Source organism: Maribacter aquimaris (genome assembly GCF_014596745.1).
GTDB lineage: Bacteria > Bacteroidota > Bacteroidia > Flavobacteriales > Flavobacteriaceae > Maribacter_A > Maribacter_A aquimaris.
Window position 1 is genome coordinate 692,058 of sequence record NZ_JABTCF010000001.1, and the last position, 57,671, is coordinate 749,728.

General features: G+C 42.1%; 42 protein-coding genes (2 of these 42 cut by a window edge). 14 read left to right on the plus strand and 28 right to left on the minus strand.

What is annotated here, in order from left to right; all coding sequences use genetic code 11:
• The 5 genes from HPE56_RS03055 to HPE56_RS03075 form a co-directional block, all read right to left on the minus strand.
• Window positions 1–23 carry the start of a ligand-binding sensor domain-containing protein gene (locus HPE56_RS03055; RefSeq protein ID WP_188242284.1) on the minus strand. 2,230 nt of this gene lie to the left of the window's left edge, so the window shows 23 of its 2,253 coding nt (coding positions 1–23); its start codon is at window positions 21–23; its stop codon lies beyond the left edge, outside the window.
• Between the two features lie 178 nt (window positions 24–201).
• Complete coding sequence (locus HPE56_RS03060) at window positions 202–1,602, minus strand: purple acid phosphatase family protein (protein WP_188242285.1); 1,401 nt, start codon at window positions 1,600–1,602, stop codon at window positions 202–204.
• A gap of 82 nt (window positions 1,603–1,684) precedes the next feature.
• Window positions 1,685–2,674, minus strand: a complete 990-nt coding sequence (locus HPE56_RS03065; RefSeq protein WP_188242286.1) for a Gfo/Idh/MocA family protein — start codon at window positions 2,672–2,674, stop codon at window positions 1,685–1,687.
• A 47-nt stretch (window positions 2,675–2,721) separates the two neighbouring features.
• A complete protein-coding gene (locus tag HPE56_RS03070; RefSeq protein ID WP_188242287.1) occupies window positions 2,722–4,200 on the minus strand; it encodes a sodium:solute symporter family transporter in 1,479 nt (492 codons plus the stop codon).
• A gap of 27 nt (window positions 4,201–4,227) precedes the next feature.
• Window positions 4,228–5,121 carry a dihydrodipicolinate synthase family protein gene (locus HPE56_RS03075; RefSeq protein ID WP_188242288.1) on the minus strand — a complete coding sequence of 298 codons (894 nt, stop codon included), beginning with the start codon at window positions 5,119–5,121 and terminating at the stop codon, window positions 4,228–4,230.
• Between the two features lie 139 nt (window positions 5,122–5,260).
• On the opposite strand from HPE56_RS03075, the gene HPE56_RS03080 reads away from it, so the two are divergent.
• On the plus strand, window positions 5,261–6,109 hold the full coding sequence (locus HPE56_RS03080) for an AraC family transcriptional regulator (protein WP_188242289.1): 849 nt from the start codon (window positions 5,261–5,263) through the stop codon (window positions 6,107–6,109).
• A 31-nt stretch (window positions 6,110–6,140) separates the two neighbouring features.
• Here HPE56_RS03080 and HPE56_RS03085 read toward each other — a convergent pair whose 3' ends face one another.
• From HPE56_RS03085 to HPE56_RS03115, 7 genes are all read right to left on the minus strand, one after another.
• Window positions 6,141–6,791, minus strand: coding sequence for a hypothetical protein (locus HPE56_RS03085; protein ID WP_188242290.1), 651 nt, complete (start codon window positions 6,789–6,791; stop codon window positions 6,141–6,143).
• A 58-nt stretch (window positions 6,792–6,849) separates the two neighbouring features.
• On the minus strand, window positions 6,850–8,118 hold the full coding sequence (locus HPE56_RS03090) for a hypothetical protein (RefSeq protein WP_188242291.1): 1,269 nt from the start codon (window positions 8,116–8,118) through the stop codon (window positions 6,850–6,852).
• 11 nt (window positions 8,119–8,129) lie between these two features.
• Window positions 8,130–9,896 carry a TIM-barrel domain-containing protein gene (locus HPE56_RS03095; protein ID WP_223170152.1) on the minus strand — a complete coding sequence of 589 codons (1,767 nt, stop codon included), beginning with the start codon at window positions 9,894–9,896 and terminating at the stop codon, window positions 8,130–8,132.
• A gap of 8 nt (window positions 9,897–9,904) precedes the next feature.
• On the minus strand, window positions 9,905–11,338 hold the full coding sequence (locus tag HPE56_RS03100; protein ID WP_188242293.1) for a PHP domain-containing protein: 1,434 nt from the start codon (window positions 11,336–11,338) through the stop codon (window positions 9,905–9,907).
• Between the two features lie 479 nt (window positions 11,339–11,817).
• Complete coding sequence (locus tag HPE56_RS03105; RefSeq protein WP_223170153.1) at window positions 11,818–13,476, minus strand: SusD/RagB family nutrient-binding outer membrane lipoprotein; 1,659 nt, start codon at window positions 13,474–13,476, stop codon at window positions 11,818–11,820.
• Window positions 13,477–13,495: 19 nt separating this feature from the next.
• Window positions 13,496–16,909: a SusC/RagA family TonB-linked outer membrane protein gene (locus tag HPE56_RS03110; protein WP_223170154.1), complete on the minus strand. Its 3,414-nt coding sequence runs from the start codon at window positions 16,907–16,909 to the stop codon at window positions 13,496–13,498.
• Window positions 16,910–16,963: 54 nt separating this feature from the next.
• The gene (locus HPE56_RS03115) at window positions 16,964–17,914 is read right to left on the minus strand and encodes a PKD domain-containing protein (RefSeq protein WP_188242294.1); all 951 of its coding nucleotides are present in this window, start codon (window positions 17,912–17,914) and stop codon (window positions 16,964–16,966) included.
• 323 nt (window positions 17,915–18,237) lie between these two features.
• On the opposite strand from HPE56_RS03115, the gene HPE56_RS03120 reads away from it, so the two are divergent.
• From HPE56_RS03120 to HPE56_RS03150, 7 genes are all read left to right on the plus strand, one after another.
• The gene (locus HPE56_RS03120) at window positions 18,238–19,476 is read left to right on the plus strand and encodes a hypothetical protein (protein ID WP_223170155.1); all 1,239 of its coding nucleotides are present in this window, start codon (window positions 18,238–18,240) and stop codon (window positions 19,474–19,476) included.
• A 3-nt stretch (window positions 19,477–19,479) separates the two neighbouring features.
• A complete protein-coding gene (locus tag HPE56_RS03125; protein WP_223170156.1) occupies window positions 19,480–20,901 on the plus strand; it encodes a PhoPQ-activated pathogenicity-related family protein in 1,422 nt (473 codons plus the stop codon).
• Complete coding sequence (locus tag HPE56_RS03130; protein ID WP_188242295.1) at window positions 20,885–21,802, plus strand: alpha/beta hydrolase; 918 nt, start codon at window positions 20,885–20,887, stop codon at window positions 21,800–21,802. The genes HPE56_RS03125 and HPE56_RS03130 overlap by 17 nt, the downstream gene beginning before the upstream one ends.
• A 4-nt stretch (window positions 21,803–21,806) precedes the next feature.
• On the plus strand, window positions 21,807–22,826 hold the full coding sequence (locus HPE56_RS03135; RefSeq protein WP_223170157.1) for a polysaccharide deacetylase family protein: 1,020 nt from the start codon (window positions 21,807–21,809) through the stop codon (window positions 22,824–22,826).
• A 147-nt stretch (window positions 22,827–22,973) separates the two neighbouring features.
• On the plus strand, window positions 22,974–24,053 hold the full coding sequence (locus tag HPE56_RS03140) for a sialidase family protein (RefSeq protein WP_223170158.1): 1,080 nt from the start codon (window positions 22,974–22,976) through the stop codon (window positions 24,051–24,053).
• Window positions 24,054–25,460, plus strand: coding sequence for a neutral/alkaline non-lysosomal ceramidase N-terminal domain-containing protein (locus HPE56_RS03145; protein WP_188242296.1), 1,407 nt, complete (start codon window positions 24,054–24,056; stop codon window positions 25,458–25,460).
• 10 nt (window positions 25,461–25,470) lie between these two features.
• Window positions 25,471–27,027 (plus strand): hypothetical protein, encoded by a 1,557-nt coding sequence (locus HPE56_RS03150; protein WP_188242297.1) that lies wholly within the window; start codon window positions 25,471–25,473, stop codon window positions 27,025–27,027.
• An 11-nt stretch (window positions 27,028–27,038) separates the two neighbouring features.
• Here HPE56_RS03150 and HPE56_RS03155 read toward each other — a convergent pair whose 3' ends face one another.
• The 4 genes from HPE56_RS03155 to HPE56_RS03170 form a co-directional block, all read right to left on the minus strand.
• Window positions 27,039–27,692 (minus strand): HAD family hydrolase, encoded by a 654-nt coding sequence (locus tag HPE56_RS03155; RefSeq protein WP_188242298.1) that lies wholly within the window; start codon window positions 27,690–27,692, stop codon window positions 27,039–27,041.
• On the minus strand, window positions 27,670–28,602 hold the full coding sequence (locus HPE56_RS03160; protein ID WP_188242299.1) for a dihydrodipicolinate synthase family protein: 933 nt from the start codon (window positions 28,600–28,602) through the stop codon (window positions 27,670–27,672). Before HPE56_RS03160 ends, HPE56_RS03155 begins: the two co-directional genes overlap by 23 nt.
• A gap of 44 nt (window positions 28,603–28,646) precedes the next feature.
• Window positions 28,647–30,953: a purple acid phosphatase family protein gene (locus tag HPE56_RS03165; protein WP_188242300.1), complete on the minus strand. Its 2,307-nt coding sequence runs from the start codon at window positions 30,951–30,953 to the stop codon at window positions 28,647–28,649.
• Window positions 30,954–31,025: 72 nt separating this feature from the next.
• A complete protein-coding gene (locus tag HPE56_RS03170; protein WP_188242301.1) occupies window positions 31,026–32,159 on the minus strand; it encodes a metallophosphoesterase family protein in 1,134 nt (377 codons plus the stop codon).
• 332 nt (window positions 32,160–32,491) lie between these two features.
• Here HPE56_RS03170 and HPE56_RS03175 point away from each other — a divergent pair, with 332 nt between their 5' ends.
• Entirely contained in the window at window positions 32,492–34,069 is a 1,578-nt protein-coding gene (locus tag HPE56_RS03175) for an FG-GAP repeat domain-containing protein (protein WP_188242302.1), read from the plus strand.
• A gap of 136 nt (window positions 34,070–34,205) precedes the next feature.
• Here HPE56_RS03175 and HPE56_RS03180 read toward each other — a convergent pair whose 3' ends face one another.
• Window positions 34,206–35,291, minus strand: coding sequence for a DUF6807 domain-containing protein (locus tag HPE56_RS03180; RefSeq protein WP_188242303.1), 1,086 nt, complete (start codon window positions 35,289–35,291; stop codon window positions 34,206–34,208).
• 170 nt (window positions 35,292–35,461) lie between these two features.
• Window positions 35,462–36,946: a Gfo/Idh/MocA family protein gene (locus tag HPE56_RS03185; protein ID WP_188242304.1), complete on the minus strand. Its 1,485-nt coding sequence runs from the start codon at window positions 36,944–36,946 to the stop codon at window positions 35,462–35,464.
• A 383-nt stretch (window positions 36,947–37,329) separates the two neighbouring features.
• Between HPE56_RS03185 and HPE56_RS20235 the strand changes: the two genes are divergently transcribed.
• Together HPE56_RS20235 and HPE56_RS20240 are read left to right on the plus strand one after the other, a co-directional pair.
• Window positions 37,330–37,731: a hypothetical protein gene (locus HPE56_RS20235; RefSeq protein ID WP_223170159.1), complete on the plus strand. Its 402-nt coding sequence runs from the start codon at window positions 37,330–37,332 to the stop codon at window positions 37,729–37,731.
• A 38-nt stretch (window positions 37,732–37,769) separates the two neighbouring features.
• Window positions 37,770–38,480: an acetylxylan esterase gene (locus HPE56_RS20240; protein WP_223170160.1), complete on the plus strand. Its 711-nt coding sequence runs from the start codon at window positions 37,770–37,772 to the stop codon at window positions 38,478–38,480.
• Window positions 38,481–38,657: 177 nt separating this feature from the next.
• Here HPE56_RS20240 and HPE56_RS03195 read toward each other — a convergent pair whose 3' ends face one another.
• Window positions 38,658–39,635, minus strand: a complete 978-nt coding sequence (locus HPE56_RS03195; protein ID WP_188242305.1) for a metallophosphoesterase family protein — start codon at window positions 39,633–39,635, stop codon at window positions 38,658–38,660.
• 57 nt (window positions 39,636–39,692) lie between these two features.
• Window positions 39,693–40,655, minus strand: coding sequence for a D-2-hydroxyacid dehydrogenase (locus tag HPE56_RS03200; protein ID WP_188242306.1), 963 nt, complete (start codon window positions 40,653–40,655; stop codon window positions 39,693–39,695).
• A gap of 234 nt (window positions 40,656–40,889) precedes the next feature.
• On the opposite strand from HPE56_RS03200, the gene HPE56_RS03205 reads away from it, so the two are divergent.
• From HPE56_RS03205 to HPE56_RS03215, 3 genes are all read left to right on the plus strand, one after another.
• Window positions 40,890–43,262, plus strand: coding sequence for a GH92 family glycosyl hydrolase (locus HPE56_RS03205; RefSeq protein WP_188242307.1), 2,373 nt, complete (start codon window positions 40,890–40,892; stop codon window positions 43,260–43,262).
• Window positions 43,263–43,462: 200 nt separating this feature from the next.
• Complete coding sequence (locus HPE56_RS03210) at window positions 43,463–45,694, plus strand: ligand-binding sensor domain-containing protein (protein WP_188242308.1); 2,232 nt, start codon at window positions 43,463–43,465, stop codon at window positions 45,692–45,694.
• A 53-nt stretch (window positions 45,695–45,747) separates the two neighbouring features.
• The gene (locus HPE56_RS03215; protein ID WP_188242309.1) at window positions 45,748–47,877 is read left to right on the plus strand and encodes a two-component regulator propeller domain-containing protein; all 2,130 of its coding nucleotides are present in this window, start codon (window positions 45,748–45,750) and stop codon (window positions 47,875–47,877) included.
• A 51-nt stretch (window positions 47,878–47,928) separates the two neighbouring features.
• Here the strand turns inward: HPE56_RS03215 and HPE56_RS03220 are convergent, their stop codons facing one another.
• The 8 genes from HPE56_RS03220 to HPE56_RS03255 all read right to left on the minus strand — a co-directional run.
• Complete coding sequence (locus HPE56_RS03220) at window positions 47,929–49,161, minus strand: sugar MFS transporter (RefSeq protein WP_223170161.1); 1,233 nt, start codon at window positions 49,159–49,161, stop codon at window positions 47,929–47,931.
• A 42-nt stretch (window positions 49,162–49,203) separates the two neighbouring features.
• The gene (locus tag HPE56_RS03225; protein ID WP_188242310.1) at window positions 49,204–50,583 is read right to left on the minus strand and encodes a DUF3748 domain-containing protein; all 1,380 of its coding nucleotides are present in this window, start codon (window positions 50,581–50,583) and stop codon (window positions 49,204–49,206) included.
• Between the two features lie 53 nt (window positions 50,584–50,636).
• Window positions 50,637–51,272 carry a D-sedoheptulose-7-phosphate isomerase gene (locus HPE56_RS03230; RefSeq protein WP_188242311.1) on the minus strand — a complete coding sequence of 212 codons (636 nt, stop codon included), beginning with the start codon at window positions 51,270–51,272 and terminating at the stop codon, window positions 50,637–50,639.
• 65 nt (window positions 51,273–51,337) lie between these two features.
• Window positions 51,338–52,321, minus strand: coding sequence for an ROK family protein (locus HPE56_RS03235; RefSeq protein ID WP_223170162.1), 984 nt, complete (start codon window positions 52,319–52,321; stop codon window positions 51,338–51,340).
• Between the two features lie 65 nt (window positions 52,322–52,386).
• The gene (locus HPE56_RS03240; RefSeq protein WP_188242312.1) at window positions 52,387–54,717 is read right to left on the minus strand and encodes a hypothetical protein; all 2,331 of its coding nucleotides are present in this window, start codon (window positions 54,715–54,717) and stop codon (window positions 52,387–52,389) included.
• 21 nt (window positions 54,718–54,738) lie between these two features.
• Window positions 54,739–55,443 (minus strand): formylglycine-generating enzyme family protein, encoded by a 705-nt coding sequence (locus tag HPE56_RS03245; RefSeq protein ID WP_188242313.1) that lies wholly within the window; start codon window positions 55,441–55,443, stop codon window positions 54,739–54,741.
• Window positions 55,444–55,458: 15 nt separating this feature from the next.
• Window positions 55,459–56,682: a hypothetical protein gene (locus HPE56_RS03250; protein WP_188242314.1), complete on the minus strand. Its 1,224-nt coding sequence runs from the start codon at window positions 56,680–56,682 to the stop codon at window positions 55,459–55,461.
• A gap of 178 nt (window positions 56,683–56,860) precedes the next feature.
• Window positions 56,861–57,671, minus strand: the final stretch of a protein-coding gene (locus HPE56_RS03255) for a SusD/RagB family nutrient-binding outer membrane lipoprotein (protein ID WP_188242315.1). Its footprint extends 881 nt past the window's final position; only the last 811 of its 1,692 coding nucleotides appear in the window; its start codon lies beyond the right edge, outside the window; the stop codon is at window positions 56,861–56,863.

Genomic DNA, 57,671 nt, shown 5'->3' on the forward strand with positions numbered 1-57,671 from the left:
ATAAGTAAAATCGATTTTCTCATGGTTGATGTGGTATTTATGACTTTTGGGAACTCTTCTAATCCAACATGCAAGAATTAGGACAAACCGGAAAACCGGATTTATTTTGGGTGTGAAAAAGGTTATTTTTATTATTCCAAAATGGGTAGAAAAAATGCAATAGGGGTTTCCGTAAAGGCTTCCCTAATCCGGAATCTAGAATTACTTTGGCGCTACAAAATCACTTTTCAACCGTATTGGACTATCCGGTACCTTGTTTATCAATTTCTTTTTACCTCTCTTTTTTATGATCTCAAAGGCATCGTATAGCGTACCTATTGGGGTGTAGGCCCCATAGGTTATCTTGTCTTCCGACACAGTAATAATCTGGAACAGTTGGGTATACTCCCCCCTCCTGATCATCCATTCCTGGTCTTCAGATTCATACATTTTTGGCCCACTTACCGATACGGCATAAACCGTACCTGCATCTTTCACTACCGTTAATCCTTTACCTTTATTTTCCGGAAAACCTCTTGCATAGGTATGGTCATGTCCTTGTAAGACTAAATCAACCCCATATTTATCGATCAAAGGCTTTATAGCTTCCCTCAACTCCCAATTATCCCTACCCTCTTTTGTAGAATACACAGGGTAATGCGTCGTTATGGTTATCCATTTTTTGGTGTTTGATTGCAATACGGAATCGAGCCATTTCACTTGGGATTCCCGTGCCTCCATACTTTCATCAAAACCTTCGCTATCTATGGAAATCAGTTTCATATCTTGATAATCAATAACAAAACACGTTTCTTTCAATGCTTCAATCGGCCCATTTTCCGGCAAGGTAAACTGTGGTCTCCATAAAGAAGTCAATATGCCATCCCTGTATTCATGGTTGCCTGGTGTCATTACACTTGGTACCGTGGCGTGAATAAAACTACCCGCATAAAACCATTCACCCCATTCCAAATTGGAGTCCCTATCGCTTATCAAGTCACCGGCATGTAACATAAAATCCACTTGTGGAAATCGACGGTACGAACTGCGAATCACCCTTGACCATAATGATTTTACATCGTTTTGCGCATCGCCAAAATAGATAAAACTAAAAGGTTCCTTCATATCTGTTTGGGCAGTTGTAATTTGGAACCATTCACTCCAGTAGCCATCATCTTTGTTCCCGTTACCCACTCTATACACATACGTCGTATTGGGTTGTAAATTTTCGATCAAGGCCGAATGGTAGGTGGCCTTAACCAGAGGTTCATTCCTATTTTGGTTTTCAAATTTTTGGGAAACCGCCTTTATTCTTCGAACATTTCCCAATAAAAACTCTGGGCCATCAGTGGCCAAAGCCACCTCTACCACTCCATTAGGCACTTGTTGATCGGTACGCCAATTAACGGCAAAAGTATGCGCGGCATCCACAGTAAGATTCGAAATAATACGATCTGGAGTATTTGACGGATATATCAATTTATGCGCTGGGGTCGCCATGTGTTCCATATAATGGGAATGGCTGTGCACCACTCCGTTTGCATGCTCATGTTGGGCATGTAATGTCACATTCAACATAAACATTATCACAAAAACTGAAAGACTCCTTAATGTTCCAATCATTAATTTTATTCTTTTTTTAAACTATTTTAATCTTGGTTAAAACCAATATCCATAGAGCAACTTATTGTTAACGCTACACTCCTTAAATAGTAACTCGACTACCTAATCTATGGCTTTCGTGTAATTTTCCAATGACCATCAGGTTAGCAATAGCATCATCCAGGGGTACCGGTGTTGCCTTATCTTCCAATATAGCCAATGAGAAAGCATCGGCCTGCAGTGTATATTGATCACAAATTTCAAATTCAATTTCCGTTATCACCTCATCCTTTGTCAACCACATTTTAGAAGGTCTATTGTTGGGCGGATTAAAAGGAATCTCAAATCGGATACTTCCTTTTGTGCCGAAAATTTGGGCTTGTTGCGTATAATCCAATTGGGTTGCACAAAAGAAGGTGGCATTCCCATGTTCAAATTCAAGGATTCCCGAGGCCAAAATATCCACTTCATATTCCGGATGGTATTCAATGGAAGCGATTACACTTTTTGGTTCTTCGCCAAACAACCATCGTGAAATGGAAATGGAATAGCAACCAATATCCATCAAACTACCGCCACCAAACGATTTCCTATTGGTAATGCTTGTAGCGTCGTCATCAAAAAATGAAAACGAGGATTGTATCGTCTTTAAGGTGCCAATTTCCCCGGAATCAATCAGCTCCTTGGCTTTAACCCATTGTGGATGAAACTTGTACATAAAGGCCTCCATCACCTTAAGCCCTGGATTCTTTTGGACTTCATCCTGTAATCCCAGAACCTCTTTGGCGTTCATTCCCGCCGGTTTTTCAACAAGAACATGTTTTCCTGCCCGTAAGGCCTTGATGGCCCACTCCACATGTAAATGGTTTGGCAGGGGAATATAAACAGCCTCAATTTCGGTGTCATTCAGGAGTTCTTGATATCCCTCATAACATTTTGAAATACCGAATTTTTCTACAATTTTTTGCGCCTTGGCCTTATTTCTTGAAGCTATGGCCAATACATTACAATACTTGCTTTTAAGCATTGCCGGAATAACCTGCTCCACTGCTATGGTCGCTGCTCCCAACACCCCCCATTGTACTTTTTCCATTCTAAAGTATATTATTATTAGCTGTCATACGATATACCCCTATACTCTTATTTACCCCTTTTATTGGTTACCGCAAATAAAAGCGACAATACAATAAGTCCGGCTGTAGCGACCGCACCGATTATTATGGGATCAAGTGTACATTCGAGCCAATCCAATTGGGGTGACAGATCTCTTAAGAAAGTACCCCATATGATAATCAAGATACTAAAAACAACAGCGGTAATGCCCTGCCAAGGTTTGATCTTTACATTAAAGATGGCCAAAAGGAACAGTCCAAGGATTCCCCCTCCGAAGATACCTGAAATCTGCCACCAAATATCAAGTGCACTCTTTGCGTTGATTAACAACAAACTGAAGATTATCCCGAGTAAGCCCCAAATTACGGTTGTCCATCTTAAAAATCCGATACTACTCTTTTCAGAGGCATTGGGTCTAAAATACTTTTTATAATAGTCCAAATAAAGAACCGTTGCCGAAGAATTCAAAGCTGAATCAACTGTACTCATCGATGCGGCAAGAATGGCCGCGATGATAAGTCCCTTTAGCCCTACCGGTAATTCGGTGGCAATAAAATATGGAAAAACCTCGTCACCCTTTATGATTGATGGGTCAAGAACATGCCCCCCTCCTGCATAAAAAGCGAACATTGCGGTTCCTATATAAAGGAATATGGCGGTTAGGGGCAAATAGATGAGCATTGCAATCCATACCGATCTTTTAGCTTTTTTCTCGGTGGCCACCGAACTATATTTTTGCGTATAGTTTTGGTCGGCCATTAGATTTCTGATGTTCTCGGTAACCCCGTATATCACCATCACCAAAATAGTACGGCTACTCAATGACATGGAAGTATCACCTAAACTAAATTTATTCGCATCAAAGGCTTTTTGAATCAGGAAATCGGGTTTTGAAAATACTTCGGTCGTTAATATGTAGGCGCTAAAAAGCAACCCTCCGATCATAATAATCGACTGTAGTACATCGGTCCAAATTACAGCTTCCATGCCCCCCATTAAAGTATAGGCAATGGTCAGCACCCCAATAATCAAAATCAAGGTACGGATATCAATATCAATAAAGGAAGTCAGTAACAGCGAGGACAAATATAGGATTACCGCCGTTCTACCCACCATAAAAAGCACAAAGGAAAAAGAGGCATATATACGCCCCCAATCCCCTATTTTATCCTCAAGGTATTTATAAACTGAAATAATCTTATTCTTTCGATAATGAGGAATAACATATTTGGTCACAAACCAAGCTACAGGTAAGGCCGTTAGGGCAAAAATTAAAGGATGCCAGTTATCGTCAAAGGCCTTACCGGGCACGGCAATATATGAGATACTACTCGTGTAGGCACTCATTACGGCTATACCGGCTGCCCATGCAGGAATACCCCTACCAGCCACCATAAACTCCTCAGAGGTTTTGGTCTTCCTTAAAAAATAAATTCCCATTGCCACCATTATCAATCCATACAAGATCAATATTACCGTGTCAATCGTACCAAGTTGATAATTCATAAGCTTCACTAATTAAACAACAATCTTTTATATTTCGCGCATATATGATTTGATTTTCTCTCGATCCCCATTTTCAAACCTTCGCAATGGTAATGCCATATAATCCTCACAGATGTCCATTGCCGACAATGCACTCTTAATTCCTTTGGTTACCCGCGATTCGTATTTACCCACACTATAAATAGTATCGTAAATATACTTTACCTTTTCATTAAGTTCATCAATAACCAAATTGTTATTTTGAACCGAGGCGTTATAGAGATCCACAAAAAGTCCAGGAACAAAATTGGCCCCACCGGCTACGGCACCATGCCCTCCTTTTCTAATCGTTTCTGACAGAAAAGATTCGGTACCCACGATAATGGGGAAGTCGGGCGAGCCTTTGAATTCCTCAATCAAGGAATTTAAATAATCCATATCGCCAGAGCTATCCTTTATACCAATGGCTCCAAGTTCCTTCGCTCTCTTGACCGTTTTTATCGTTAAGTGTATTTTGGTACAGCTGGGCATATTATACATCATAAAGGGCAATGGCAGTTTAGGGGCCAAACACTCTAAATATTCGATCATTTCATTCTCCGATATGGGAAAATAATAGGGTGGCGCCACCACTACGGCATCCGCCCCGGCATTTTTGGCATGTTCGGCAATGTCAAGTGACCCCAAAAATGACGTATCTGTAATACCTACCAGGACAGGAATCCTACCGGCCACGAATTTACAGGAATATGAAATTAATTCCTTGCGCAATTCATAGGTCAAGCTTGGTCCTTCCCCATTGGTGCCGAGTAAAAAAATACCATGCACCCCTCCAGAAATCAAATGTTCTATAAGTCGTTGCACACCTTCTATATCCAAATTACCATCTGCCGTCAATGGTGTAATCATTGGTGGAATAATACCCTTTAATACTAATTTCATAGTCCTGTTTTTATCTCTTACAAAGAAAATCGAAACATGGCTGGATAAGCGCAATTATTTTATGCAAATCATATAGTATCTTAACTTAGATATCATTTTTTTTATGTAATATTGAAAATAAGAGTTAAAATAGTAAGATATGGAGTTTATTTTTGAGAAAATTTATGTCCCTAACAACCACTCTTTCATTTCTAGGAAATTACCGCTATCATCTGATGCCCGGATTCATTCCCACAAGAATTTCGAACTTAATTATATTACTTCGGGTACGGGTAGAAGAATTGTTGGCGATAACATTTCGGGATTTGAAAAGGGTGACCTTGTATTATTGGGTCCTGAGCTACCACATTGTTGGGAATTATTGGATGCTGAAAAAGATGAGGATCCATCCTGCATTGTGACGCATTTTTCAGAAAATATCATAGACAATGAGTTCTTTAAAATGCCAGAACTCCAAAATGTAGTGGTATTATTGAAACAAGCCAACCGTGGTATTCGATTCAGAACCGAAAACGACAGCGAAATCAGTGAAATTTTAACTGAGCTGTCGCAAAGTGTAGGTCTCGAATATTATATAGGTTTACTTAGGATTTTCAACCTATTGATAAAAATCGAGGATAGGGAAAGACTCTCCAACCCAATGAATCGATCTTCCGTTTTCACCAAAAACATTGAAAAGATCAATAAGGTCTATGAGTATGTCTTCCTAAATATTCAAGAAGGTATTAATCTTGAAGAAGCTTCATCGGTATTGAATATGGCCCCGAGTTCCTTTTGCAGGTTTTTCAAAAAGAAGACCGGTCTTACGTTTATGGAGTATGTAAAAAATGTAAGGGTCGGAATGGCTGCCAAACTGTTAGCCGAAACAGATAAGCAAATCACCCAAATTTGCTATGAAAGTGGTTATAATAATTTAGCTAATTTCAACCACTACTTTAAAGCGAGTATGGGCAAAACCCCATCGGAATATCGCAAAAACTTCAGGTAAGGCCATTTGCAATAAACAAAGTCACTAAAAACTACTTGCGGCCCAAAAGGTTAACCATAAAGCCCATCAAAAACAAAGAAAACGAGAGTAGGCTTATTGGAGGCAATCCTCCGTGCCATTGATCGATCCCCAACCATCCTTTGAAGCCCATAAAAAAAACATGGCAGCCAAAGAAAAGCATGGTACACACCACAATTTTTTTGGATTTCACGGCCACAATAATAGGATATGCCCGTTTAGCCCCTTCCTTAAAACTAAAATGATGGATACCTGCAAGCGTAAACCCCAAGATACCCGCCAGAATAACAATACTCCCCTGTAAGGACAGGGTATAATCCGAAGCAAAGAATTTAGGATAATACCTAGGATTTAAAATTGACATGCTCATTAATAAATGTATTGAAACATAGACGAACCCTATGATACCCATCGATTTTCTTGCATGCAAGATCGATTCTGAAATACGTACCCCCAAATTGCACAATGGTCCTAACGAAAGGCTCCCTATCAATAATACCAATGAAGCCAAAGAAATCCCTTTGTTTAAAACAAACACAGGCACATCCTTCCATGGTACATTCCCCGCCACATTATAACGTACTATCGCATAGGCTATACACAAGAACGTCGTTGCTGTAATTATCCTGTTCCCTATATTTCTGCCACTGTAAACAACTTTCATTCTATCAACTCTAATTATTAACCCCGAAGACAATCCAACTTCACAACTGTATTTTTGATCAAAAGCGATTGTGACTATGTGGCAATTCACCATGGATACTAATCAAGATCACTGTACACAGGGCGATAAACGCCAGAATACCCAATAAATAGACGAACCATTTTTTGCTATTGACCGTATCTGAAACCACATCGAAGGTTCCATAGTTTCCCTTCTTGTACAGAAGAAAGATTGCGATTATATTCAACACATATAAATGGTGGTTTAAAATCATATGACCTGCAAACAAACCTTTGATTACATAACTCATTAAGGCATACAACCCCAAATAGGTAAAGAGAAAAAGAGCTGTTTTCTTTTGGTCATAATGTACGTTCTTCAACCGTGTATAAACCAGAACTACGGTCAATACCATTATCGTCGCGGCAAAAATAGTACTCGACAAAGCTACCTTCTCCAGATTATCAACTTCTCCCAGTCGTTTTAGAAGGTGATCATACGCCAATGATTCGCGATAAACGATCAAGGGTACGAATACAAGGACAATAAATAAGGAGACCCTATTTACCCATGCTCTAGGTTTGGATTCATCCACAGGCCATTTAGAACTGAACACACCATAGGCCATACCCGATCCCCCAAAGAAACCGATACTGTATTCCATCACGTTCCACATATTGAAATCTATCTCCATCACATTGCCCACCACATGCAGAAAATTCCCGAATGCAAAACCGAACCCCCCGCCAAGTGCGGAAAAAACAGCGACCCTAATGGCCGAGTTTTGTTTATTACGGGCCATATACCATAGCATGGCAAGACCAGCGCCCAATATGATAGCCCAGGCCTCAGATCGTGGTGGAGTCATTTTAAATCCGATTTGTTCTACCAGAAAATAGTAGGAAATAAGTCCACCCGCGGTCATCTCTGAAACCAAGGAACCCCATCGAACCTTATTCTGTTTGGTATGACCAAGAACCAAACCAACCAAACCACCTCCAAGCAATCCGAAAAGTGCCCCGATAACAAACAGCATCGAAAGACCATAAAAGGCATTCGGGAAATTATCGGCCCGGCCGTAACCCACGACTTGACCATAACTGATCATACCTCCGGCACCCCACCCTACAGCGGATGCCAGGGCCACTAAAACCATTTTAGGATACCAATCTTCCCTTTTTGCTGCCAAAATCAGGGCTAGCCCTCCGATGGCACCCGCCCATGCCGCACCTTGTTCATGACCGAACTGACCCCTGATGGCCCATGCTGTTGCAAGCGACATGGCAACTATCAATATCCCAAGAACTTGTTGTTTTTTTATATTCATCCTTACCTGTTTTAATAATCGATTTTATACTCTCCATTGCTATAATGACTCGTAATTCTTATAACTATCTTTTTTTGTTCTTGGTCATACTTCCACATTTGTTGTTGTAAAACCTTACCATCAAAGGTTATCGCCTGGGGAGTTTTTTCTGAATGTATTTTCAAAATATGGGGTATTTTTCCTCCCTTGAACCTTATCATAAGGCCATTGGTTTTTGCTTCGTAGGAAATAATCGTTTTCTTTAATGTCTCGATATTATAATACGTGAAGGAATTTTCCCCTTCAGGATATATCAACACGGTAATAAAACCCTCAGAATCATTATCCCCAAAACCCGTATAATCCCTTTTGATATCCATAGGAACAATAGCCCCTTCCTTGATGTAAACTGGAAAACCATCAAGCGGAAATTCCCTTTCTAATTCAATGGGGCCCTCCAATACGTATCCGTCATCAAAGAAATAACGCCATTTTCCTTCGGGCAACACCACCTTTCTGATCTCGCTATCTTTATATATTGGGGCAATCAAAAAATCGTCACCAAACATATACTGGTATTTACCCTGTGTTAAAGGTGTCTGTAACTTTCGTCCTCCTTCATGGGCACTAACCACATAATGGTACATATAAGGCACCAATTCAGTGTGCAACCAGGCATACTTTCTAATAATCCTCAATTCCTGTTCGGTTCTTTTCCATAAGCGCCGCTCCCCATGTCCCCCGTTTAGGAATAATCCACAAAAAGAGGAAAACTGGGCCCATCGTATATAAAGTCTTGGTGGAATTATCGATCCAGAAAATCCAGCCACATCGGAACCCACAATATTATAGCCCAATTTGGCACTACTAAGAATGTTGCTTATAGCCGATTCAAAACCTTGTACCCCTTTTAAAGCAATATCTTTTTGGGAATCATCATTTTCCTGGATCATTTTATCAGTCACCCATTCGTGTTTTTGATCCCCGACCCAGTTGACAGGTGAAGCATCGATAGGTGCAAATCCTTCCGGATGATACCCCCGGTCGATAGCTCTTGAGAGTGTCAAAAATTCAGGATTCTGGGTTAGTCCGTAGGTATACTCATCCCGGTAATAATGGTCCATATACGTTCTGGTCGACATCCTCCCTGTGCCCGTTTTTTTATAGAAAAAAGGTAACGGACCGATTTTTGAGTAAAAAAGAGTAGCTGCACCGTCCAATTTCCAACCGTCAATACCCAAGTCAAAAACATTTTGTTGTAATCCCCGCCACCATTCCATGGCCTTGGGATTCGAATAATCGATAAATCCCCCTTCCCCTTTCCACCATTCATTAGGTGATTTCGACTTCGCCAAAAACCCTTTTTCCATCGCGTTGTCATACCAGGTTTTATCTTTTTTAATCCGGGTATCCTTGCTAAAACTATTGACCATCGGGGTCATCCAAAGTACAACACGATACCCTTCATCCTGTAGTTTGGGAAACCAAACCTCCGGGTTTTCATACCTGACAGTATCAATTTCAAAATCATTATAACGCACCGACCAAGGACTGTCCAACAAAACAGTGCGTACTGGAATATCGTGCTCTTTATATCCTTTCAATAATTCATCTATATAATCAGAGGTATTGACGTCGTCTTCCCAAAGCCAACATTCCAATGCCCAGGCCGGGGTAAGTGGTGGGTTTCCCTGTCGCTGCCCATTAAAAGGAATTCCCCAAACAGGAAGAAAATAATAGAAATACGCTATGACCACCAATAAAAACAGGGACCACAAGATGATTTTCAAAACTTTCATTCCCATGGTTATATTGATTTAGCGGTAGGTTTAAAAAAACGAAAGTATCCTGCAAATAAGCTAATTATCAGAAGAACCAGACCTACAGGACCAAGGATTCCCATATACTCGGTATACATATCACTATAGCCTTTTACTTTTTCTCCCTTAACATAATAGACCATGGCCAAGACCAACAGAAAAAGGGCACTTGCCCCAGCCAATAGTATGACCCATAGATCAAAGTCGATATAAGTGGATTTCATCCATTTCCCTATAAAACAGAACAATATCACCCAAAACACCCAAGAGATTACTTGAAGCATATGGAGTGTCCTGAAGTAATCAATTACGGTAAAAAAGGGCCTGAAAATTAAGTTTGAATCGGAATAATAAGGTCGGTCTTTATATATCAGTATCTTTATTTTTTCTTGGGGACCGTCTTTGAGAATGGTTAAAATGGCGTGTTCCTTGGCAACAGGATCCATGATATCCCAATTGGGAATTTCAAAAGCATTGTAAACCGAACATGCCCTACCATAACCGTGGAAATCGAGGCCGCCAACCATTAACATATCATTTTCGCTACAGAACTTCTTTAGATTACTAAAGAGATCACGATCATAATAAAGATCACTTCCGACATTTTCAATTTCAAAACCATCAGCCCCTAGATGTCGATAAAACTCTTTTTCTTTTCCTTTACCATCGAACCAGTGGTTTATAATTACCACTCCCCTATGGGCATGGACCGAATCGACTACTGCCTCATCCGACATTCGTTTGGTTTCGAATGCTCCATCTAGTCCCAATAAGCTCATATGATTGCTCCCTGAATGCTCCTGTCCAACCAGAACCAATGGAGACATGGGGAATGCGCCTTTTCGTTGTGCCTGGGCAAATTCCAAGCTTTTTTTATGATTGGCATGGTCTGTAATAAAAAAGGCATCAAAGCCATTTTTCTGATGCCATCGCCACATCCCTTCCTGCGAAATAAGTCCGTCATGACTATACTCGGTATGGGCATGGGTGGTTACCAAAACGGCATTTTTGGAATTGTTTACAATCGTATTGTTCGGCAATGGAACGAATAGGATAAGAACGAAAATCGAAAAACAAATCCCCAACATCAAGAGTACATTGAGTAAAACGTTTCCGATTTTTTTCTTTCTAAATCCTTCGCGCCCAAATATCCCACTGAAAACAAGGTAAACAATCAACACCCATAAGAATACCATAGGCAATTCACGAAGTGCATAAATGGAACGGTTTAAAAAGAGTAAAGGGCCCAAAAAAGGTTCAAAAAGAATTCTCCAATTTGAAATTCCCACCCCAAAATCAGTTTCTGGAAGTCCGGTTAGTGCATTTTCAAAATATATTTCAAAATGAAATACAACGGCCAGGGCAACTATTAAAACCAGAAGAACACCAATGCCGTATTTTTTTATTCTATCCCCTTTCATCCAATCCTTTTTTTGACCGATCAAGACCTATAGTAGAACTTCGTTGTTTCTACAACATCTTGATGTGGTACTGATTATTAATCACATTCGGATTTTGGTAATTCAAATTAATTGCCATTATTATAAAACACCTAAGGGACAAGATTTCCCTAAAGTGTTATTCAATGGGTATTACATTTGTATTGAAACAAATTAACACTAAAACCAGCCCTTATACCACTATAATATTACAGGAAATATATTATATATTAACCCTTTGGCATCTTCAACCCAATAAAAGCTGTTTTTGGGGCAAAAAACACCTACTTTTTGCCTTTTTCTTATTTTACATCTTTCCTGATGGCCTGTTCTACCCGAATAAGAGGTATAAAAGTTGGGTAGATTAGGATTGCCTCCTAAATCAGAATACCCTTTTACCTCCCATAAAAAAAGGGTGCTTCAAATGAAACACCCTTTTTAAAAACTATACGATCAAACCATCAATACGGTTTATTTGTCCCCTTTAAAAGCCACATTTTGGACCATGCGCTATTATTACTCGCATCATCCCCGAGAAATTCCGTAGGCTCCAATCTATTGATAGCCTGCTCGGCATTTTCGGTATTATTGTCCAATTCATCAATATGGTAATAAAACCGAATAGGCAATGCTCTTCTTTTGGCCGACTTGCCGGGCTGTAGGTCAGGAAGCCCCGTTCTTCTATAATCGAACCATGCTTCGGATGCAGCCGACCAACTTGCTATCCATTTTTGCTCAAGAATATCTTCATAACCGGAATAAGCCGCGGCTCCGGAAATGTAATCGCCATAATCATCAACAACCCCCCAAGCTTTAAAGGATTGTAATATGCCTTCGTTATAGTACTGTTCGACAGACCCCGAGGCCCAGCCTTTCTGTGCTGCTTCCGCCAGTACAAAATTCACTTCGGCTGCGGACATTAAGCGGGCTTGTAGCAAAGGCCCATTAGCTTCTTTATAGATATCGTTCAACTGAGAGGCGTGCTTGTTAAAGGTTCCTTGGTTCACATCCTCACTCAAATTATAAGCTGCACCCAAGGTGAGCCCGGTGGGCAAACCAATATATTCCTTATCATAATCAACCGGATACCCATAGGATGATTCATAGGCATCAACAATGGCCTGTGACACATGGCGTTCACCATCTATGACTTCATCGTAATCATCCGCAACATCAGATTCGAGAACCAAGGGTTCGGCAACTTTGTTGGCCCAGACACCCAATCGGGGATCGTCCAATTCCTGTAAGGCATCGACCAAGGTTTTGGCCATTTTAATCCTGAAATAAGCCCCTTGTGAGCTCTCATCAAACTTGGTATTGCTCGGCCAAGAATCATCACTGGTATTTCCTACATAAGCCATATTGGCATCATCCTCGGCATCCAATATCAAAGGATACTTGCTTGGGTTTGATACTATATTGGCAATTCCCTGTTGTGCCAATGCAGCTTCTTTCTCCGACAATCTCATGTAATAGCGCAATGCCAATGAATTAGCGAATTTTCGCCATTTTGACACCTCCCCATTATATAAAATATCCTGTTCATCCTCAATTCCGAAATAGGCACCCCCATCTTGGGACAAGAGCTTATTGGCCCTATCCAAATCGGCGAAAATGCCTTGATAAATTGCGAACTGTTCGTCGAAAGGGGAATCGAAAAACTCAAACCCCAAATCGCCTTTTAAAGCCTCGGAATAAGGAGCATCTCCCCATAAATCGGCAATTAGACCAAAGAGATAGGATTTTAAAACCAACCCTACGCCGAGCTGAAAGTCCAAGGCATCGTTCTCGGACTTTTCAATCATGGTCTGATTATTCTTCAATAGGGCATAATAATCTTTCCAACTATGGGAATCGTTACTCCAGTCATAGGAATTATGGCCACTTGACCAGCCGTCTTTTTGGGTATGTTGTACAACCCCTGCCAAATCGCCAAAACCAAGACCTACATAAGTCTTACCAGTTCCTTTGATTACTGTGGGCATTAAAAGGTTGGGGTCGATTTTCTCTTGCCCCGCAGCATTTGGATTTTCGTTCAAATCTTCCAGACCATGGCAGGCGACAAGTAGCATACCCCCCAGGAACAAAACGACTATTTTATTTTTAATTTGATACATCATGATTCTGTTTAATTTTTAATTAAAAAGTTACGCCGATTTTAATACCTATAGGAACCAACCAAGGCTCTACATTATAACGTTCTATGCCTTGTTTAAACTGCGTTCCCCTATTACCACTACTTGTTTCGGCTTGAAAAGCCCTTTCGGGATCTACACCAAATGCAGAGTCTTTGGTCCAAAGCATAATATTTCGACTATAGATTGAAAAGTTTAGATTATCAATCCCCATGCGCTCAACAAATTTACTGGGCAGAGTGTATCCCAAGGATATTTCCCTCAGTTTAATAAAGTCGGCATCAAACATATGATTGGTTCCAAAATCCCATGGATTACTTACTGAAAATGGTATAAAATCCGTTCCGGCATCACCAAGGTTCTCATGCTCCAATATAAAATTTCCCGAATCGTCATATGAACCCCTTACCCCAGGAACAAAGACCCCATCATAAACGGCCTGTCCTGATAGGTTTTCCTCAAAACCACCATTCCCTGGAGTACCTCCCACAGAATAGAAGTTTTCAGCATAGATTAGCTCATCAGCATTGTCCAACACCCACTGCTTGAGCTCGGGTCCAGCTCCTGATATCCCTGAATCAACCAAATTATCCAATAGTTGTTGTCCGTAACCATCCTCTACCATATATCTTGATGTCTGGGACATATACTGTCCGCCAGAACGCCAATCAAAGGTCATATTCAAGGTGAAGTTTTTATAGGTAAGGTTGGTTTGTAACCCCATTATAAAATCAGGGTTATAATTCCCTACCTTAAACCATTCATCTTCATTGGCAATCCATTCGGCATCCTCACCTTCCCCTATAAAAGGGTAATTGTAGTAGGGTGAATTAGAATCGGTAACCCTTTTTATTTTCCGGGAATAGATATTCCCTACCAAACCATCTTCCCCAGTTTCCGGATTAGCAACGAAGCCTCTGGAAACACTTTTATTATCACTCCAAAACTCAATATAATCAACCCCATCGGACAAGGCCAATATCTTTGATTCGTTGGTTGTATAGTTCACATTGATATCCCAATTCCAATTTTTGGTTTTAATCGGTGTAAAACCCATGGAGATTTCAAATCCCTTACTCTCCAATACCCCTGCATTCAGGCTCACACTATTAAAGCCCGAAGAACCTGCTATAGGAATGTTCGGTACTATTTGATTTTTATTTTCAACGGTATAATACGTTGCTTCAAAACGAAGTCTGTTATTGAACATGGTCAGATCTACACCGTATTCCTGGGATGTAGCTTCCTCTGGTTCCAGGTCGGGGGTATTCAACCCGGTCTGCCCACCGTAAAGCGTGGCATTTTCCCATTCTCCAGCATTATTGTAATAAACCCCCAATTGGTACGGATTGGTATCATTACCTACCTTTGCCCATCCACCGCGAAGTTTAAAAAGATCCACTTTAGGAATATCGATCAATTCACTTACCAATAAACTTAACGAGGCTGAAGGATAGAAATAAGAACGGTTATCTACCGGTAGTGTACTTGACCAGTCATTTCTGGCCGTTACACTAAGGTATAACAAGTCCATATATCCAATATCGGCAATACCATAAACACTATTGATGGCCCTTTCGGTCAAAAAGCTCGAATAATTCAATGTCCCTGAGGCTATGTTATCTACCGTAAAAAGATTAGGGACCGTAAGTCCTGCCCCATTAGCGGATGAATTGACAAGTCCTGTGTTCTTTTGATACATCAGGTTGCCCCCTGCTGAAATTGAAAAATCAAAATTATCATAATCCTTGGCATAAGTGGCCAAAAAATCAATATTGGTCTCTAACCCCTCGGTCTTGGCAATACCATAAGTACCATTGTTACTCTCCCTGGTATAGCCCGGTGCCATTTTGGTCTCCTGCGTTTGGTTATAACTGTTCAGGTTATAACTGGTCCTAATATTAAAATCAGGGGACACTTTCCAATCCAACGCAATATTTCCGTAAATCCTATTTCTCGAAAAGCTATTCTTTATCTCATTGGCCAAAAACCATGGGTTCTCATAGTCTTCAGAAAAATTATACACCTCAACACCTGGTAAATCATAATCCTTTATATCCAAGATATTGACGTTCGCCGGTACGGCATATGCCCATTGTAAAGGGTTGGTGCCCCTATTCGAGGACGGCCTATTATTGGCATAACTGTTGACATAATTTATATTGGTACTAACCATCAACTTATCGTTCAAATCGGAAGTAGCGGATAATGATATACTGTTACGCTTTAAATCCGAATTTGGAATGATTCCGATATTATCCATGGCCGTTACACCCAATCTATAATTAATTATTTCAGAACTATTGCTTATGGTCAAGCTATTGGTCGTTGTAATTCCCGTACGCACAAAGTTCTGTATGTTATTGGGATATGACTTCAATTCCGTTGGGACAGGGTTACCATTGGCATCCTTAGGGGAATTCCATTGTACCGCAAAATACCCCCTATCCAATTCTGGCCCCCCATTACCTCCTGTAGGCAACACATCGGGCAATATATAGCTTCCACCTTGGGATTCCGGGGAATAGGATAAGTAGCCCGAAGCAAAACTATGTTGGGCATCCAAAAACTTATAAGGAACGTCAAAAACCGTATTTGAGGTTATGCTTACTTTCATCTTTTGGTTTTCCTCCGCTTTTTTCGTGGTTATCAATACCACCCCGTTACCAGCCCTTGAACCATATAAGGCAGCTGCACTGGCTCCTTTCAATATGGTTACGTTGGCTATATTATTGGGGTCCAAATCAGAAATGGCATTACCATAATCCACTGGGTTTCGATCACCAAAACCTCCTATATTATTAAGACCATTAACCACGGGTACCCCATCGACCACAAAGAGTGGTTGGTTATCAGAGCTCAGTGAAATCGCCCCTCTTATGACCATACTAACGGAGGAACCCGTTCCTCCAGTGGCATTTAACGAGACTCCGGCAACTTTACCCGAGAGCGAATTCAATACGTTCTCTTGGGCAACCCTTGTCAATTCCTCGCCAGCTACGTTCTCTACCGAATACCCCAATGATTTGTCCTCCCTTTTTATACCTAAGGCGGTAACCACTACCTCATCCAAGGCATGTTCACCAATAGCCATAGTAACATTCAATGTCGTTTTTCCGTTGACGGCCAATTCTTTGGGCTCGAATCCAATATAGGAAAACATCAATGTGCCCGTTGCGGGTGCTTCAATGCTATAATTACCGTCAAAATCAGTAGTCTCCCCTATTGCAGTACCCTTTAATACAATACTGACCCCCGGCAAAGGCATACTATCCTCCTCAGAAACGACTGTTCCGGTCACCGTAATGGTACTTTGGGCCCATACGGAATGATTGCCCAAAAGCAGGAACATCAGAAAAAACAACGCAGAAAACCGCTTGATGTTTTTCTTAATATAATAATAAAAGTGCTTATCCATAATCGATTTAGTATAAATTGGTTATTGTTAGTTTTGGTTTAAAACGCTTTCTGTCTACTCAACTGCTTCAAAGGTCAATATAACCGCGTTGGTATTTATCCCTATGGCTTCTGGGGAAGCGGACAAGAACATCACCAATCGCATGGAATTCGATGAGATATCCTGAAGGATGACCTTATTTTCAAAATCCTTAAGACCTACAAACTCATTCCCTGAAAAATCCAGGGTAGTAACCCCTTCATAGGTTATGGCACCACCAGCACCATATACTGACGAAGTGGTCAAATCATCATTTTCAACATACGTAAAGGTTGCATCGGATTCCGGTTCGAACAATCCAGTACAAAGTCCAAATCCAACACCCCCATCATTTACGATACCAGCACCCCCTGTTGTGGCAAATTGATATAATACACCACTAAAAGCCGCACCATCTTCCTTTACATCATGGCCATAGCTTCCATCAAAATAGAACGTAAATTCATCCTCATATACTTCAGCCATACCTAAACCAGAGCCGAATATTCCGCCAGGCAATGGATTTGGCGCCTCATCATAAGGGGATAAATCCGCATCCGAATTCGCAAAATAATCATCCCCCGAGTGACCGTTTGAAATTCGCCATGTTCTGCCATCAGTATCATTGGCACCTCCTGTCAAAAGCACGTATGGCGTAATGTCCAAAGCCAGTTCAACCTCCTTGGTTATTGTTGCTCCAGAATTATCGGTCACTGTTAGGACAGCAGTATAAAAGCCCGCATCTTTATAGAGATGAACCGGGTTTTGTTCGCTACTTTCCGTACCATCCCCAAAATCCCATTTCCATGAGGCCGCATTATTTGTCAAGCCATGGAAAGCTACTTTCTTTCCATTAACCGAATTATAAATATCAGCGGTAAACGGAATAACGCTTTTTGCCGCATCGTCGTCAGTATTACAGGACACCATGGTCAATAATACCGAAAAACAAAGTCCTGATAATAGGTATGCATACTTTTTTCTCATAACTGAATTTGATTTTAATTCCTACGCAAAACTGGATATATTTTAAAGCACCAGTCTTAATTTTAAGTTATATAACTGTTAAATAAAAATCACAATATCCTCAAATTTATATCCAATTACTTCAATATAATTCAATTATTTTATTAATTAATGAACATATCTTAACCCAACAGTTGTTTTTTTAAGATTATTTTTACCAAACATATCAATATTTTGACACTTTTATGAAAATGAACACCAACTTGCCTTATTTAACAAATTCAATTTGTTTTCGTCATTGCAGGATTATTTTCAACCAAAGGTTTTTACTTATAATCCACCTATTGTTTTTTGTGTTTATATCCGGTGCGCAAGAATTAAAAGTTGGATGTGCCAAACGCGTATTGACACCTAATCCCTTACTTCCTGTTTCCGGCGGTGTGGGTCTCCCTAAACCTGTAGAAATCAAAAAAGGCGATCTTTATGTTCGTGCTATGGTTTTGGTAAAGGGTTCCGAGAAAATAGCGATCGTATCCATTGACAACCTGGGTTGGCCGGCCGCCCTCGGAAACAAATCGAGGAGTCTGGTCAAGGAGATAGCTAGCGAGAATATCCTTATAGGAGCCACACATACACACAGCGCTCCCGATGCCTATGCATTTCCTAATTCTGAAGGCATCCATGGTGCGGACCTTGACTACCTGGATTGGTGTACCGTCCAAGTTGCCGAAACCATAAAGGAAGCACTCAAAAATACAGAACCTGCCGATTTAAAGATCGCCGTAGGGAAAGCGGAAGGAAAAATCGCTTACAATTATTATGCCCCTGACCTCTACGACCCGCGTTGTGGTGTGATACAAGCCATTGGCACAGAAGGGGAAAACAAGGGAAAACCCCTTGTTACCCTCGTAAACTATGCCATTCACCCTGAAGTTCTTGGCAGCAATCGAGGCATATTGAGTCCTGATCTGGTGGGCCCCTTAAACGAAAAAATAGAAGCAGAAACCGGGGGAATGGGCATTTTCATGAACGGTGCCCAAGGAGGCATGGTCACCGCCGACAATCGTTTAGCCGATGGTAAGGAAGCTGGCAATTGGGAAGAATGTATACGCATAGGAAATCTTTTGGCCTCTGAAGCATTGCGAATCGTCAATGATGCCCCACTGCAAAAGAATACGGATATTTTCTGTACTCATAAAAAAATAGAATTCCCCATTGAATCGGCCATGTTGCGCTTTATCTTGAAGAATTCCCCCCTTTCAATGGAATCTTCCGATGGAAATTCGATTCGTACAACCCTTAATCTATTAAATATAGGCAGTGCACAAATATTGACCATACCCGGTGAGGCCTTGCCCAATATCGGTTTTTATCTAAAACGAAAAATGAACACCGATCACCCCTTTCTTTTTGGTCTGACCAATGACGCTTTTGGCTACATTTTGACCAAGGAAGATTTCAACAGTTTTGAAAGATACAAATACATCAGTCGAACCAGTTTAGGCGAAATGACCGGTGAAATACTCATATCGAATTCCCTAGAATTAATTCATAATAGTCCACAACCCAAAAAAAACAAATAACAAATGATAACAAACGTAAATGTCCGCAGGTATTTGACCCTAACCCTATCTGTTGTAACCCTTATTTTGATATCCTCATGTAAGAATACCCAAGAATCAAATAAAAAGGGAATGGCATCAATGTCCCTTCCCGAAATCAAACCTACCCCAAAAACCGCATTGCAAAGCTATTTGAAAAATGGAGATACCACCTTTAATTGGGTAGTAAAGGATTCTTTTGCCATAGGAGGGGTAACCGCCTACGACCTGTTGTTGACCTCCCAAAAATGGCGCGAATTCACTTGGAAACATCAATTGACGCTTATGGTGCCTAAAGAGATCGAGTATGATGGGGCATTACTTTTTATCACAGGAGGAAGTCAATCCAATGGTATGCCCAATTGGAAATCAAAAGAGAAGACCGGAAGCGAAAGTGGTGCCATGGCCCAAATCGCCGAAAAAAACAAGGCCATCGTAGCTATTTTGCGACAGGTGCCCATGCAACCTTTATATGAAGGGGACTTGGTCGAAGACCAATTGATCTCCTATACCTTGCATAACTATAAAAAAGATAAAGACCTGACATGGCCGTTGCTATTTCCTATGGTAAAAAGTGCGGTTCGCGGTATGGATGCCGTCCAGGAATTCTCAAAGAAACAGCTCAACAACCCTGTTACCCGATTTACGGTAGCGGGGGCCTCAAAACGCGGTTGGACGACTTGGTTGACAGGCGCCAATGATAAACGGGTGGAGGCCATTGGCCCCATGGTCATCGATGTACTTAACATGCCGGTAAGTCTTGACTACCAAGTGAAGGCTTGGAATGAGTACAGTATACAGATCAATGACTATATCAAACTTGAAATCCCCCAAACGGTCAATTCCGAAGATGGCAATGCCCTAACCCAAATGATCGACCCATACTCCTATCGTGATAAATTGACCATGCCCAAAATTATATTTATCGGCACCAATGATGAATATTGGCCGGTTGATGCCATTAAGAATTACATCAATGATATCCCTGGTGAGAACTATATACATTACACCCCAAATGCCGGACATAACCTCGATGGGGGAGAAAAAGCATTGAAAGCCCTAAGTGCTTTTTGGGGAAGGACCTTGGCAAAAAAACCATATGCCGATTTATCATACGAACTTTCTACCGACAAATCATCGGCACTTCTAAAAGCAGGATCGGCTGCTGAAAACCTAACCTCGGCCTTCCTTTGGTCAGCCGACTCCGAGGACCGTGATTTCAGGGATGAAAAATGGGATTCCATTCCCTTAAAGTTATCTAAAAATGGTGAGATACTAGAAAGAGTCCCATTCCCCAAAAAAGGATTCAAGGCCTTTTACATCGACCTCGAATACAAAGATTCCAACGGAGGCACTTATACCAAGAGTACCCGTATGTACTTGGCCGACGATGATGAAGTACTCTAAAAACAAACGGAATTGGCTCATTGGTGTAACACTGATAGGGCTGGTTACCCTAGGTATGCTCCAGTTTGTTTTTGGCCTAAGCACCTCTTTTCCCGTTGCGGAGTATTATGAATATGACAAAGCCATCCCACTTAGGGATACGACTCGTATTGTGTTGGATACCACGGATTATCAAACATTCAGTATTTCGTATAATAGTGTACATGACCAAAGGGTTTCCGGATTATTAAGTATCCCCAAGAACATTGCGAAACCCATACCGACGATTATACTCATGCACGGATTGGGGGACCACAAAGCCGTCGATTATGTCGCCTATGGGAATGAATCCTTCCTAAAGAATGGTTATGCTGTATTGCGTATAGATATAAGTGGACATGGGGAGAGGAAAAAAGAATTTTATGATTTCGACCTAACAGGCCCCAACAAATATTGGACGCGAAATATCGTTAGTCAAACAGTCTTTGATTTGCGGCGTGCAATAGACCTTATTGAGACAAAAAGTGAGCTTGACCCAGACAGAATTGGATATTATGGTATTAGCCTGGGGGGTATCATCGGTTCGATATTCTGTGGTGTTGACCATCGAGTCAAAGTCCCTGTATTGGCATTGGCCGGAGGTCAATTGAATTTGCTTTATGGGAAACAGGCGGTCTCCAAAGAGGTCAAAGACTTTTTGGGTATCATAGAACCCCTCAATTTCATAGCTGACATTTCACCGAGGCCCTTGTTGATGTTAAATGCGAAAAACGATGAGATCGTACCGCCTATTATGAGTAAATTACTATACAAAAAAGCAAAAAAACAAAAAGAAATAATTTGGTACGATGCCAAACATAGGGATGCCCCCCTCGATATCATTTACGGTGACGGACTGGATTGGTTTAATCAAAATTTATAAAAAAATGAAATACCCAAAACGCTTAACAGCCCTTCTTTATTTCTTAATTCTATGTATGGGATGCAAGGAAAAAAAGACCCCTGCCACTACTCCCGAAACCACGATGACAAACTCTGAAATCAATAAAAACCCCAGTACCTGGGCCGAGAAATTGGGTTGGCCAGAGGGCAAAAAAGTCATTTTACTACACGCCGATGATATCGGCATGTGCCCCGAAGCCAATATTGCGGCAAAAAAGCAATTGACAACGGGGGTCATTCAATCCGCAGCGGTAATGATACCCTGCCCCAATGCCCAAGAGTTCATATCATGGGCCAAAGAAAATCAAAAATTGGATATCGGCCTTCACTTAACCCTGACCAGTGAATGGAAAACATATCGATGGGGTACCGTATCGGATAAAGCCGAAGTACCGGGTCTACTTGACGAGGAACACAAAATGTGGCATGAAGTGCCCCAAGTGGTACAACATGCCACTGCGACAGAAGTAGAAAAGGAAATAAGGGCCCAAATAGAACAATCCTTGGCCTGGGGTTATCGGCCCGACCACATCGACACCCATATGGGCACCCTATTTGGACACCCCTCCTATGTGAACGTATATATGAAGGTCGCACAGGAATATGGCATACCTGCCAATATAATAGACATATCCAATCCAAAAGTACTGGCAGAGTTCAGAAGTAAAGGTTACCCCATGGATGATAGTGTGGTTGAGATGTCCGAAGCGTATACCCTGCCCAAACTCGATTATTTCACCAGTGTACCCAAGGCTAAAACCTATGACGAAAAAATTACCAACTTTAAAAAGCTTATCGGTTCTTTGGATTCCGGACTCACTGAAATAATTTTCCATCCATCGGTGCTGACCGAAAATTTAAAGGGTATTACCAACTCTTGGGAACAGCGCTCATGGGAAGCCCAAATGTTCTCAGACCCGGAACTTATCCAATTTTTCAAGGAAGAAGGAATCATATTCACCAATTGGAGGGAAATCATGGAGCGTTTTCAAAAACAGAAATAATTCAACTATCCTAACATCCTTTACTGTTAAATTCTCACAAACAACCAACTATAGGCAATATTTAATGTGTTTCGAATAATATTCAAGTAGCCTTGTGTTTAGATTAAGGTGTTATTTGTAATCTATAAAATTTCAAATCCAAAAGGTATGAGACAATTTACTTTTTTCGCCCTGGTATTAATGATTTTCTCTTGTAAGGAAAAGTCTCCCGAATTACCCAAGGTCGTTCCCTTAAACCACCCAGCAGTGATCACCGAAGAATTCATATATGAAATAGATAAGGCACCCACACCCGAATGTCATGCCTCAACGGTAGCAGTAAGTAATGGGGTAGTTGTCGCATCCTGGTTTGGCGGAACCAAGGAAAAAAACAAGGATGTAGGCATCTGGGTCGCTCGTAAAACGAACGAAAAATGGTCTTCCCCTGTTGAAATCATCAATGGGGTACAGGAAGATGGTACCCGCTACCCGTGTTGGAATCCTGTTTTATTCAAACCTAAGGGAAAGCCGCTCTACTTGTTTTATAAAGTAGGCCCTAGTCCACAAGAATGGTGGGGACTTTATATGACCTCTAAAGACAATGGCCAAACATGGTCAGAACCGACGGAACTTCCTAAAGGCATTTTAGGCCCCATAAAAAACCAACCGATCCAACTGGCCGATGGAACCATTTTGTCTCCATCGAGCAATGAGACCACTTCCGGGGATTGGACTGTTCATTTAGAATATAGTATGGATAGTGCAACATGGACGAATTCGGAACCCTTGAACGATCCGGAAGTATTCGGAGCCATACAACCGGTGATATTGAACTACGGAAATGGGAAATTACAATTATTGAGCCGTACCAAGAATGGTGTCGTAAGCGAGAATTGGTCCGATGACTTCGGAAAAACCTGGAGTACCATGGAAGCTACTTCCTTACCGAACCCAAATTCCGGTATCGATGGAACCAGCCTTCAAGATGGACGACAATTTCTGGTGTATAACCCTACCGATAAAAATTGGGGTGACCGGGTACCTTTGAGTATCGGACTTTCCAAGGATGGTAAAAACTGGGACCGGGTGCTCGACTTGGAACCCTTACGCGAGAATACGGATAAGGAAGGAGAGGAATATTCCTATCCCACCGCTCTACAAGCTGAGGACGGTAAAATACATGTCGTCTATACGTGGAATAGAAAAACGGTCAAATATGTGGTTATCGACCCCGAAAAACTTCAATAGATGAAAACAAAAAGATGGCATCGGCGACTGGTCAGGGTTTTTGCGACCCTCCTTGTCATCTTCCTTTTGCTCTTTATTTTTGCCACAAGGGCTATTGACAATACGCCGTATTTCGAAACGGACTATTACAAAAACACCATCAGGAACATGGATAGCGAAGTCAAAAGCATGACTGAAGCCAAAGGCTTGCTCTATTCAGGTTTCTCCAAGGTGAATATTACCCCGAAAATCGTTGAGGGTAACGCCGATGACACCAAAGGGGAATTCAATACCATAAAAATGGCCGGATATGGTGACGGGGCATTTGCAAAAGGCGCTCACGACTCTTTATACGCCAAGGCCATTTCCCTTCAGGTCGATAACAAGGAAATCGTACTTATCAGTGCCGATATGGTCTTGATTCCCGAAACGGTCATAATTCAGGTCGCGGAAAATCTAAAAAACAGGATTTCAAGAAAACAACTCTTCTTTGGTGCTACGCACACCCATGCCAGTATAGGCAATTGCATACCCGGTTTTGTCGGGGAAAGCTTTGGAGGCGAATTCAACCCTAAGGTGGTTCAATGGCTCAGTGATAAATTCACCTCCCTTATTTTAAAAGCATTGGAGGACAAACAACCCTCAAAATTCGGATCCGGATATGTAGATATACCCCATTTGGTCCGGAATCGGATTATTGGTGAAACCGGCCGTCTCAATACTAAATTCACCCTGCTATCAATCATTCAAGATAATGGAAAACAAGCCGTCGCAGGTATTTTTTCGGCCCATGCCACCACAATTGGTCCTTGGAACAATACCTTCAGCGCAGACTACCCGGGTTACTTTCAGCGAGGTCTTGAAGCCAAAGGAATCGATTACGCCCTGTTTTTTGCCGGTACGAATGGTAGCCAATCAAATAAAGGAAAAGGTAAAAAGTTCGAAAAAGTGAAATATATCGGTGAAACCTTGGCCGACTCCGCACAATCGGTACTTAATGAAATGAAATATGATTCGATCTTGAATCTATCGGTCATCTCCCCTGAATTGGAAATACCCCGACTACAGGCATTCTATGTATCAGACAGCCGAAGGTTTTCCCCTGCCGTAAGCGGATTATTGATGCCCGAGGTGGAATCGGTCTATATACAAGGATTGCGATTGAATAACCTCATATGGATCGCCATGCCCTACGAGCTGAGCGGCGAATATGGCATAGACCTGAAGAATGCTTTGGAACTCAAAGGCTATAATTCGGCCATGACCAGTTTCAACGGTCAATATCTTGGTTATATCGTTCCGTCGAAATATTATTACTACGACACGTATGAAGCCCGTTTGATGGGGTGGTACGGCCCTAGTATGGGCGATTATTTAATGGAACTGAACTACAGGTTGGCAAATATCCTCACACATTCACGATTATAATCCCAATAGTATGAAAAAAGTATTAAAAGTATTTGGCCTTCTGATTTTATTGATTGCCTTAATCATTGGCGGTATTTTTATCTATAACTGGCGCGATCGACACCCCAATTATAACATTGACCTAAAGACGATAAGCCAAAACCCTAGCCCCATAAAAGCCGGTTTTGCCAAACGCCCCATAACCCCGACTATCGTGGATACATGGAATGATGCCAATGGTGATAACAAATACAACGAGGAGGATGGGGATACCTTTAACGACAACAACGATAATGGTACTTTTGATGCTTTCTGGATAGCCGGGATGAGCAATGCCAAACCTGCCCAAGGTGTTCATGATGATGTGTGGTCCAGGGTCATGGTACTCGACGATGGCAAAAGTCGTGTAGCGATGGTATCTTTGGATGCCATTGGTTTTTTACATGGTGATGTCATCGATATAAGAAAAAGGATCCCTAAGGAATTAGGTATCGATTACACCCTAATCGCTTCAACCCATACCCACGAAAGTAACGACCTTGTCGGTATTTGGGGGGAAAACATGTTCAATTCGGGAGTAAATCCTGAAATGATGGAATATGTCAAGAAACAAACGGTGGCCGCCGTTACCGAAGCGGTAAATAACCTACGGTCGGCTAAACTGGTTTTTGCCGAGGATCTGACGGAAAGGGATTCCGTACTGATCAAGGACACCCGGAAACCCATTGTAAAAGCTACAGGAATCCATTTAATGCAAGTTCTTGACGACGAAACGGAAGAGACCTTGGGCACGCTTATCAATTGGTCTAATCATCCTGAAACGTTGTGGAGTCAAAATCTTTTGATCAGCTCCGATTTTCCACATTATGTTAGGGAAGCCATTGAAAATGGTGTGTATAGTAAAAAAGAACTAAAAGAGAAGGGCTTAGGGGGGGTCGCCATTTATTTCTCGGGGGTTATTGGTGGCTTAATGGCCCCCCATCCTTCCATTTCCATTGAAGACCCTTATACTGGAGAATCCTACGCTTTGCCCACGTATGAAAAAACAAAGGCTCTTGGCGACCAATTGGCACTGATGTCCTTGGAAGCTTTACGTAAAAGAGGCGATACCATGGCTACCTCAAACATATCCGTTCGGGCCAAAACAATCCTAGCTCCCTTGGACAATACCACCTTCAAGATCGCAAGTGGCATTGGATTGATCCAAATGGGGGTTCCCGAGTATTTCAAAACCCGTACCGAAGTAGGGGCTATTCGAATCGGACCGGCGATGTTCTTAAGTATTCCAGGGGAAATCTATCCTGAAATTGTTTTTGGTGGCGTAGAAGCACCTGAAGGTCGGGAATTTGACATTCAACCCTTAGAGACCCCTCCTATCCAAGAATTCATCAAAGACAAATACAAATTCTATTTAGGACTTTCGAACGATGAAATAGGGTATATTATACCGAAAAGTGAATGGGACACCGAAGAACCCTACCTGTATTTGGATAAGCGCGATACTTATGGCGAAGAAAATTCCCTTGGCCCTGAGACTGGTCCCCTTATCTACCACTCCCTAATAGAGGTCATTAACGATTTGAAATAAGTTTTTTTTGGCTAGGAACCGAATATGTCAATAAAATCAACAGTGATTTCGGAATAAGTGGATACAATCCTATCGGCTAGGACCAATTGATCAGGCTTTTCACTATTCGTTATGGCAACGCAAGCCATACCCGCTGCCTTGGCCGATTTCACCCCATTTTCAGAGTCTTCGATTACGAGACACTCCACGGTCGGTACACCGAGCTTATCGGCGGTAAGCAAATAAGGTTCGGGATCTGGTTTTCCCTTTGTAACATCCTTGGAAGTCACCACTACCTTAAAATACTTGTGTAGCCTCAATAAGTCGATCACCGCGTTGGCTTCTTCATAAGTAGAACTGGTCGTTAATGCCAGGTCATAGCTTTTATAAAGCCTTTTGATCAAATCAATTACCCCGTCGAATACCCTGAGGTTGCCTTTGACCAATACCATATATTGACGGGTTTTGGCAGCGATGAGGTCATTTATTTCGACATGTTCAATACCATAGGTACCCATAATATCCTTAAACGCGGAAACATCGGTTCTTCCCAAACAGAACTTTCGATAAATTTCAGGGGTCATTTCAAAACCAATTTCCTTAAAAGCCCCTTCCGTGGCCAATTCATGGCAATCCTCGTCATCGGTAATGACCCCGTTCATATCAAAAATGATGGTCGTTATCATAATCTAGTTTTAATTTAGCCTCTATTTCCAGAATGCGGTTTATATGTTTATTGGCAATTTCTTGATGCACCCGGTCAAAGGGCAAACTGGGTTGTCTAACATTGGGGGTTGGGTATATCCCTTGCCGGTATAAAAGCTGTTTGAAAAAATGAATGGAAATATCCAAATGCTGGTTTGAGAAAGCCAAAATCGGTACGATCTGTCTGAACAATTTTTCGGATTCATTGACCTCACCTTGCTCAAACAACCTATAAATAGCCGTATATATAAAGTGCATCCCTGTTGGCATAAAGGCATGAACACCCCTTTGTAGCCCCTCGATCATTTGTGATACGGCCCACCCGCCACTAACATTCAGGCAACCTTTGGTCAATTCCAAGATCCGTGAATATTTAATACCTGCCGGAACCGTTTCAATTTTAAGACAACGGAAAGACGCCACATTCTCAAATAGTTCACATATAAGATCGTCAGGTAAGCCATAACCCATGGCATCCCAATCCTGAAGCATGATCATTTGGGGACCAAGTGCTGCCAAATCATAAAAATGTGCTTTAAAACGCTCTTCACCATCGTATGGGATTTGGAACAATACATTTTCGCACCCCAAAGCAAGATACTGCCGCAGCAATATTTTACTTTTGGCCAAATCGGTTTCCCCCGCCCCAGCAATTACGGGAACCTTGCCATTCACCGTTTCAAGTACGGTAGCCACCATTCCGAGGCGTTCACGATTGGACAACTTATAAACCTCAGCGGCCATTGCTGGTATAAGAAAACCGGCTACTCCCGCACCTAATGCCTCCCTTACATGGTTGCAAAGCGCCTCATGATCAACAGTATCATTACCATCAAAAGGGGTATTGAGTACTGTAACGATGCCCCTGAGAGGATAGGTTTCTTTTTTCAAAATATCTATGGGTAATCATTCTTTTTACTACACACGGTTAAGGATTATTTATGGATCAATTCAAAATAGTCCATGATTCCTCCGTCCGAGCCGTCTCCATTCATTTTACGTGCGGTACATTTTAAGTGTTTTCCATCAATCTCGAAAACAACATAGTGATATTCATAAAATTCCCCTGCATCGGTATTATCATTATCCTTTACCGCCTTATGATCCGGGTAATCGATTTGTTCCCACTCAGAATATTTGTGGTTGTCCAGATTTGACCCCCCACCTCCCGATATAATATAAGTCGCATTATTGCCTTTGCCCGTTTTGGGATCATAAGGCGGATGGGGCAATCCTCTTTCATAGTCATGCGTATGACCGCTTAGGACAACGTCTACCTTATTCGCCTCTATTAAAGGGACAATATACTTGCGCAAAGGGGGCTCCCCATCATATGGACCACCCGACCAAGCTTCGGAATACGGAGGTTGGTGCATTAAGGTAAATATCCATTCGCTGTTTTTCTGGGCTTTTTTAAGGTCGTCCACAAACCAGTTGTATTGTTGGCCGTGAACAGTGATACCCTCACCCTCCTCAAAATTGGACTTATTGGGATCTAGAAAAATGAAATGTGAATTCCCATAGTCCACTGAAAAGTAATATTCCGTACTCCCAGGCGAATTACGTGGGTGATCGACATACTTTTCAAAAGGCGGAACTATCCGATCTTCCCCATACCCCCCATATTCGTGGTTCCCTATGGAAATATAGGTGGGGGTGGTTCCACTAACATGGCGTAGTGGATAAAAATATTCATCGATCCAACCGGTCAGGTTTGTACCCGTAGATACCACATCCCCAACATTCAAGATAATATCGGCTTGTTCAAGTGCCATCATTTTAACCAGATTGTCGTGCACTTTCGGATAAGACCGATTGTCTCCATAAACGATAACCTTGATCGGGGCATCTTTGGGCTTTCTGGTTCTAAATATCTTCGATTCACTACGCAAATTGGCTGATTCGACCCTATAGGTATAAGTCTCATTGGGTTTAAGGCCTACCAGGGTGATTTCGTGCATGGTTTTTGGAATTTCATTCTCAACGACTTCATGATCCAATTCACCGTTTTTCCCGTAAACCACCTTTCCATAGGTAGGATATACCGTTTCCCACATCACGGTAATCGACTCCTCTTGCAAATTCTGTAAATAAGGGGGGATTACAAAGGCTGGTGCTTCCTGAAGCTGTACCTCCGCACTTTCAAGCGCACTATTAGTAAAAGCTAATCTCGTTGCTAGGTCAAGTGTTCGTGTTCGCTGTAATGTCTGGGAAAACTCATTGATCACCCCCATATTTGGTTTTGGGTGTCTTTCACAATAACGATCCAATCGATTAAGGGCTAAATTGACCTCTTCCAAGGTCTTTTTAAGTTGATAGGCCTCATCGCTTACCAAGCGTACCTTTCGCAGATCGCCCGAACCCCATTCATTGATTACTTTTATGGCAATCCATAGGGCATCCCCGACATTTGCAGAGTTACTGAGTACAATATTCCCTTCTCCCCCGGTGAATCGCTGCCGTAATTTACCATTGACCCAGATTTCACCCCTATCATTCGCATTGACCGTTAGTCGCAATGTCCTATCCTGCACTTGGAAGGTGTCTATGGACTCCGGTATTCTTAATTTGGTTCGATACCAAGCATGGGTATATTCACCACGCCAACTCTTGCCTGCACTCCTTTCTTCCCATGAGGAATCATCAAATGCGATCTCAGATGCCTTATCATTGGCTTTGTGCTTGTATTTCCAATCAACTATACCTATACCTTCCACGGGCAAAGGAAAATTCAAACCACTCATAAAAAGGGCATATCCCTTGGGCATTCCCGTAATGCGGGCATTATAAAAACGACTGTTGTAATTTCCGTTCTTGGCTTTTATCTGTATCGTATATTTTTCCCCTTCCTTAGCCGCTTTGGCCAATATCCCCTTTCCTGAATACCCGCTTGCCAAAAACAATTCCCTGCCATTTACATAGACCTGTGCCTGTGGTGAAACATCAATATGAAGGACAAGATCGTATCCCGCGAGGTATTTCGGAACAATAACTTCCTGTTTAAACCATTTTATTCCGTTCTTCTCCCAAAAAGGTTTGTTCAATGTTTCCGGTTTCCAGAGCTGGGGAGTATCAGCCAACACCTCTTTCAAAGTCAAGTCCCCTTCATGTGCTTGCCATTGTTCAATTTCCAGATAAGGATGAGACTCCAATTTTTGTACGATTGTATCTTTTTGGGCCGATACGATCATCGTCCAAAAAAACAAGGTCAAAACTAAATACTTACTATGAATGTTTCCCATTACTCGATTTAATTATAATTAAAGGCAACCCATTAAGATGAAAAAACAACAGGGTCAAAACTGGTTCATTGGTTATTTAATCGTTCTTCTTTCCACCCTAATGGTGTCAAACTCGTTGCCTTCAATATCGAACACATGCAATACGGCTTCATCCTGTTCAACCTCAACATTGATAAAATGCTCTATTTTTTTATAATTAAGGGTTTCCGGCTGTACGGCATCAATATCGTATAATGGTGCCCCTGCCCCTGCTGATGTGATAAAATGAACCCCATTGTCATATGCATGGTGGTAATGGTGGTCATGGCCATTTAAAAATACCTGTACGCCATATCGACTAAAGATATCGCCCCAAAAAGCACGGACCTTCTTTGACTCCTCCACACGACTTTTTTTCACACTATATAATGGAGTGTGCTGAAAAATAAAAACGAATCCTGCCTCACGGTTCAATTCCAATACCTGTTCCAACCATTCCTTTTGTTTCTTGAGATACTCAATGCCCGATTCTTCCCAATAGGCATCTTCCATGCCCTCGGATGTGAAAGCGGGTATCGTTGTCCGTAAACCTTCACTATCCAACACAACGAACAACGCATCACCCACGGTAAAATAGTAGTAGCGTTCATTGTTGGGAAGATCAAAAAAATCGTAATAATACGGTGAATCCTTTTCATGATTGCCCAATACCGGATAGTAGGGTGTATTGGTCATAAAATCCTTATTGATCTTAAAAAAAGACTCCCAATCCCGCATTGAAAGTCCGTTGGCAACCAAATCCCCGGAATTCACAATAAACCTTGGATTTAGTTTCCCTACCTGTTCGATTATTCTCTTATGGACATTGTTTCGACTGCGAGTATCCCCAATTGCGACAAAATTAAAAGGTATGCTTTTATCAGGATACGTCCTCAACTTACCTTTACCCTCTTCGCTGCCATCATTCAAAACATCATAAACATATTCAGTGTCCGGTTTTAAATTGGCCAAATGTATTTTATGTTGTTTATATTCCCGGATGGTGTCTTTTTCTCCCTCTATACCCGAAATGGTCATTTCACCCTCAAGGGTCGACCAACATATGGTAGCGTCTTTTGTACTCATTTGTTGGATATAAGGTCCGAAGGCAATCTTATCACTTGTTTGCCCAGCTAGTTGTAGGATGGTAAAGAATAAAAAAAGCGTAATTGGAATCGAATTTTTCATGGTATCGGTTATAAGAAGTTTATTTCTGTTTATGAAATGAGGTTGACACAATAGCCTAAATTGATTGAACATTCCATAATCATGTAACAAATATATTCAACCGAAACAAAGACGCATTAGTTTATCTTATTTGAAACCTATGTTATTTTAACCATTCATTCTTTTCAATAGCTCTATTTTTGTTTATGAAGTTAAAATTCCAACATATTGAATAACCAGAATTATAGATTCTGTAAAAGACCTATTTCGATACACTGGATATATTCATATTGAAGTACCGGTATTCTGGGTTGAAATCCATATCTTCTTGACATCTTTTATCATCTGATTTTATGAAGCTTTTTTGTATTTCCCTTTTGTTTTTCACCTTATTCGTATCCTGCAAGGAAGAACCTAAAAGTAGTGTAGTTCTGCCTATGGAGCCCAAGGCAACACTTTTGGACGGGGGCCAATTGGCAAAAGCACAATGTGCCGCTTGCCATCAATTTGTTTCTCCCCAGATATTATCCAAATCAATATGGAAGGAAGATGTACTACCGGCCATGGGACACCGATTAGGCATATTCAATGGTAACAGGCCACCAGATAGTATTTTTGGTTCACCCCGGAATGCCATTATAGTCAAAAAAGCGAATATTTATCCGGAAACACCCCTATTGGCAAAGGCCGACTGGCAAAAAATCGTGGATTATTATATTGAGAACGCCCCTGATTCCCTTTTACCCCAAAAAAGAAACCATACTATTGAAATAGGGCTTAAACACTTCAAGTACAAAGAACCTTCCTATGCCCATCCTCCTCCTTTAACCGCAATGGTTAAAATAAGGCCCCATAAAAAAGGACTTGTTTTTAGTGATGGCAAGCGCAACAACAATGTACTCACCTTTCTTGGTCCTGATCTGAAGTTTAGGAAGAATCTGTTTTTTAAAAATACCCCCGTCCATTTCCATGAAGATTCGGATACCATCTATTTAACCACAATCGGCAAGAATATTTTTCCACATGACACTCCGGACGGGGCCATGCAGAAAATCGTTGATTCTAAAAAAGGTCAAGACCTAATAATCGCAAAGCCTATTATCGAAGGACTTCAACGGCCTGTTTTTATGGCTTATGGCGATTTGAACAATGATGGAAAAGAAGATATCGTAGCCTGTGAATATGGGGACCTAACGGGAAAATTGGTGTGGTATGAAAACCAGGGGGACTCCAAGTACATCCCAAAAACACTAATGAATAAGCCAGGGGCTATAACCGCGATTATCAATGATTACAATGCAGATGGCCTAAACGATATTTTTGTACTGATGGCCCAAGGGGACGAAGGTATTTTTTATTTTGAGAATAAGGGTGATGGCTCCTTCTTTGGGAAAAGACTATTTACCTTTTCCCCCCTCAATGGCAGTCAATATATTGAACTTGCCGATTTCAACAATGATGGCCATAGCGACATTTTATACGTCTGCGGGGATAATGCGGACAAAACCCCGATTCTTAAAGATTATCATGGTATTTACATCTTCTTGAATGACGGAAACCTGAATTTCACACAAGGGTATTTTTACCAACAAAATGGAGCCTACAAAGCCATGGCAAGGGATTTTGACCTTGATGGGGACTTGGATATTGCCGCAATTTCATTTTTCCCGGATTACTTGAAGAATCCCAAAGAAAGCTTTGTATATCTTGAAAACATCGGTAATCTGACCTTCAAGGATTTCTCCTTTCCTGAATCGACAAATGGACGGTGGATTACTATGGATGCCGGGGATATTGATGATGATGGGGATATTGACATCGCCTTAGGTTCCTTTGTTTACTTTATGGCGAAAGGTGATACTACGGGACTGAGCAAAAAATGGCTTAAAGAAAGTCCCTCCGTCATTCTGCTCGAAAACACACTTAAGTAAAAAATTGCTCCATAGAGGACCCGCCCCCATGACACCCATACGATTTTTAATATCGGGTCCTTTTAACAGGCACCTGGGTATAAAAAAACGCACCTTAGCTTAACTTCTTCCCGTATCGATTGCTGGTAATCCAATCCTAATTACCAGCGAAGTCGATATAGGCCTTGTCCAATTGGGCCTTGTCAATTTTACCATCAAAAACAGCTATTCGATACGTAAAGGTAACCGCCTCATTAGGTAGTAAGGAAAAATTCAATACCTCCTTGCCATCACTGAATATTTTCTGTCCTAGCGGATTGGCTGCAAATAGTCCATAACCACGGGCATGCCAATAGGTAGGATAACCCACGTTATTGGGACTATCCATAATAACCACGGTTACATCCTTATTGTCAATGGTCCCATAGAGTGCTACCCATTTGGCCCTAGTACCCCATACCGCATCGCCCTCAATACCCGTACTGCTTAAATAATGTCCATTGACCCCTTCATTATCCAAAACGGGCACATCGGTCTTATTCCCTTGGGCATCACTGAGTGTCACTGGCTTTTCACTTGGGTGCTCCAATCCACGAGCGGTACGTATGGCTATCATCCCTTCTTTGTTATCCTTAAAAACGATAGGATCGTCCAATGCTTTTAGGGTAACTACCCGATCGATAATCCGTTCCCCATTTTTAGCGTAAAAAACAAATTTGGTATCTTCTTTCAACAATATGGAACCGTCTGGTTTCAACCAATTGGCCGCTACTTCCAAACCAGCCTTTCCGGCACCACCATCCATGGCTATAATTCGATCATGCCGAATGGTCCCCATTTTATCACTTTGTTCTTCAGGTATTGCATCGGAATTGTTCCAAAAATCCAATCCGTTTACATCACCGTAATTGAACCATGCCCCTATATGGTGCGGATGATCGGTACGTTCCTTTCCTTTTGGTGCTATGGGATAACCGCGGGTAATGGTTGCTCCGTTGGCGGCATTGATCGGATAGAGCGTAGTTTTTTTAAGCACCGGAAGGTCATCGGTATACAAATAGGATGTAAATAATTTTCCATCGACCAAAACATCAATTTTAGCCTCATCCGCATTATCTGCCAATACAATATTATTCTTTACCTCTTTTTCGATGTTGTCTGTTTTTTTTGGTTGCTGTCTACAACCAGATAAGCCTATGGCCGAAAAAATAACCACTAAAAATGATACTCCAATATTCTTCATCTTCAAAAATTATAAAAATTTAATTACATCAATTAAAAAACAATCCCTGTGATAGAATTTAAATGTCAAATATCACAGAGACTGTGCAATCTTTCTATTTAGTAAAACAAGGTGTTCCAAAAAGAATCCATCCGATAGCATATCGGTGGCACACCTACTTTGTAAGGGGTCTAGACCACGTCAGGAACCATAAACCCTTTTCGGTAATCCCTTGTCAGCATTTTATTCGCCTCCTTATCCTTAACAAAGGACTCTTGGTTGCCGTCAATTTTCAATTCCCTTCCAAGTCGATAAGCAACATTGGCTATCAATGGCAGCACTGTTGATTGATGGCCCGTTTCTATATCACAAGTCAATTCAGACCTATCATTGTTACGAACGGCAGAAATGAAATTATCAAAAATGGCATCTCCTCCTCCGCTTCCAGTCAAATCAAGGGGATCATAAGAATCGTCCTTTTCACCAGAGGTAGGTCCAGCCTCGTTTTTGCGACCGAAAAAGGTTTGCCAATTACCACCGGCATCAATCTGCATCCACCCTTCCGTTCCTAAAATAATGGTTCCTATTTTAACGGGTGTAGCATTGGTAGTTGCCGATATTTTACCATCACCGGTAAGCTGTATATCGGGTAAAAGCACACCTTCCGGATTTGTGGTTAGGCCCCGCGTTCCAAATTCCAAAATCTTGCCATCAGCGTATTCAAAAAGCGACGTTTGTGTATTTGGGGTTTCCTGTGATGAAGGCTTGCCATAAAACCCTCCCATTGAATTTACCCTGACGGGTAACTCCTCCTTGCCCAATGCCCACCGGGCCACATCAAATTGATGGGGACCTTGGTTCCCTGTATCCCCATTACCGTAATCCCAATGCCAATGCCAATTGTAATGGAACCTATTTCTGTTGAAAGCTCGTTGTGGTGCAGGTCCTAGCCACATATCATAATGCACCTTATCCAAATACGGTTGGGTATACGGTGTTTCATAACTACCTGTCTCCAAATTCATACGGAATTTTTCACCAGCTTCCATCGCCCCATCAGGATATTGACCAATATTCGCCCTTGGCTTAAAACAGAGGCCCCGCGTCATATATACTTCCCCTAATTTACCATCACGAATAAATTTCATGGCCCTAATCGTACTTTCTATGGATCGGTTTTGGTAACCTACCTGAACCAATACATTGTGTTTTCGTGATGCCTCTATCATTTTCCGGCCCTCAAAAACATTATGCGCAGATGGTTTTTCCACATACACATGCTTACCTGCCTGTGCCGCCCATATGGTCGACAGGGCATGCCAATGGTTTGGGGTCGCAACGGACACCGCATCAATCTCCTTATCATCAAAAACACGCCGCATATCCCATTCCGTTTTGGGCCGGTACCCTGCAAATTGCTCCACTTCATCAAGGCGCTCTTTGAAGAGGTTTTCGTCTACATCAACAAGATATTTCAAACGTACATTCTTCATTTTCCCAAAATTATCGATATGGGTCCCTCCCCTTCCCCGGATACCGATAACCGCCATTTGAATGGCATCGTTCGAACCGAGGATACGACCATAAGAAAGAGCACTAGTAGAAAGCATTGAGGCCCCCACTAATCCAGCAGACCCTTTCTTGATAAATTTTCGTCTGGTGATTTTTTTCTTCATAATACTCTGTTTTTATATATGCGTTTGTCTATTTTGATCTTGGGGATTTCAACAAAGTAAACCATAATAAAAACGTGATGCTTCAACTATTTTGCTCTTTATACGTGCCCGTTTGACCTTTTCGTTTTATAGTTTCCGCAACCATAACCGTTCTTAAATCTGTCCTTTAAAGGGAATTTCCATTTTCTTTAAAAATCCATCTTTATTTATGTTTAAATCCAGGATGTTAATATTCCATGTAAAAACAGCAAAATAGAAGAAACATATGTTTCCCGGTATAGACTATATTTAGAATTCGAAATGAGCTTTTGAACTTCCCTGAATTCGACCGAATGGGAAAATAATTTTCAAATATTAAAGCAATAAAAAAAAGGAAAAACCGAATGGGAAAGTTATTTATTTATCTGTTTTTTACGACTGTGTTCCTAAATGCACAAAATGATATGTTGTGCCAAGGAGACTATTGGACGGAAGATGAAGCCAATTTGAAGATGAAGGAATTTGCCTCGCAATGGAATGACCGTCAATCTTGGGAAAAACGGGCCGATATGATTCGCACAGGGATTATTACAGGTCTGAAATTGGATAAAATGCCACAAATCAAAGGTAATTTCAATCCGATTATCCGGGACAAGAAAGTAATGGATGGTTATTCCGTTGAAAATATTGCCATCGAAAGCTTTCCCGGATTTTATATCACCGGCAACCTATACCGACCCAATGACCCCGACAAAAAAATGCAGCCATTCTTTCCCCCCATGGTCATTTATCGGACAAGCGCTTAAAGGAGGATGTACAAACCCGGTGTGCCGTACTGGCCCGTATGGGTGCTATTGTATTTGCTTACGATATGGTCGGTTATGCCGAATCGACACAGGTAACGCACAAAATGCCGATTGCCTTATTGTTACAAACCTGGAACAGCAAACGGGTACTCGAATACCTCCTCTCCCGATCCGACGTAGACCCTGAACGGATCGGAATGACCGGGGGCTCTGGAGGGGGCACACAAACCTTTGTGCTGGCCGCCATCGACAACCGTATAAAAGTCGCTGCACCAACCGTTCAGGTTTCTGCCCATTTCTTTGGAGGTTGTGTCTGTGAAAGTGGTATGCCCATCCATAAAAGTGCCCACCATCAGACCAATAATGTCGAAATTGCCGCACTTTGCGCGCCAAGACCCCTTTTGCTTATTTCAAACGGATCGGATTGGACAAGGAATACACCGCGGATCGAATACCCCTATATTCAGAAAGTATATGCCTTGTACAATGCAGAGCATAAGGTTGAGAATGTGCATTTGCCTATGGAAAAACATGATTACGGACCCTCGAAACGTGCAGCGGCTTATATGTTCTTTGCCTACCGTCTCCAATTGGACAAGGGTAAAGTCACCATTACAACCGGGGTTCAAGAGGATTTTGTTACGATTTTACCCCAAGATGACCTAAAAGTGTTTACGAAAACCCATCCAAGGCCTGAAAATGCCATAATGGGAGATCAGGCCATCATGGATTATTTGGGAATCCATTAAAAGGGGCCTGTAGCATAGGGTCCAATGACTCCAAATTCAAAAGAAAAACATAATTGGGTATAGGGTTAACTATGAATATGACCCTATACCCAGTTAGGTCACCCTATTGTCCTATTAGCGTGGTTCCCACAAAATGTATCATCACCATGGGTTACTCCATATTTATTCTCTTTACGTTTATCCTTGCCCGGCCTCGATTCCTTTGTTTGCTGTTTTCAAGCGTTCATTTTCCCATCCATGATCGACATATTCCCATGTGAAGTCATCGCCTTGCACTTTAATCCTCATAAAACCTTCTTTGGTATTGTGTCTTCGGCCTTTCCATCCGTTTCCGGCAATAGAGCCACCGGTTAAAAAATGGAATCGGTCATTTACAAATCCATATTCCTTCCAATGGATATGCCCCTGCAACACCAATTTTAAATTGTAACCTTCCAACATCCTAAACACTTCAAAGCCGTTGCCCACCGTACGGCTTCCCTTACTTCCATTCAATTGTGAATAAGCACATATCATAGGAATGTGGGTGGTTATTACGATTGGGGTTGATGGATCAACTTTGCTAAGGTCTTTCGCCAACCACTGCAATTGCTCTTTATGGAAAACACCTTTGTACCGCTTGTTCTCCGTTACATCCAACGAATTCAAAGTGATAAAATGCCAACCCTTATGATCAAACGAATAATAGGTATCCCCGAAATGCCGTTCCCACATGCCATATTTATAATCGGGATGGTTTTCATCTTCTGGGCTTTCTTCATAAATGCCGAACAGATCATGGTTTCCGATACAATTATAAATCGGCATTTTAAACCCCTTGCACATATCCTTGTACAAGTTGAACAGCGCTTCACTCTTTTCATAATTACCCCGCATAACATCATAAACAAGGTCGCCACCCGTAATTACAAAATCCGGGTTCAATCCATTCACCTTATCGATGGCCATCTGAAAGCCTTTTGGGGCATTCATCTCCGGTTTGATATGGATATCGGTCAAAAAAGCGAATTCAAAAGTATTTTCATCTAATTTTTCGTCTGGTTTTTCAGCAGTTTTCTGACAGGAAATCGGCAAGAAAGGAATCGAGGCCGCTGCCAATCCCGTGCGGAACAAGAAGGATCTTCTTCCCAAACCATCTTTATTACGGTCTTTCATCAATAAGGTATTTATTCAACATATGTCGGAGTATTAGAAATGGAAAACCCATTCGGATCAATTCACTTTATTCATAGGATTCCCCTGTAGGTATGCGTTAAGATTATCGATAGCCAAATTCAGCAACCTAGCCCTGGATTCCTTCGAGGCCCATGCAATATGCGGGGTAATGATACAGTTTTTCGCCTTTAATAGCGGGTTGTCCGCTTCAATGGGTTCCGTCGATACCACATCAATGGCCGCACCGGCGACTTTTCCAAGATCCAAGGCTTCCTTTAAATCCTTTTCGACAACCAACTGTCCCCTGGCTGTATTTATGAGCATTACACCTTCCTTCATTTTAGTTATGTTGGTCGCATTTATAATTCCCTCGGTATCAGGAGTCAATGGACAGTGTAGACTAATAACATCCGATTCCGTCAATAGCCCATCCATATCAACATACTTACAGGTCGATGTTTCCAATTCGGGCCGCCTACGGCTACCAGAGGCTAAAATATTCATTCCAAAGGCCTCGGCTAATTTGGCGGTTGCCCTGCCTATCCGTCCAAAACCAATAATCCCCATGGTTTTTCCTTCCAGTTCGATCAAGGGATAGTTCCAAAAGCTAAAATCCTTGCTCTTCATCCATGCCCCCTGTTTTACGGCACGATTGTGTTCACCAACATGATGGCATATCTCAAGAAGTAAGGCTATCGTCATTTGAGCTACCGCAGTGGTACCGTAGGTGGGTACATTGGTGACCGTTATACCCAAATCTTTTGTCGCCTGCACATCGACTACATTATACCCTGTAGCCAAAACCCCAACATATTTTAAAGATGGCGCCTTTTCAAGGACTTCTTTTGGCAAAGGTGTTTTATTGGTGAAAATGACCTCGGCATTACCAATGGCATCCACGATTACCGCATTGGAGAATTCGGTTCTATCGTATACCGTCAATTCGCCCAAAGCCTCCAATTTTTCCCAGCTCAAATCACCCGGGTTCAAAGTATACCCATCAAGAACTACTATTTTCATTTAAATCTATTTTTCTCAAAAGAACCATTATCCCCTGCCCAAAACAGTTGTTTTAAAATGGCTTCTTTACAAATATAAGGCTTAAGACATTCCTGCTATTTCCGCTATCTTATCCCATTTACATGTTATTTTAACTATTGGATTATTTTCACTAAATTATCTTTGTTAAGCAGGTAATATTCTTTAGGTGACTAAAAAATAACCTCAACAAAACTTTAAAACCGGAGGATTCCCATGAAAAATTTACTGAACCTGATATATCCACTTACGTTTTCACTGTTCTTTGCATGTACCCAGATCGGTTATACGCAGGCCAAGACGCCCAGTGCGTATGTCGACCCCTTTATTGGTACCGACTTTTTTGGACACACCTATCCCGGTGCAGCATTGCCCAATGCACTTGTGCATTTAAGTCCGGATGTATATACCGAGGGATGGACCTATTGTGCAGGTTATATCTATGCTGAAAGTTCAATCATGGGTTTTAGCCACACCCACTGGAGTGGTGTTGGCATGGTCAATGGTGGCGAGATATTACTGATGCCAACGGTGAACCAAAAACTACAGATCGTACCGGGTTCCTTGGAGAATCCGGATGCAGGGTATCGCTCACGATTCGACCACTCCGAAGAGCGTGCCACACCGGGCTATTACACGGTAAAACTTAAGGATTATGATATTAACGTTGAGCTAACGGCAACCCAACGGGCTGGTTTTCATCGTTATACATTCCCAGAATCAAAGAATTCACGCATTATTTTGGATGTCGGCCATCAAATCGGGGATATGACCCAGGGCGAACTTTCAGAACTCAAGATTGTCGATGACCACCGTATTGAAGGTGCGAAAGGTGCAGGGTTAGGGAAAGTATATTTTGTTGCTGAGTTCAGCAAGCCCTTTTTATATTATGGCACTTTTGACGCCACTTATAAGACCCCTGAATCCAATGGCAGTATTTTCCCATACAAAAATGCCGAAGTAGGTGATAAAATAGGGGCATTTGTACAATACCACACTGTAAAAGACGAACAGGTATTGGTAAAAGTAGGCCTTTCCTACACCAGTATTGAAGGTGCTCGAAGAAACCTCCAACAGGAAATACCTGACTGGGATTTTGACGGTGTAAGGGAAAACGCAAAAAAAATATGGAACAAAGAGCTTTCAAAGATCACCGTTAAAGGAGGCTCAGAAGGCCAAAAACAGATTTTCACCACCGCACTCTACCGATCTCTGTTGGCACAATATATCTCGCAGGATGTCGATGGCAAATATTTTGGTTCGGATGGAAAAATACACGAAGCCAAGGACTTCGATTTTTATGGGTCTTTTTCATGTTGGGACACTTACCGAACCCAGCACCCCTTACTTACCCTTGTGGCTCCTGAACACGTAAATGACTATATCAAATCGATCGCGGCAAAGGTCGAAAATTATGGATGGTTACCCGCCCAACACTTTTTAAACGTCTATGGGGAGTCAATGGTCGGCGATCACCTGATCCCGATTATTGTGGATGCCTATTTTAAAGGATATCGCGATTTCGATGTTAACCTATTATACAAAGCGATGAGAAAAAAAGCTTTGGAACTGCCCAAGTCCCCCATTTCGCAAGATATGGGACGCTCGGGGTTGACTTATTATCTTGAAAAAGGATATGCCCCCATCGATAAGGTGACTGAAGCTGTACCCAATACCCTTGAATTAGCCTATGACGATTGGTGTATTGCCCAATTGGCCAAAGCGCTTAACAAACCAAAGGACTATACGCTATTCATGAAACGGGCCAACAATTACAAGAATGTATGGGACTCCGAAACCCAATTCATGCGACCCAAAAAATATGATGGGACATGGCTCCCTGAAATCGGTGACAACAAGCAGGAAATCATCAAGAATGGTGACCACAGTTATTACAAATACTTTGACCCCTTATTGGTTGGTCGACGCCCCAACCGCCACTATACCGAATCGAATGCCTGGCAATATATATGGTCGGTACAACATGACCCTCAAGGACTCATATCCCTTTTCGGGAACAAAAAAGCGTTTATCGCCAAACTCGATACCTTTTTTGAGATGAGTCCGGTTATCAGTCCACCAAAGTATGTAGGTGTGGTCGGCACCATAGGGCAATATGTCCATGGCAACCAACCTTCACATCATGTTGCCTATTTATACAATTATGCCGGCCAACCCTGGAAAACACAGTTCAGGGCCCGGCAAGTAATGGAGGAAATGTACCGAATAGGTCCTGGTGGCCTCCCGGGAAATGAGGATATGGGTTCACTTTCATCCTGGTATGTATTAAGTGCCATGGGTATTTACCCAATGGCCCCAGGAAATGGAATGTATACGATAGGCAGTCCACTTTTTGATGAATTGAGTCTACACTCCGCAGAAAACAAGACTTTTACGGTACGCACCCTAAACAATTCCAAGGATAACGTATACATCCAATCAGCTACCTTCAACGGTAAACCTTTCAACAGAACATGGATTACCCATGAGGAAATTATCAAAGGAGGTGTACTTCAGTTTAAGATGGGACCACGGCCAAATACGAAATGGGGTACGGACAAAATACCTACATCCGTATTACCTAACTAGAAAACTTCAATTATTCTAACACTATATAGGTATATATTACCATCATTATTTTAAAAGGTTAATATTCCATGTAAACCTTGTAAAATATAGGTGGTAATGTACTTATAAAATAGGTTTATTTGTTTTGAATGTTATACAGTGTTTTGCTTTACCGTATATCAACATCATTAACAAATAACCATCCTAACCTCATAGCTATTATGAAAAAGATCAATCAATACTGCATTTTGATGATTTCACTTCTCGTGGTTTCCTGTAACAACCCCGATAAGGAAAAAGAACAAACATCCTCAATGCCTATATATGAAGACATCCCTTATCTTCAAGATTATAGCATAAAATACAATTGGACCCAAGATCAGGACATATCCAAGGTATATATGGATAGGAATGGCGTAATCCAGGTGCTTTCTACAGAAGGAATTCTACGCACCCATGATGGGCAATTTTTATATCCCGGCACCCTGCTGAAAGACAAAACATATCGCCCGCTTACCGATAAGCAAATAAGTGGACTTACCCTGTATGAAAACCAATTTGTCTATTTAGATGATAAGGCGGTTTTCAGTAATGCATGGGCAGGCAGCCTTTATCTTCCGCACAAGCTGCCCAAGGCCCATATTTTGGCTGCTGGATCCGATTTCGATTTTCTGATCAGTGATGGCAAGTCCCTTCAATTTCTATCAAAGGATAAGGCCCCTTGGGAAGGAGCAATCGATGATCGCCTTTTGGACATACGGTACCATGCCGTGAATAAAACTTTTTGGATTTTAGGAACGCACAGTATTTCAAGTTTTGATGCAACCACCAACACTTTAAAGACAACACAACAAGAACAACAATTGACTGCATTGGCCCTACAAGGTGACCATTTGGTCATAGGTACTTCAAATGGTTATTTTGAACTCGATCCCAAAACGGCAACAAAGGTTGGTTCTTTGCAAAACAAACTACCGGCTACCGATATTACTTATATCGAAACCATCGACAATCACCTTTGGTTTGGATCTTCTGAAGGCGCCTTCAAATTACGTGATGATGGTAAATTCGATTACTACTACGGAAAGCGTTGGTTGCCCAACAACCATGTAAAACATATATCCAAAGGAAATGATAACTCCATCTTGATTTTGACCGATACCGGTCTGGGTCAAATCGTTTTCGAAGAAATGACCCTTTTTGACAAGGCCGAATATTATGAAAAACAAGTAAGGGACCGTCATATCCGTTTAGGCTTCAATGCCTCTTTGGTCGATATGGATAATGGAAATATTGATACCGGACGACTTTCGGATTCCGATAATGACGGACTATGGACAACCATGTATCTCGCAGGGGAGGTTTTTCGCTATGCGGTGACCCAATCAGATGATGCCTTACAGAATTGCAGGGAATCCATGGAGGCTATGGAGCGATTGTTCAGTATCAATCCAGTTCCTGGGTTCCCCTCGCGTTCCTTTGAGCGTAGTGGGTATATCGACAAATTGCACGACCCGGACCGATGGCAACACTCCAACGACCCGGAGTGGGATTGGAAATCGACCACCAGTAGCGATGAGGCTATCGGTCATATTTTTGCCTACGGTGTCATGGCCGAATTGATGGATAATGATTTGAAAGATCGTGCCATAACCCTTATTGACACCTTGATGAGTCATATCGTCCGCAATGACTTGTACATGGTCGATTTTGATGGAAAACCTACCACTTGGGGCAAATGGAACCCCGATTACGTAAATGCCAGACCCAAAATGGTGGGCGATCGAAAAATAAACTCTTCCAATATTATTGGTATGCTACAGACTGCCTATCATTTCACAGGAAAGGAAAAATATAAGGAAAAAGCCTTCGACCTGATGAATAACCATGGCTATCTCGAAAACCTTATGTGGCCGATGAAAGATGTAGCCCCTGCCCCTGACGATGCCGACGACTGGAGTAAAATGTTATCGGAATCATGGAACCATTCCGATGATGAAATGTATTTTGTAGGATATTGGGGATTATACAACTATGCTTTGAATGACACGCTTAAAACAAAATTCAAAGCATCCATTCTTGACCATTGGGAGGCTGAACGACCCGAAAAAGAAGGAGCATGGAACATTATCACCGCATTGACCGGTACTTCCGAATTTGACCTTGACGAGGCCGTATGGTACCTCAAAGAGCATCCCATGGATATGATCTCCTGGGATATCAAAAACAGCCATAGAAAGGATTTGGATTTCATAGCGCCCAATTTTAGGGAGCAGACTACCGCCGAAGTACTTCCCCCTGACGAAAGAAAGGTACAGCGCCATAATGGCAATATGTTTCGATTGGATAAAATCGGAAATGATGGTGGGGAAGAATATTCGGCCGGCGATATTTGGTTGCTTCCCTATTGGATGGGAAGATATTTGGGAGTAATAAGCGAACCCCAAGAATAGAATTAAGCGACCCGGAGTACCTTAAAAAAACAAACCCTTCAATGCGATACCCTATGCGAACCATATTACTATTGTTATTAACGTCACTGCAATTCTCTTTTATAGCCATTGGGGACAAAGATAAATTCCGACAAGATGTTGCCGTGATGCATGGTAGCGCACAGGGGCTCCCACAAGGTGCCATTGATAAAATACAGCTCTATAACCAATCACCCTTGGCAGTAGCTACCGGGGGAACCTACCAATGGAATGGAAGCCAATGGACAAGGTCAAAGGTTTCCTCCCAGTATAATTCAATCACCCAATTTAAAAAATTGCCCGAGGGTTGCGGAAAAGTACTCTCCGAAGTAACCAATAATGGAGACACCTATATAGGTTGCGAAAACGGTCTTTTCATTAAAACCCGAAAAAACAGATGGCAACAGGTATTGCCCTCCGATGAAAACTATAGTTGGGCATTGAAAAATGTGGCGGCCTTGGTAGTCGATTCAGACGGTAATCTATGGTTTGGATCCAAAGAGGGTATTGGAAAGAACACCAACGGAACATGGCATTTGTTTACCGGAAAGGAAGGCCTTCCGTATAACAGGTTCACCTGTGCTTCGGCAGGACCTAAGGGTGAAGTTTGGTTCGGTACGGAAAATGGAGCCATAAGGGCCGAAAACAACTATTTTTACTATCGTTCTACACGGCGTTGGCTGCCTGATAATCGGGTTAATGATATTGCCGTTGATAAGGATGGTACGGCTTGGATTGCTACGAACAAAGGTATAGCCCAGATTATATCCAAGGAGATGACCTATGAGGAAAAAGCGGCTCATTTTACCAAACTTACAGAGGAAAGGCATAATAGAATGGGCTTCATTTGTCAAAATCACCTCAGCGAGCAATTCAACATAGACAGTTATGAACTTGCCATCTCCGACAACGACGGCCAATATACCGCTATGTACGGGGCCGCACAGGCTTTTCGATATGCGACTACCGGAGATAAGGAAGCCAAAAAATTAGCAGACAGAAGCTTTAAGGCCGTAAAGTGGCTGGTCGATATCACTTCAGTACCTGGTTTTCCTGCACGGGTTATCATACCCGTTGATTGGCATGAACCGGTAAACGAACAGTACAGCAAGGAGTACAATAAAAGACATCAAAAAAATGATCCTTTCTGGAAGGATATCTTTCCCCGTTTTCCGCTAAGCGAAGATGGCAAGTACCGATGGAAATGTGACACCAGCTCGGATGAATTGGCAGGGCATTACTTCTATTATGGTGTCTACTATGACCTTGTCGCCGAAACCGAAGAAGAGAAAGCCGCAGTTAAACAAGTGGTCGCCGATGTTACCGACCACCTTATCCGCCATAGTTTCAAATTGGTCGACTACGATGGTAAACCCACACGTTGGGGCAGCTTTGACCCCGACTATTTCAACTCCATTTGGGGTTGGGATCAACGCGGCCTGAATTCGATGATGATGCTTTCCTTTCTCAATGTAGCCAGCCATGTTACCGAAGATCCAAAATATGATGAAGTGGCCAAAATGCTACGCGACGAGGAACACTACCATATCAATGCCATGCATCCCAAGGAATTTTTTCCTCCTGAAAATGTAGTCCCATGGGACAATAACCTAGGATTGATGAGCTTCTACGGTTTGATCAATTATGAAAAAGACCCCGAACTCCTTATGATGTATCGCCTTTCCCTGGAATATGCCTGGTTAAATATCAGCAAACAAAAGAATGCCTTTTGGGACGGACTTTACGGAGCATTGGCGAACACTTTTACCAAAAAAGTAAACGAAGGCTATTTCAATACCGATGAACTGTTCAAGGAAAATCCCTTGTTTGCCCAATCGGTCATTGACCGCTATGGAAAAAGCAGCCTCGATACCCAATATATCAAGGAAACCTTACAACGTATCCCCTTAGACCTTATCGGATATGAAATGGACAACACCCATCGTCTGGATGTTCTTTTCGACCCTACCCCTGCCCAGGAAGCTGATATGGGGTGGCGTGTAGACTCCTATGCCCTTCCTATTGACGAACGTGGACATGTTCGATTGGACAGGGATGCCTTTGACCTACACGATTCAGAAGGAAATGGCTATTCGGAACACGAAGGTACTTTCTATCTTTTACCCTATTACTTTGCGAAGTACCATGATTTAATTCCCCAGTAAGGCAAATCGGAAAGTACTAAAACAAGCCTCCTATTTTTCCCAAGGCAAAGCCTAATTTTGCGCTTCGACTTGGGCGAATTCATTGGCTCCGGGTTTATACCCATTTACTGCATAATAAATGATAAATGCGTAACATAGAAGTGGTAATATATAGGAAAGATGGAGTCCGATAGCCGGCATATCGGCTAAAACCCCTTGCAACAGGGGTAATATCGCCCCGCCCACCGGTGCCATTACCAAAATACCAGCAGCCTTGTTCGTGTATTTACCAAGTCCCTTAATGGCCAAGGTGAAAATATTGGACCACATTATCGAATTAAACAGGCCAACGGCCAGCATGGCCCACATGGCAACATAACCATTGGTGAGTATCGTCACGGCCAGCAACAGAACAGATGCCAATGCGGAAAAACACAATACTTTTTGGGCACTGGCCTTTTGTAGAATAGCTGATCCCAAAAAACGACCGATCATCAATCCGGCCCAATAAAGAGGAATATAGGTCGCCGCTTTTTTCTCGGCAAATCCAGCAATATGGGGTTCTCCCAAAAAGTTCACGATAAAACTGCCTATGGCCACTTCTGCACCGACATATAACATCAAAGCAATGACACCCAAACGCAATTGCCTGAATTTCAAAACATTCCCCTTAACTTTCACCCCATCGGTTTCCAACACTTTCGGTAGCTTCAGAAAAAAGAAAACAACAGCTATCAAAAAGGCAAAAATCGCCAAGCCAACATATGGACCTTCTACAGCGGCAGCAGCCTCTTTTGGCGTATTATAATGTCCCAATATCAAATAGCCACCTGCCAAGGGTGCCAATGTGGTGGCCAAGGAATTGATGCCCTGTGCCAAATTCAACCGACTGGAAGCCGTTTCGGGCTTCCCTAAAATAATCACATAGGGGTTCGCCACTACCTGAAGGATCACACTACCGGTAGCCATGGTAAACAATCCGAATAAAAACAACGGATACGAAACAGCCCAAGAAGCCGGTAAGAACAAGAGCGCCCCCAAACCAATCGTGATCAATCCCGCAGAGATACCCTTTTTATATCCAATACGTTCAACGAGTAAACTAGCTGGAATCGCCATTAAGAAATATGCCCCAAAGAAACAGAACTGTATCAGCATCGTCTCGGTGTAGTTCATATCGAATAGGCCCTTGAAATGGGGAATCAATATGTCGTTTAAGGAAACAATGGCCCCCCAAATAAAAAATAGTGAAGTCATTAAGGCAAAAGCACCCCTAAAATTATTCGTCTGTGTTGCGTTCTTCAATGGTATGGATTTAAGTTGTTATTGTACTAGAGGTCCTTGGTTTTAACGGGTAAGGGCACCATGCAGTTCTAAAATGAATATCTGTTTATACAGATTGCTTTGAACACCGTCTATACTTCGTGAACTGGTTGCACTGGGCACATCGACATTATAGGCCAGAATTTTTCCATCGGGGGATACAACCAAAGCTTCCCGGTTCAAATCACTAGGAGTCAATACAATCGATTTTCCAAAGCCATCCGGACCACCAACAAAACTGGCATAAACTTTTCCATCACTGATGGAAAACAACCATTGATCGGAAGGATGCCAACGGACATAACCGGCATCTGTAGTATAATGTGTGACCTGCATCGGTCTGCTTTTCGGATCTACCGCTAAATCGGAACCGCCAACCGGAATTACAAAAACTTGTAATACGCCCTTTTCATCCTTTGATAAATAAGCGATCTGTTCGCCGGAGTATGACCCCCGCACAATACCCTCATCATTGGTACTATGGGTCAATCTTTTTATTTTGATACCCTTGGGAGGTTCCGGATAATTAGTTGCATCACCGGAATACGCCGACGTAATATCGACGGTACTAGGTATCTCAGCGACGAAAAGCGAAGTTTCATAATCCACTCCGTTTTCGGCACGTACCTTTCCTATAAAGGCACGTTTGGATCCTAAGGAATCGACCCAAGAATCACCGTAGGCCTTTTCGATTTCCCCTGGTTTTGATTCCCCTTTTTTAGCAGGTTTCAATAAGACCGCAAAATAATGGCTAAATCCTTCCGGAGTACTCTTGTTAGCTTCCATATATCCGATGGTACGGTCATAGTCCTGTTGCAGAAAGTCATCATAGGTGAAACCGATACGCTTCCCATTCCTGGAATATTCATGTCGGTGGGTGCCCCCTCGTTGTGCTCCCGGAGTGGTTGGTCTATCGGTGGCCACGTCCCTTAAGTCGGCAATTGAAAATTCTCCCTTTCCATCGGCACTGACGATGGCCCCATTTCTGTTGCGTATGTCATAATACCCCCTTGCATCAACTTCCTCCAATTGGGGACCATGGATAAAAACCACCTTGTTTTCAGTAGGATGATACGAAACCGCGGCAACACCAGGAGCACCATGCTCCCCGGAAACGGATTCCGGTTGCCATAGGACGGTTTCCTCTCCCGTAGCCAAGGCTACTTTTTCAATGGACTTACTATTGGCCAGATTGGTATTGAACACCATATAACGTGTATCGTAACACAAAAAGCGTCCGTCTGGGGAGAAATTATCATTGTTATCCAGGGCGTGTGTCTTTGCATTGAAGGTGAGCTGTTTTTCGGTCATGATGTTGTTTTTGGAGGTTACTCGTTGCTTACAACCTAACATGAGGAAAAAGACCATAATCAATAAGGAACCTGTGATTTTTAAAGTGCGCATTTATATAATTGTTACTTTAACAGCTACTAGATAAAATACTTATTTTCAGAATCTTAAAAGAAAGTCTCTTCGACCATGATACAAAGGGCATGGTATATGGGTAAATGATATTCCTGTACCGCTGCGGTGTTCGTCACCGGAACGCATACTGCCACATCGCATAACGATTTGATCTTGCCCCCCGTTTCCCCAAGCAAGCCTACGACCTTCATCCCCAAAGCCTTTGCGGTAATACATGCATCCAAAACATTGACGGAATTCCCAGAGGTGCTAATAGCCAATAAAACGTCATTCTTACGACCATAGCCCAACACTTGTTGTGCAAAAATGAAATCGCCCCCTATATCATTTGAAATCGCGGAAACCAAACCCCCATGGGCATTCAATGAAATTGCCGGCAATCCCCTTTCCAGTTTCGATGCCAGTATCGCCCCCCTTTCCCCTGAACTTTCAAGAATATTTTTTTTGAATTCATTGGTAACAGGGCGTTTTTTGGAAAAGCTTTTCATCAATTCCCCCACGATATGATCCGAATCGGAAGCACTTCCCCCGTTTCCACAAATCAATAATTTACCCTCGTTTCGATAACATTCGACCCATGTTTCACCTGCTTGTATAACTGATTCCTTACAAGTTTCAAGTGCTGGATACCGTTGTATTAAATCCTGGACTATATCTTCTATGTTCATATCAACTTCTTATCATTTACCCTAAGGGTAATTCCTATTAATTTCAATTCTCCCCCTTCCCCATTTTATTGCATGGCCACACCTAAAGCCGCGTAATCCCCAATTTTATCACCGAGTTTCGCAGGTAAAATACGACATACTTCCAAGGCTTCGGGAATGGCTTCTTTTTCAAGCACTTTGTAGACCAATGGTTTTAACAAAGCTTCATTTCTAGCATAAATACTACCGATGACAATACATTCGGGATTCAAAGTATCTATAAGTATGGCCAGTGCCTTACCGAGATACTCCGCAGAAATTTTCACGACTTCCAATGCCACCCAATCACCCTGAAGGGCCGCGGCAAAAACCGATTTAGCCGTAATGGTATCGATATCTTCCGCTGAGGGACAAAATCCGACAGTTATACCGTTCTTTAATTTATGTTCAACGGTACTTTTGGCTAACTTGGCAACACCTCCCCCACTACAAAATCCTTCAAATGACCCCGCTTTCCCAAAACCAACAGGTCCGTCTTCAGCCATACGTATATGCCCTACTTCCCCTCCTAGGTCATTGGTCCCAGAGTATATTTTTCCATTCAGTATGAGTCCAGCCCCCATTCCTGTCCCAAAAGTCAAAAAGATCATATTCTCAGTGCCTTTGCCGGCACCCATCATCCACTCGGCCAGGGCACAGGCATTGGCATCGTTTTGGATCGCTACATCTATTCCAAATTCCTTCTCAAGAATCTCTACTATTGGAATATTATCCCAGCCCGGCAAATTGGGCGGCGATTTTATCAATCCCTTCTTAGAATCAAGGGGACCCCCACAACTTATTCCGATTTTCACCAGTTTTTTACGATCGTACTTTTCGAACAGCAGGTGGATATGCTGTTTAAATTCATCTAGGATAATGGTTGGGCCACGCTCCACTTTAGTTTCAAAGAACACCTTCTCGTAGATGTTGAAATCTTTATCACCTAACACGATGGCGCATTTAGTGCCGCCAATATCCAAGCCGAGGTAAAGGCCCGAAGTCTCTTTGAAATGGTTCGGTTTCATCATTTATATCGTATTGTGTTGCTTAAATAACCAAGGTATGTACCCTGGATAGATCAATAAGAACATAGTTATTGTTTTAATATCCATACATCGGTAACCCTCGATTGTTTTCTCCAATTTAAATGTTCCTCATCGGGCTTATCAAAGGTTATCTTCAATTTCCCTTCTTGGATCAGATCTTTTGGAAGCGGAAATTCCTTAAATTGTTCAAATCCTTTTTCGTATTTGGTAGGCTTTAATCGTTGGCCGTTAGCCCGCAAAAGCGCCTCCCCATATCCTGACACACGTATAAGGTAATTGGCCTCGGCATCAAGTCCGTCATATTCCAAGGTTGGGGAAAACTGAAATAATTGGGTGGATAACCGTTTTCTGCTTACCCCGTCATTTTCCCATAAATAGTCAATAGCATCATCGGTCTCGGAAGTGACGTGCTTGGCATCAGCACTTGAAATATTGTCATAAAAACTTCCTTCTCCGGGGAATTCATACGTTCTAATAAAATCAAGTCTGGCCAATTTTTCTTTTTCTGTAGGAAGTTTTTTTACTTTTTCGAATTCATCCTCGAGCCACCATCGATTATTCAAAGGGTAATCTATAAAGTCTAGAATAGCACCACGTTCCGCACTTCTGGCATTGTATTTAGACACACTGGTCTGCGCCCCAATGGAGTTAAAAAGCGCCTCGGCATAGTCAAAAACCTTTTGTTTTAAATTTTGGGCCACCAACTCGGTATCCGCCTTTTCCAAATAAACAAGGGCATCATTGATAGCTTTCCCCGTCCCAATCGTATTCGCCTTGGCTAGAACGTCATAGGCTTTCGATTCGAGACCTTTTTCATAGGTAAGCCTTTCTTTAATATAGGCATCGTAATACGCACGCATAACCAATTGCTGCCACCTCCAATTGTCGGCCAACTCCGGGTATTGGGTTTCCATCTTTTGCCATAGGGCCAAGGTTGTCGTAATAACTTCATTATCTAAAGCCGGACCTACCCAATTCTGTTCCAAGGCAAAAATTCCTTTAGTGGCCTCTTCGGCGACTTTTGGCCCAAAGAAAAACTGGCAGTACTCAAAGATAATACCGTGTACATCTTGCTTGGAATCCCAACCCAACTGGCTCCAAACCACTTTATTCACATCATCATGAGATCCATCGGAATAGGTGATAAAACCATCGGTATACCCAATATCCTTATGAAACAGCTTGGTATATTGAAGCGGTTGCGGATTACAGGGTTCCCGCCCCAAGGTCAATGCAAATGCTTGATCCCAGCGCTCTACAGGATAGTGGCACCGTACCGTATGGGTGATATCGGGATAAAATCGATGTAAGTATTTTTTAGGCAAGAGCTCACGCTCAACTTCTATGGGCGGACTACTGGGTCCATAAACAAGTCCTTTCAACCAATCGGGATTATCAGTTTTCAGATACTCGAAAAAGTAAGAAACTTTCTCTTCGTTGAAACCCTGTAGGGATACCCATATTCCTGCATCGGGATGATATTTTTTTAATACTACGGATAGATCCTTGAGGTAAGGTATCAATTGGGAAGGATGGTTTTCACCTGGATCGCCTCCAGGCACAAATACCCCATCCAATCTTGGACAACGGGCATAGAAGGCCTCTTGTTCTTTCAAACCTTCTTGATGCGCATTCGGGACGTTTAAATCATGTGGAGCAGGTGTCCAAACCCAATAATCCGCATCATATTTTTCACATATTTCACTCAGGCGAACTTCCATTTCCTGTGGATCCACTTTAAAATGGGGACTGGACGAAGGGTCTTGAAAAGGGATATTCTCAAAACTATTGGCTCCAAAAAGCACTTGTTCCCTAAAATGTTGATCAAATTGTTCAACGGTCCAGGCATCCCAGGAATTGGCCGTATTGCGATACCCGAATTGATGTCCGCGAAGGGGATATTCCGGAGCGGAAACGATATCCATATCATTGGCAATTTTTATTTGTCCAGATTCCGTTTCAGCGATTCGCAACAATTTACCAATGCCGTAGAGTACCCCTCGAGCGTCGGCTCCTATGATCCATAAAATATTCTTTTGTCCATCTTTTTCATGAAGGATCCTATAACCTTCCTTTTGTACAACAATGTTATCACCATCTTTCTTGGAGGGAACCTTTTTACCAAAAACATTACTATCACCCTGCAAAACCAAGGCAATTGTAGTTTGGGAACTCCAATCATCTACTTGGGAAAGCTCAATGGTAGTCCGTTTCCCTATTTCCTCAACGAGCACCTTCCCAACAGTTTCACGCATAGGTTCTTTGATCTCCGTGGAAATCAAAATTGTCGCCTCTGACAGGTCCAATCTATCTTTCCCTTGCTCAATACATGAGAAATTCAAACCCAATAGTAGTACAAATAATATCCCTTTTGTCATTTTTTTGTTTCGGAATTTTGGTTACTTCTTCTTTTCAATATCCAACACACATCTAAACCCTACCGGGTAATTACTGATTTTTTCGGGCAATACATAGTAGCGTTGCGAGGTACGGATAAACGAATGGTTATTAAAATTAGAGCCACCCCGCATGACTTTATATTTTTCCCCATACTGTTCCATAGGAACCTTATTACCGGGATAGGGTTTGTACCAATCGGCTGTCCATTCCCAAACACCCCCTGCCATATCATAGCACCCGTACGGACTTGCGGGTTTGGCAATCGAAGTTCCCCTCGTACTTTTTTGATCCCAAACAACATAGGTATTATCATAGGTGTTTCCCCAAGGAAATACGCGACCGTCAATTCCCCTTGCCGCCTTTTCCCACTCCTTTTCGGTGGGCAATCGCTTTCCGGCCCATTTGGCATAGGCATCGGCCTGGGACCAAGTAACGATGGCAGCATTATCCTTTTTTGAGTCTGGAAATTTGAAATGGGGATCGAATTTGGCAAACTCCGTATTGCTTATTTCATACTTGTCGATAAAGAAAGCCTTTGTATACGCTATTTGCTGGGGTTTCTCATCATGGTCACCATACTTGCTACCCATAATAAAGCCACCTTCCGCTACTAGGACCATACCTTCAGGCGGTTTATGCAAGTCCTGCGAAAAGATGATCGAAGTACCCATTAAAACAATAAGGGCGGTATAAATTATTTTCATACTTCCTATTTCAATTTACCATTTTTCATCTATAATGCCATAATATCTACCAAACCAATAGTTACGGATCATGGCCGCGGCCGTTCTTTCTTCCTCCGATTTTACTTTTTTAAAGCTTCCGTCTTTTTGGGGAATATTGAACTCCTTCATACGACGTTCGAATCCCCACATATTTTTTATGGCCTGCTCTCTCTCCGCTGTCATGATATCTTCATCCGTGAGTACTTGGTAAACCATAACAAACCAAATCGTACTTTCCCATGTGAACTCGATGTCTTTCCAATCGTACCAGTGCCGATTGAGGTTCATTCTGTACTTATTCAATAGATTTGGGTCATCTTCAAAACGCATCAACATATATAAGGAACGTGCGGCATGGTAATCGTCCCCTACATTTCTCCATTCTTTAGGAAATAGAATTTTAGAATTGATTTGATGATCGTCATACTGATAGCGGTCGATAAGCATATGGTAAGCTGCGTTGAAACGCTCTTTACCGGTAATACGGTGTGTAACCTTAAGTGCCGCCAACATTTCTAGGGAATTGAGAGGTTGATGGGGAAGGTCGGGACAAAAATTGCCCCATAATGTCATTTTACCATCCAAATCGGAAAGCTTGAAATTGTTGTCTATGACCCGCCCAATAAATCGATCCAATAGTCCGGCGGCTTTTTCTTTGTATTGGGAGTCAGCACAGATTTCCCAAAAGATGCCTACGCCGTAAAAAATAGAAGTGAATTTATCCGCACTTAAATCGCCCAACCATCGATAACCGGGCATTGATGTGGATTGATGCCACTCATGGTACCACATCACCTCTTCATGCCATAACGGCTCATCGGTTTGATTGAAACTTCGGGCAACAAGTCCACTTACCCCTGTAACTTTCTCTAGTTTTAATATGGCTTCAAAAATCTGGTTGGCAATGTCCCTATCCTTTTCATCCTTAGTAAGTGCGTATTTATGGGAATAGGCGGCCAACATTTCGGACGTTGGATCCAAACAGTCGGCTTGGGAACCGACAATGGGTCTATCCAATCCTGCTGGGGGGAAAATAACATGTTGCATAATCGCACCCTCATTCCAGTGATTACCCAACATCAATTTATCAAATTGGGTCACTTTTTCATGTAGGGGGTCGGTTTTGCTTGGAAATTTATTGACTTTCTGGGCCCTTGTTTGTATTGCGACAAATAAGCAACAAAGGAATAGTAAACAAGGTCGTAATTTATTATCCATATCCAAAATTTAATTCTTGACTGTCTGTTGCGATGCCCAACATACATTAACTTCCAGAGGTGTACCCCAAACCTGGGTTTATCATAAATAAAATTACCTGGGTTTCCCCAGGTAATTTAAACTAATTAACTCAAACAACTAAAATGAAAATACTCTTCATATTTTTCAAAACAATATATTACCATGGTGTGGACACACCTTGTACGATCCATGGTCTAGCGTAAGGGCTATCATTGGGATCGGTTGAACTATACGGTGTTTCTTCCAAAGAAGCAGCCGCAGCGCTGTTATTTGCACTGTTATTATTGATTTCATCATCAGGATAGATAAATCTTAGGGGCATTACGTCTTCCCTAGCAAAAGGACCAGCGCTTAAATCAGGAAGCCCGGTTCTTCTCCAATCCATATAGGCCTCATCCCCATTGAACATATTGGCAATCCATTTTTGCTCCAGAACCTGTTCCAAAGTACCAGCATAAGCAACTCCTGCATTCATAACATAATCGGAATAGGTATCACCAACACCCCACACTTCCAAGGAGGCCTTGATACCTTCCAGGTAATTCCCTTCCGCATCGGAACCCCAACCTCTTAGGGCTGCTTCCGCTTTTAGGAATGACAATTCCGCATAAGAAAACAATCTCGCTTTTAACAAGTTCCCACCATCATCTTTCTGGTTGAATACTTCATTCATTCTTGACACATAGGAATTTGTACCCCCTCTTGAACCCTCTGAGTTCAAGTTATACTCATAAGGATCAACAGCACTTACGGCCACAGGCAAACCAACATAAACGCTGCTGGTATCGATCAATTTTTTACCGGCTTGTAAATCCGAAGCGTAAGTTGCTTGGGCGTATATCGCGTAATCATTAGCATCCAAGGATTCTTCGTTGATATAACGAATACCATCTTCTTCAACCATGTCAACACCGCCAGGTACTTCTGCTGCAGGCACCACCTTCGTAGGTACTGCAACGGGTGCAAAC

Bases quoted from the DNA above. Each gene is read 5' to 3' on its own strand.
- HPE56_RS03185 (WP_188242304.1), bottom strand. From the start codon at position 36,946: ATGAAGAAAAAAATCACCAGACGAAAATTTATCAAGAAAGGGTCTGCT.
- HPE56_RS03195 (WP_188242305.1), bottom strand. From the start codon at position 39,635: ATGAAAGACCGTAATAAAGATGGTTTGGGAAGAAGATCCTTCTTGTTC.
- HPE56_RS03090 (WP_188242291.1), bottom strand. From the start codon at position 8,118: ATGAATATAAAAAAACAACAAGTTCTTGGGATATTGATAGTTGCCATG.
- HPE56_RS03215 (WP_188242309.1), top strand. From the start codon at position 45,748: ATGCGAACCATATTACTATTGTTATTAACGTCACTGCAATTCTCTTTT.
- HPE56_RS03210 (WP_188242308.1), top strand. From the start codon at position 43,463: ATGAAAAAGATCAATCAATACTGCATTTTGATGATTTCACTTCTCGTG.
- HPE56_RS03135 (WP_223170157.1), top strand. From the start codon at position 21,807: ATGAAATACCCAAAACGCTTAACAGCCCTTCTTTATTTCTTAATTCTA.
- HPE56_RS03065 (WP_188242286.1), bottom strand. From the start codon at position 2,674: ATGGAAAAAGTACAATGGGGGGTGTTGGGAGCAGCGACCATAGCAGTG.
- HPE56_RS20235 (WP_223170159.1), top strand. From the start codon at position 37,330: ATGGGAAAGTTATTTATTTATCTGTTTTTTACGACTGTGTTCCTAAAT.
- HPE56_RS03125 (WP_223170156.1), top strand. From the start codon at position 19,480: ATGATAACAAACGTAAATGTCCGCAGGTATTTGACCCTAACCCTATCT.
- HPE56_RS03150 (WP_188242297.1), top strand. From the start codon at position 25,471: ATGAAAAAAGTATTAAAAGTATTTGGCCTTCTGATTTTATTGATTGCC.
- HPE56_RS03155 (WP_188242298.1), bottom strand. From the start codon at position 27,692: ATGATAACGACCATCATTTTTGATATGAACGGGGTCATTACCGATGAC.
- HPE56_RS03180 (WP_188242303.1), bottom strand. From the start codon at position 35,291: ATGAAGAATATTGGAGTATCATTTTTAGTGGTTATTTTTTCGGCCATA.
- HPE56_RS20240 (WP_223170160.1), top strand. From the start codon at position 37,770: ATGGGTGCTATTGTATTTGCTTACGATATGGTCGGTTATGCCGAATCG.
- HPE56_RS03170 (WP_188242301.1), bottom strand. From the start codon at position 32,159: ATGAAAAATTCGATTCCAATTACGCTTTTTTTATTCTTTACCATCCTA.
- HPE56_RS03225 (WP_188242310.1), bottom strand. From the start codon at position 50,583: ATGCGCACTTTAAAAATCACAGGTTCCTTATTGATTATGGTCTTTTTC.
- HPE56_RS03110 (WP_223170154.1), bottom strand. From the start codon at position 16,909: ATGGATAAGCACTTTTATTATTATATTAAGAAAAACATCAAGCGGTTT.
- HPE56_RS03095 (WP_223170152.1), bottom strand. From the start codon at position 9,896: ATGAAAGTTTTGAAAATCATCTTGTGGTCCCTGTTTTTATTGGTGGTC.
- HPE56_RS03105 (WP_223170153.1), bottom strand. From the start codon at position 13,476: ATGATGTATCAAATTAAAAATAAAATAGTCGTTTTGTTCCTGGGGGGT.
- HPE56_RS03145 (WP_188242296.1), top strand. From the start codon at position 24,054: ATGAAAACAAAAAGATGGCATCGGCGACTGGTCAGGGTTTTTGCGACC.
- HPE56_RS03230 (WP_188242311.1), bottom strand. From the start codon at position 51,272: ATGAACATAGAAGATATAGTCCAGGATTTAATACAACGGTATCCAGCA.
- HPE56_RS03240 (WP_188242312.1), bottom strand. From the start codon at position 54,717: ATGACAAAAGGGATATTATTTGTACTACTATTGGGTTTGAATTTCTCA.
- HPE56_RS03130 (WP_188242295.1), top strand. From the start codon at position 20,885: ATGATGAAGTACTCTAAAAACAAACGGAATTGGCTCATTGGTGTAACA.
- HPE56_RS03070 (WP_188242287.1), bottom strand. From the start codon at position 4,200: ATGAATTATCAACTTGGTACGATTGACACGGTAATATTGATCTTGTAT.
- HPE56_RS03245 (WP_188242313.1), bottom strand. From the start codon at position 55,443: ATGAAAATAATTTATACCGCCCTTATTGTTTTAATGGGTACTTCGATC.
- HPE56_RS03235 (WP_223170162.1), bottom strand. From the start codon at position 52,321: ATGATGAAACCGAACCATTTCAAAGAGACTTCGGGCCTTTACCTCGGC.
- HPE56_RS03085 (WP_188242290.1), bottom strand. From the start codon at position 6,791: ATGAAAGTTGTTTACAGTGGCAGAAATATAGGGAACAGGATAATTACA.
- HPE56_RS03140 (WP_223170158.1), top strand. From the start codon at position 22,974: ATGAGACAATTTACTTTTTTCGCCCTGGTATTAATGATTTTCTCTTGT.
- HPE56_RS03200 (WP_188242306.1), bottom strand. From the start codon at position 40,655: ATGAAAATAGTAGTTCTTGATGGGTATACTTTGAACCCGGGTGATTTG.
- HPE56_RS03060 (WP_188242285.1), bottom strand. From the start codon at position 1,602: ATGATTGGAACATTAAGGAGTCTTTCAGTTTTTGTGATAATGTTTATG.
- HPE56_RS03115 (WP_188242294.1), bottom strand. From the start codon at position 17,914: ATGAGAAAAAAGTATGCATACCTATTATCAGGACTTTGTTTTTCGGTA.
- HPE56_RS03175 (WP_188242302.1), top strand. From the start codon at position 32,492: ATGAAGCTTTTTTGTATTTCCCTTTTGTTTTTCACCTTATTCGTATCC.
- HPE56_RS03100 (WP_188242293.1), bottom strand. From the start codon at position 11,338: ATGAAAGGGGATAGAATAAAAAAATACGGCATTGGTGTTCTTCTGGTT.
- HPE56_RS03080 (WP_188242289.1), top strand. From the start codon at position 5,261: ATGGAGTTTATTTTTGAGAAAATTTATGTCCCTAACAACCACTCTTTC.
- HPE56_RS03250 (WP_188242314.1), bottom strand. From the start codon at position 56,682: ATGGATAATAAATTACGACCTTGTTTACTATTCCTTTGTTGCTTATTT.
- HPE56_RS03205 (WP_188242307.1), top strand. From the start codon at position 40,890: ATGAAAAATTTACTGAACCTGATATATCCACTTACGTTTTCACTGTTC.
- HPE56_RS03075 (WP_188242288.1), bottom strand. From the start codon at position 5,121: ATGAAATTAGTATTAAAGGGTATTATTCCACCAATGATTACACCATTG.
- HPE56_RS03165 (WP_188242300.1), bottom strand. From the start codon at position 30,953: ATGGGAAACATTCATAGTAAGTATTTAGTTTTGACCTTGTTTTTTTGG.